Source organism: Collimonas sp. (assembly GCF_035566375.1).
Taxonomy (GTDB): Bacteria; Pseudomonadota; Gammaproteobacteria; order Burkholderiales; family Burkholderiaceae_D; genus Collimonas.
Window position 1 is genome coordinate 113,051 of sequence record NZ_DATMRK010000035.1, and the last position, 57,671, is coordinate 170,721.

The window sequence follows — 57,671 nt, forward strand, 5'->3', positions numbered from 1 at the left end:
TGTCGCGCGCCATGGTCAGCATACAAGCCAAGACCCAGGACGGGCAAGCCAGCACGATCCAGAAAATGCAGGCGGCGGCGAACGAAATCGAAACCGCCGCCGGCCAGGCAGCCGGCGGCCGGCCGGATCCTAAACGCCAGGCCAGTCCAGCGCCGCCGTCGTTTCGATTGAGCGAATGGCTATGGACCGGTTCGATGGGAGCGATGCTGTTCATCGGCCAGGCGGTGATGGTGATCTTCCTGGTATTTTTTCTCTTGCTGTCGGGCGATACGTTCAAACGCAAGCTGGTGAAACTGACTGGGCCGTCGCTCTCCAGCAAAAAGATAGCCGTCAATATCCTGTTCGACATCAATACCTCGATCCAGAATTACATGTTCATGCTGTTGGTGACGAATGCCTTGCTGGCGATACTGATGTGGGCGGCGTTTCGCTGGATCGGGCTGGAAAATGCCGGCGCCTGGGCTGTTGCGGGCGGCTTCTTGCATGTCATTCCATACTTCGGCCCCTTGCTGTTCGCCATCGCCACCGGCTTGACCGCATTCATGCAGTTTCAATCGTTCTCGATGATGTTGCTGGTAGCGGCCTCGACGCTGGCGATAGCGACCCTGGTCGGCACATTGGTGACTACCTGGATGATCGGCAGAATCGCCAAGATGAATGCGGCAGCGGTATTTATCGGGCTGCTTTTCTGGGGCTGGTTGTGGGGGATATGGGGCATGCTGCTGGGGATTCCGATTATCGTCATCGCCAAAGTCATCGCCAAACGTGTCGATGGCATGCATGCAGTTGCCGAGCTGCTGGGCGATTAAGCCATACGTTCAGCGGCGCTGGCAATAATACCGGCAATAAAAAAATACGGCGCCCTCGCGGACGCCGTATTGAAGAAACAAATTGAAAGCCGGAATTAAAGCGAGATCTTTGCGATCTTGGCGCCCTGCAGGGAAACACCTGCGATCAAGCCGGCATTGGTGGTAATGAAACCGATGATAGGCTGTTGCGCAGTGTTGGTGTCGATGCTGCCGTTAGCGCCAATGTTGGCCAGCGCTACGGTGGCGTCGGCGCCGACGGTCCAGCCGTTGCTGTTGCGGAATTTATCCAGAGCATCCTGGGTCATGAACAACAAGATGATGGCTTTCGATTGCGCTCCAGCCTGGAAGCCGATAGAACCGGCGGTGGTGCTGTAATAACCGTCGGTGCGGTTACCGACGCGTAATGCACCCTTGCCGTATTCAGCGCCGAGCACAAAACTGGCTTGCAGCACCGCCGGGAATACCAGCACACCCTTGGCGCGCGCTACCAGCTCACGCGAGGCGGGCGCCGTCTGATACAGTTTAGACAGAGTCGCGTCTACGCCGGAGTCGACTTCGCTGCGGCCGGTTTTAGAACTTGCGTCGTGGGCCGGCATGGTGGTGGTGCAACCGGCGAAAGTGAGGCTGGCCATAGCAACCGCGATAGCGGCCAGGCCCTTGGCAGGAAACGATGATTTTTTTTGCATTTTTTTCTCCATCAGATGTATGGATGACAATTGGACAACGTTGTAAATTATATATGGTGATACAAAAACGTGTACAAACCGCTAATTTTGACTAAGCTCTCATAAACTCCCAGTCCTCAACGAAATCCCGGATCGACAACCCAATCGGCGAAAATGACGACGGCATCGCAGCACCCGAATTGCGGCGCATCTTTCTCCGCAATCATGATTTGACTGTAGACGCGATGTAAGATTGCATCTGTACGCTAGCACACATTCAAACAGCCATCACTTGCCTGGCCGTCCCCTTACTTTTGACGGCGGCAAGCTTCGATCACAGCGAGGAACGCATCATGAGCGACACCACCGGCAACGCCACTCCACGGCCCACCCTGTATCTGGACGACCTGAGTATCGGCGACCGTTTCAGCAGTGCTGAACATGCCTTGGACGAACAGCAGATCATGGCGTTTGCCCAGCAATTCGATCCCCAGCCTTTCCATTTAAGCGAGAGCGCCGCCAAGAGCACGATGTTTGCCGGGCTGGCAGCCAGCGGCTGGCATACCGCCGCCATCACCATGCGCCTGCTGGTCACCAGCGGCATGCCTCTGCAAGGCGGCATCATCGGTTCCGGCGGCGAGATCAGCTGGCCGCAGCCGACCCGCGCCAGCGACATCCTGCATGTGGAGAGCGAGATCCTGGAGATTACGCCGTCCCGTTCGCGTCCGGATCGCGGCATGGTCAAATTGCGCAGCGAGACCCGCAACCAGCACGGCGAGCTGCTGCAGTTGTTTGTGTCGAAACTGGTGGTGTCGCGCAAACCTGGATGAACGAGGCCAAGATGATACGTATTCGTGAAATCGACCATCTCGTATTACGCGTGATCGACCTTGACCAGATGCTGCGCTTCTACTGCGAGGCACTCGGCTGCACCGTCGAGCGGCGGGTCGACAGCATCGGCCTGGTTCAGCTGCGGGCCGGCAGCGCCTTGCTCGATCTGGTGCCGGTCGACGGCAAACTCGGCAGCGCCGGCGGCGCACCGCCTGGAAAAGAAGGCCGCAATCTGGATCATTTCTGCTTCCGCGTCGAACCCTTCGACGAAGCCGAGATCCGCGCCCATCTCGCAGCCCACGGGGTGACGGCGGGTGAGCTTGCTTCAAGAAACGGCGCGGAAGGCGAAGGCCCTTCTATTTACGTCACCGACCCGGAGGGTAATGTGGTCGAGCTCAAGGGGCCGCCCGACGCCTGAGGGTATTTCAAACCAGCGGGTTGTCACTCCACCGATATCACTGCCCTGATATCACTCCCCTGACGGCTTGGAGTTTTGCTTGAACAAGACCCAGGCCATCGCTCCCAGCGCCAGGGCGGCTAGCAGTAGCACCGCCCAAAGAATAATGCTGCGCGTCGGCATGCCGTCGCGGCTGGCAGTTGCCGGCACCAGCGCTGCGGCGCCGTCTACGGTCGCCAGCGGCAAGCCGTTTTCTTGCGCCGCCCGATAATCCGGCATCAGGCTTTGCACCGGCAGATAAGGATTCGCAGCATTAGCCAGACCTGCTGCCAATGTATACGGCGCAGCGCCGTTGACCAGCGCCACGACCTGCACCGGCTCGAATTCCAAGATGATTTCCGGCGGCGCGGAGAAGCCCGGTGTTTTTTTGTCGGCCTCGATCTTGATTTCGCGAAATGCAGTCGGCGGCAACTCGATCGCCGCGCTGGTTTGCAGCTTGCCGGCGCTCTGCAACTTGTAAACAACGCTCGCCGCCATCATGCTCCACGGCTGGCTAGGGTCGTTGCGGCCCAGCACCCGCACCGGCAGCAGCACGTTGTCGCCCGCCGGTTTGATTTTCAGTGCGGCCACCGGCGTTGCAAAGGGCAATGAAAAACGCAGCTCGTACGGATTGTTCAGCAGCGGCCGGGCCAGCGCGGCGCTGACCCGCGCAATGCTGTTGACGCCGCGGGCGGTGGTCAATGTCGCGCTGCGCATGACTACCGGCGCGGTCTTGCGCGCCGCATCGGTCCAGATTACGCGCAGATATTGATCCTCAAGATTGACGGCTGGCAGTTCGATATGATCGGCCCCCAGAGCGCTGGCTCCGGCAGCCGCGCGGTAAAGGACTGCCTGGGTCAGGGAGCGCCAATCTTTCAAATCCTTGCTCGCTTGCAGATCGAATGTGACTGGCTGGGCGTCGGGCAGATCCACGTCCAGCGCCAAAGCCACCACCGGATCAGCAATGGCACGCGTATCAAGCAATGCACCCAGTACTTTTTTACGGGGCGCGCCGGCATCCGCCGCGCTGCTGTCGATTTGCACGATGCGCCTGCCTTGCTGTTCTTCGATCCGCAGCGATGAAGCCGAGATATCCGTGACATCGGCGCTGCCCATGATCGGCGATGATTTCAGCTCGATCTTGCGATTTTCGGTTTGCCGCAAGCTCGCACTGTCGGACAAAGCCAGCGCCAACGGCTGGCCCTGGGCGTTGAAAATCCGCAGGTCGCGCATGCCGCCGCTTTGCATGTTCACCATCACCTGGGCAGGCAGGATCAGGCGCTGCAGCGGCGCGTCGGCATTGAAGGTGAGCGGCAGGTGCAGCGCATACGACTGCGTGTTATTCGGATCGGCCGCCGGCCACGCCGCGCCGGACACCGCCAATACACAGGCGCAGATAGCAGCGCGCATCGGAAAATAGTTCATCTTTACGCTTCCTTCACAGTACTGGCGTCCGCCGCTACGGCCTTCGGCGGCAACGGCGCGAAATAGCCGACCACCAGCATCAGCACACCCACTGCGATAAAGGTGACGATGCGCTCCGCGCCACCCACATTCGACAAATCGACCAGCAGCAGTTTGATGACAACCAAACCCAGCAATGCCGCGCCGCTCAGCCACAATGCGCGCTGCACGCGCCGGTGCGCCAGCAGCATCAGGCTCAGCGCCAGCAGCGTCCACAAGATGGCGTAACCGGTTTGCACCACAAAGCTGTCGAACAGGGCCGAAGCATCCCAGCGCACGCCGAAAAAATGATGGACCGTGCGCAACCAGACCGTATTGAGCACGATAAAAGCCAGCCCGGCCAACGCCAGCAGCGTCTGTTTGCGCGCCACCCAGGCGGCGCCGGCAGGCATTGGCTGGGCCGCCACGATTGCACGGCGCCAGAACAGCAACGCCCCCAACGCCAGGGCCAGCGTCAAGTCGGTAGGATTCAACAAGGGAAGATAGGGCAGCGGCGCCGTATGGCCGGAGGAGAACAGCGCAATCAGCAACGCCCCGAAAAACACCAGCGCCGTCAACGGTAAAGCCGCATACCAGTAGTAGGCCACGGCATGCGTGTTGAGCGGCCACTTGAATCCCGACAGCAGCGCGCTCCGGTTGGCCTTGCCGGCCCATACCGACAAGCCCAGCAATACCGCGATCGCGCTGACCAGCAGCACCACGCTGGCCCAGGAGGTTTGCCACAAATCGGCGCGCCCGATCCAGAACCATAAACAGTCGGCCAGCAACAGCGTCAGCAGCCACACGCTGCCGGCATGGGCGGCGCGGTTGAGTTTGAGAACAGCAATATTGCCTTGCACCTGGCTGTCATTCTTGTAGAGCATCCAGTAATGCAAACCCAGAGCCATCAACCATATAGCCCAGGCCGGGTTGTACAAGATGCGGTAGCCGGACAGCTCCTGCACGATAAAACCTAGCGCCAGCGGCAGCAGGGTGAAGCGGCTGGGCCATGCGGCCACCGCCCAATTGCTCTTGCGTCCGAGCAGAAGCGACAGCCATGCGCTCGCTACCAGCGCCAGCATGGCCAGCAGTTGCCGGGTGCCGGTGTCGAATACCGGCACAGCTGCCAAGCCAGTCTCGCTGGCAGGCAGGCTGCGGCATATCTCCAGGATCAGGGCCAGGCACCAGAACAGGAAACCATATAGATAGAGCGGTTGGCACAACAGCGCTTCTACCTTGACGTATTCTCTGGCCCAGCGCGAGTCGCTATGCGGCAAGGCGGCGCGCAACCACCAGGCGATGGCAAACGCAGGCAATGCAATAAACATGGCGCCCATGAACATCGGATTAGCCAGCGGCCAGGCCGATATATTGTCGTCGATCGCCGCCAGGAACGCGCCGGCAGCCACCACTTGCAACGCCAGTCCGAATCCGCGCGGCATCCAGCGCGCCTGCCGCATGCCGACCCAGAACGCGCCTGCGCCTTCGAGCGCCCACACCGCCGAGGTCCAGCGCATATCGAGGGCCAGCGGCACCGCCAGGGTCACAAAACCGAGGCCGATAGCGATCATGGATTCAATCATCAGGCGATAATTTTTCTGCCCGCGCCGCATGAGCAGCGCTGCCAGTATCAGATACAACGCCGCAAATCCCAGCGCCGAGAAAGCGGCGCCGAATTTGAACTGCCTGACCAGGCCGGCTTGCAGGCCGAAACCGATCAGCGCGGTGCCGAACATCAGCGTGCTGTCGACCGTGTTGCCGAGCCGGGTCGGGGTGTTGCGGGCGTACAGGATCGCCGCCGTTACATAAATCAGCACGAATGCGGCCAGGAATAATTGCGAGCTGAGGTATTGCGCCGGCTGGTACTTGAGCACGCCCCACAGCGTGGCGACGCCAAAAGTGGCGACAAAGCCCACAATGTTCAGCACGCGCCAGGAACGTTTATAGGCGATGAACAGAATCGCCAGGTTCAATACAGTGTAATAACTGAACAGGCCAACACTGTTGTTGGAGCCGGTAGAGATCAGTAACGGTACGGCAAAACCGCCGGCGAAAGCCGCTACTGCCAGTCCGCGCGAGTTCTGCAACAGCGCCAGTGCGCAACTCAGGGCGCACACCACGATCATCAAACCGAAAGCAGGCAAGGGCGCGATCAGGTCAAACCGGCGGAAAGCGGCGAACACCGTCAGGTAAATCACCGCCACGCCGCCGCCTTGCAACGCAAGTGCGAAGGCTGGCTTGGCCTGGCGTTTGCCGAAGCCTACAGCCAACAGAACAATGCCTGCTACGGCCACCGCAGCCAGCCGCAACTCCACCGGAAACAGCCCGGCGGCCGCGGCGTAACTGGCCAGGAACGACAAGCCAATGAAAAGGATCACTAAACCGATGCGAACAATGGTATTGCCGCCAACGAGCCAGTTTTTTGCGGCGGCAAAAGCCAGGTCCGCGGCGTTGGGTTCGGAGGGTGGCGACACGCGCCTGGCTGCAGGTGGGGCGCTTGCTGCCGGCTCGGTCTGAGGCCGCGCAGCCACGTCCGGTTGCGCCGCGACCGCGGCCGCAGGTGGCGCCGCAAAGCTGCTGGCAAGCTCAATAGCCGCCGCCTGCCTGCTGCTGGCTGACTTGGAATCAGCAACCTTCTCGCCCTGACCCACCCGAGAGTTCAGCAATTCCAGCATCTGCAACCGCAGTTTTTCATTGGCGGCGCTGATTTCTGCACGAATCGCATGCTGCAGTCCCAGCCCGGCCAGCAAGCCCAGCCCGCCTCCCAAAATGATGCCGAAATCGCCGTATCCCGAGCCCGGCAATAGCCAACCCAGCACGGCTCCGCAAATAATTCCCCACATAATCATAGTGTTAGCTCGCTTGTTGTGATTGGCTCTGGTATTGTCTGTTATGTGCTTGCCTGATGCAACGATTCGAATTGCGCGCTGCTTACGAGCTGACTGATAGCTGACTGATAGCTGATTTGCGGCGCTACAAACAAATCACCGAGGCATGCACGGCGATAGGATTTTCCGGTGCGCGCAAACAACATGAGTACTTTCCGCAACCTGAAGATGCTGGTTATAATCAGCAGCAAAGGTGAAGAAAATGATTTCCCATATTCTGACTCTCGATATCGCAGGCAACCCATTCGACTGGATTTCGCCGCAAGACGCTGTGCTCTATTACGCGAGCGGGAAAGTGGCTTGGGAACTCGGGGATGGCGACATCGTTTTTCGCGGCGGTTATTCCCGCGCCGGCGTGCAATCGCGCATCGCTGTCAAACCTATCATCGCCATCGCCGGCAGCGCCATCATGGCGCGCATGCTGCACCTGGAACTGCCGCTAGGCCATCACAACGATCTGCTGTTCAAGCGCGACCGCTACACCTGTGCCTACTGCGGCGGCCGCTTTCCACACAATGAACTGTCGCGCGATCATATACATGCGCGCTCCCACGGCGGCCGGGATACATGGATGAATTGCGTGACCGCGTGTAAAGACTGTAACCAGGAAAAGGGCAACAAACCGCTGGAAAGCTTTCGCCCGCTGCTATATGTGCCCTATGTGCCATGCCGCGCCGAGCACTATCTGCTGAGCGGCAGGAATGTTTTGGCGGACCAGCATGATTACCTGGCTGCCAGGCTGCCCAAGCACAGCAGGATGCGCGAGTTGAACTGACGCAGCCGGCTGTTCCCCGAACCTGCAATGCATCGCACTGAAAAACCACAAAATCGATTGTGCGATTCTCGATTGGTTTGACAACGCCAATTCATCAGGCGCAGAATCGCAGCTCGGTAATTTCTATTCACCCATTTTTTACAGGAAAGGAACGGCTATGCCACGGACGGCTATCGGTAATTTGAAAAATACATAGCCCCGCGCATGACAGCTCGGGGCACGGCAATAGCGCCGACCCGAGCCGGTCGTTCCAATCAAGAACCCCGGTGAGGAAACTCGCCGGGGTTTTTGCTTTTCTGGGTACGAGACATGCGTCGCGTCGGCCCACAGCAAACGCCGCGGCCGGCCTGAAGCACATGCGGCTTCAGGCCATTCTGCGAAAGTATCGATATGAAAATCACCATTAAACTGCCAAAGCCGCGCAATCCCCTGGTTGCACCGGCCAGAGCCAGGAAAGGCGGCGCCCACGCAGCACATAATCCGGCGCGCCGGGTGCGGCGTGCCGAGAAGCAAAAGCTCGATCAGCTGCTGTCTGGACGAAAAGCCGATGGCGACTACTAAGCGTAAAGGCGCATCGGCTCAGCGCTTTGCCCGAAGCACTTTGACAATCCGGATTTCAGCCGATTTTTTGTAATACTTGATTTCAGGAATCGACTTAAAAGTGCCAAAAAGCACGATTAATCGATGAAATATAGTGTTTTCCAGCTGATTTATCGCGTTTTACATTCATTCTGGCAGCCACGGAAAAATGCAGACTCGCGCAGACTCGATCAAGAAGAAATTATGTCTTGTCTGCGTAATTCTCTGGGAAGAAATGACGCTCGATCAGCTCAATCAGGATATGCAACACCTTGATGTGCAACTCCTGCACACGATCGGCGAATGTGCCGCCCGGCGTGCAAATGTAGACATCGCTTAGGGAAGACAGCAGCTCGCTCTGCTTGCCGGACAGCACAATCACATGCATGCCGAGCGCACGCGCGGTTTGCGCCGCCCGAATGATGTTCTTGCTGGTACCGCTGGTGCTGAGCGCGACCAGGCAATCTCCGGCACGTCCGTGCCCTTCGATATACCGCGAAAACACCTGTTCATAGCCGTGATCGTTGCCAACGCAGGTGAGATGCCCGGCGTCGCTGATCGCCGTCGCACCCAGCGCCGCCCGGTCCAGCCGGTAGCGGCCGGTCAGTTCCTCGGCGAAGTGCATGGCGTCGCACATGGAGCCGCCATTGCCGCACGAGTACACTCGTCCCTTGCGTTCGAACACAGCGATCAGCAGCTCAGCCGCTTGTTGGATCGCCTGCAGCGCCGTGTCGTTGGCGAGCAGGGCGTTCAAAGATTGCTGTGCTTCAACCAGGCTGGCGTTAATGTGTTGCTTCAATTTCGCGCTCCATTCGATTAATTTGGCCGAGTATTTTAACGATTTGTGCTGCGTGTGACGCCGCTATCGATCACACCGTAGGGGGTAATGCTGCTGCCGCTGTCGCCGCCGGCGGAGCTTACATGGCCGCAGGCCGTCAGCAGGATACTTGTAATCAAAGCAAAGAATAGGCGCATCGTCGTCTCATAGTCATAGCGTGAATGCTAGCTCTGACAGACATGCTGCAGAGCGAAATGTTCCGATGGTCAGGTAATCAGGCAATCGAGCGCACCACACCGCCATCCACGCGCAAGGCCGCGCCGGTGGTGGCGGAGGCCTGAACCGAAGCCAGATAAACCACCATATTGGCTACTTCTTCCACCGTGGCAAGACGCTGGATCAGCGAACTCGGACGGTGTTCTTTCAGGAAATCACGCTCCAGCGCATCGGCCTCAACACCTTGATCGCGCGCCATCGATGCGAAGAAATCGCCGACGCCTTCGGAGCGGGTCGGCCCCGGCAACACGGCGTTGACGGTGACGCCGCTGCCGGCCAGGGTTTCCGCCAAGCCGCGCGAGACTGCAAGCAGGGCGGTCTTGGTCACGCCGTAATGCACCATTTCCTTGGGAATCTGCAAACCCGATTCGCTCGACAGGAACAGCACGCGGCCCCAGCCGCGCTTTGCCATGTTTTGCGCATAGAAACGCGACAGCCGGATCGCGCTCATCACGTTGACGTCGAAGAAACGCTGCCACTCTGCATCGGCAATGTCGAAGAAAGGTTTCGCTTCAAAGATGCCGAGATTGTTGACCAGGATGTCGGTCTCCGGCACTTGCGCAAACAACTGGGCAGCGCCTTCCTGGGTGCCGAGGTCGGCGGCAATGCCAAGCAAACGGGCGGCAGGGCATTTCTCGCTGATCTGCGCCAGAGCCTGGTCGACGCGGGCCTGGGTGCGGCCGTTCACCACTACCGTCGCTCCCGTTTGCGCCAGGCCAAGGGCAATCGCCAGGCCGATGCCGGCGGTCGAGCCGCTCACTACTGCATGCTTGTCAATTAGATCGATTTTCATGGAATTCTCTCTGTTGGTTGACCGCGACGAAATACGGAAAACGAGAAACGCTCACGCGCAATGCTGCCGCTTACCTTGGCATCATAGAGGAAATCGGAAATCGATATTTTTCTTGCCCGGACGGCGCAGCCGCGATCTCTATATGGCCGGCTTGGCCTGGCCACCCCGCACGCAATCGACAATCAAGCCCATCAGTTCATCAAACTCGGCTGGACGTTCTTTACTCAACAGGGGAAACAGATAATTATGGTCGGTCCCAGCCACCACACGCAATTGCCGCGAAGCTGCCTGGCGCGCCGATGACAGCAACCGCTCCGGTATTTCCGCGGGAATCACGGCGTCGTGCTCGGCGGCGATCACCAGCAGCTCACCCTTGAATTGCGCCAGGATCTCCCAGGCGTCGCTATCGGCCCAGCTACGCTCGCGCCGGATGATCTCAGAAAACTGCGGCCCGAACGGCACATCGTATGCGGCCGGCGTATACACCCCAGGCACAATCAGGATCAGCGCGCCGACCTGATGGGTCTGCGTCAGTTTGATGGCGTTGTAAGCACCCATGCTGCTGCCGATTAGCGCCAGCGGTTGGGCTAAATTGCGTGCAGCGATCACCGCTGCGGCCTGGCGCGTGCGGCTGCTCAGCGATGAGTATCGCAACTGGCCGCCGGTGTCGCCGTGGCCGATGCAATCGAAAGAAGTGCTGGCCACGCCGCGCGCCTGCAACGCCGGCCGCAATCCTGAGCGGCTGGCGGTAGCGCGCGAGCTGGCGCCTGCGCCGTGCAGTATCAGGGCATGGCTGGATGAGGTGCCGGGATGGAAATCGCCTTTCAGCGCGAAGTTTTCGTAGGTAACTTCAAAGGATTCTATTGCTTGCATGATCAGTTGCGAGGGTTGATGTCCGGTACCGGTAACCTGGCCGTCAGGCACAAGGCAAATACGTAAGTTACACGCCGGGAACAACTATAACCCAGCAGATATCAAAGCCCTAGGCCGGCGCTGCGCTTTGAGCATGCGATTGCCATCCGGCAAAGAAAGCAGTCGATCGAAAATCTCCTTTTCGGTGCGATTTTCGACCAGAATGAAAGCCATCCAATTCGCTACAGGAATCGTCGATGTCAGTCAGCCGCGCCGCAGGTTTTGCCGCCCTTGTTTTGTTGCTTTCCGGTCATCCCGGCTTAGCCGCGACCATGCCGCAGGCCAGACCGGACAAACCGGCATCGGTGCTGGACGCCCCGGTGAAGAAAATCGCCGGCCAGCGCATAGCTGTCAACACGCCGCAGGGCGCCGGCCTGCTACCGCTCTATGCCGATCATAAAATCGATGCGCCGGCGCCTGATGTAAAACGGGTATTGATTGTGGTGCATGGCGCTTTGCGCAATGCCGATGCCTATTTTGCGGTGGGACGGCAGACCGTCGATGCAGCCGGCGCTACGGGTACAGGCACTTTGCTTGTCGCCCCGCAATTCCTGACGCCTGCCGATCTGAAGGCGTTTAAGCTTGCGGACGGAACGCTGGCCTGGAGCCAGGAAGGCTGGAAGGACGGCGAGCCGGCGCGCAGTCCTGCGCCGATCAGTTCTTTTAGTGCGATGGATGCCTTGCTTGAACATTTCACTGACCGTACGCTCTATCCGGCGTTGAGTGAAGTGGTGCTGGCGGGACATTCCGCCGGCGCTCAGATTGTCCAGCGCTACGCGGTGGCGGGGCAAGCTGAAGCAGTGCTGCGCAAGGCCGGAATCGAAGTCCGTTACGTAGTGGCAAACCCATCGACGTATCTGTATTTCGACAACAGCAGGCCAGGCTCAAACGGCAGCTTTCAGCCGGCCGATAACGCCTCCTGCCGCAAGGTCAATCAATGGAAATATGGCATGGACGCGATTCCAGCCTACCTTGCCGAACAGGACGTGGCCGGACTCGAAGCACGCTATGCGGCGCGCAAGGTGGTTTATTTACTAGGCACGGCCGACACTGATCCGCACACCCATTTCATCGACCGCTCTTGCGCCGCCATGGCGCAAGGCCCTTACCGCCTGGCGCGCGGCCTCGCGTATTTCAGGTATCTGCAAGGCCGTCACGCCTCCGGGCTGCAGCAGAGCGTAGTAGAAGTCCCCGGCGTAGGCCACGACGACAGAGCCATGTTTACCTCGGCATGCGGGCTGGCGGTTTTATTCGGCAGCCCGCTGCCGGCGTCTTGCCGGCATATTCCGTAACGTCGGCAAGCGTCGGCAAATGCAATGAATACCGTCTGGTATCAACGCATATTGCCGGTATGTCCCAACGAATAACGGCCGGGCTGCGGCCAGACGGTGAGGCCGTGCGGCTCCGCCCCGACCGCGATCGATTTCACCGCGCCGGTAGTGGTGTCGATGGCGTACACGGCGTCATCGAAGCGGCCGGACAACCACAGCATCTTGCCATCCGCGCTGACATTGCCCATGTCAGGGCTGCCGCCGCCCGGGATCGGCCAGTTCGCCACCACTTGGCGCGTGGCAAAGTCGATCACCGAGATACTGCCTGCGCCACGACGTTGACCGTGGATACGGTTCGAACCGCGATTGGCGACGTATAACTTGCTGCCGTCGCGGCTCGGGTACAAGCCATGGGCGCCGGTGCCGCTCTTGATGAAACCGACCTTGGTGAAACTGTCGCCATCCACCACGTAGACGCCGTCGGCCATCATGTCGGCCACAAAAAACACCTTGCCGTCAGGTGCAATGCGGATGTCCTGCGGCATGCCCTTTTTATCGAGCAGCAAGTAACCCACCACCTTGCGGTTGACCAGGTCGATCTTCGCCAGCTTGCCGCCGAATTCGCAAGTGAACAGGGCGTATTTACCGTCAATAGAAAAATCGGCGTGGTTGATGCCCTTGCATTCCGGCACCGGCAAGCTCGATTTCAGCGCCATCGTATGCGGATCGCGGAAGTCCAGCTGGGCGTGGGCTTCGACCACCACGATGGCTTCCTTGCCGTCCGGCGTGAAATACATATTGTAGGGATCGTCCACCTTGATTTCCTTACCCGGCTTGCCGGTCTTCGGATCGATAGGCGTCAGGCTGCCGTCGGGCCGGCCTTCGGCATTATTAGCCACCCACAAAGTTTGCAGATCCCATGCCGGAACCACGTGCTGCGGGCTGTGACCGACAGGGAATTTCTCGACAACCTTGAAGGTCGCCGGATCGATCACGTAGACGTCGTTTGAGCGCAGATTGGGCACGTAAATCCGTGGCAATGCGCCCGCCGTCGCTGGACTGAAGTGTCCGGCGCCAGCTTCGCTGTACAGATTGGCGGGATTGATCACGGGCGGCATGCCGGCCACCGTGGTGATTGCAGGCGCGGCAGGTGCGGCGGAAGCACTGCCTGCGATACATAAAACAGCCAACGCAGCGCTGACCGAGGAAGCGAGGTGCGACAAGCGGCGGGAGCAAAATTGCATAGTGAATTCCTTGATTTAGTAAGTGGTAACTGTAGTCAAATATCAGAAATATTATTAGCGGGCGGCAGTGCTCGCCTTAAGAGCATTGACAGTCTGCGTCACGATCGCGTCGATGCCGAGCTGGCCGATTTCAGCCGTCGAGCGGCGCGGGTCGCCGCCATAGACGCCGTCGGCCAGCCCAAGCTTCGGCCCGTTGCGCAAGCCATCCTGGCGCACCATCTGCGGCGCCACGGCGAGCTGCAAGGAGGTATCCGCCAAGCCGGCGTGAGTGCCGATTTCATCATCGCGATAACCGCGCTTGCGCAGTATTTGCGCGTAGCCATCCGAACTGCTGGCGTAATATTCCGGCGGCACGATGGCGCGCGACTGAGAGCCAGCCCAGCTCTTGTTCAACTGCGCCACCACCTTCTTGATATCGTTCTGATAACCGCCGTGATCGCCTAGAAAGACAATGTTCTTGAAACCATGCACCTTAAAACTGTTGGCGGCGGATTCCAGTGTCTTTTCAAAAACGTCGTCCGGAATCGTGATGGTGCCGGGAAAGCGCATATGGGATGTCGGCGGCGCATAAGCACCCTCCGGCACGTAGGCGATAACCGGCGCCACCAGCGCATTGCCCAATCCTTCCGCAATCCGCTGCGACAAAATCTTTACCCGGATGTTGTGCTTGCCGAGCGCAACATCGGGGCCGCTCTGCTCGGTAGCGCCAATAGGAATAATGATGGTGGTCTTGCCGGCCTGGATCTGGCTGCGCAGCTCGGTCCATGTCAGGTCTTCAAGAAAGACCGTCTTCGGTGTTTGCGCAAATGTGATCTGGGTGGCGGTGGCTGTGAGGAAGAGGGCGGCGACGAAAGTTCGTCGGAATGACAAAAGCATGAAAAATCCTCATGGAAAATACGGGTCTACGGGTCTGTTACGTGCAGCGCCGGTCGGCAACCGGCATATGACGCCGGATCGGCGCACAGGTTCCGCGCTAATTCTACTCCGTTGAGTATGAGGATAGATCCGCGACACCATCCCCGCGATGGCAGGGACGACGATAGTTTCAAAACGGCTTATGCAAGCTTATTTATTTAGACTTATTTGTCACTGGTAATTATTCCAGCGCATGCTGCGCTCATCGGTAGCTTCCTTGAGCAGATGGCGAGCCCGCACGGGATCGCGCTCGGCATGCGGGTCGCCGCTCTCCAGGCTCATCGCCAGCGCCTGTATCGCTACCGGAAAATCGCCCGCGGCTGAACGTTCCAGCCATTCCCGGGCCAGCCGCGGATCCTGCTCGACGCCTTCACCTGCGGCATAGGCGTTTGAGAGCAGGAACATCGCTTGCGCATTGCCTTGCACGCTCGCCTCCAGCAGCCATGACGCGGAACGCTTGAGATCGGGCGCAACACCCTCGCCGTATTTGGCCATGCGGGCCAGCATGAAACTGGCTTTGGCGTTGCCCGCTCCGGCTGCGCGCTGATACCAGTTCCAGGCTTGGGCGTAGTCAAGCTTGAGGCCCAGGCTGGCTTGATAAAAAGCCTGCGCCAGTTGAAATTGCGCCTCGCTGTCGCCCGCGCTCGCCGCTTTTTCTAACCACGCTGCAGCTTGCGCCGCTTGCTCGGGAATCGAAGCCAACGCCAACCCCAATTCACGTTGCGCCACCGGCCGGCCAGCTGCGGCCCACACCTGCAGCTGAGCCATCGCGCTGGCCTGCCGGCCGTGCAGGGCAAGCAAGCCGACCGCCTCGATGCGGGCGCTGTCGTTAGCATTATTCGGCGCCACATCCTTGATCTGCGTGCAGGCACTCAGGGCGGCGGCCAGCAAGAGCGCTATGAGGCCTGATTTTTTGAAGTCCCAGTCCATTACTTGGTTACTTGCTCAGATCGATTGCGTATTTGGCAAACCCGCTGGCGTCCAGCGCACCTTCCGCTGTCACCCGGCTCACGCCACGCGCCTGCGCCAGCGCCAGTTTTCCAGGCGCCGAACGCAGGATAACCGGGCCTAGCGTACTTACCTTGACGAAGCTCCAACTTTGCCCGCTGCCGTTTGCCGCGTTGGTGACCTTGCCTTGTTTCTTCAGGTAGGCGCTGACCACCGCCTGGTTGGCGTCCGGCGATTTGATGATGGTCTTGCTGCCGTCGATGCCTGGCACATTGCCGCCGCCGCCGGCGCGGTAATCATTGGTGGCAACGATGAAATCGTCAGTATCAACCACCGCCTTGCCGGCATAAGTCAGATTGCTGATGCGGCTGCCGACGGGCTTGGTGACGTCGATCTGGTATTGCATCGCGTTGTTTTCCGCATAGAACACGTCGTAGTTGAAAATCGTCGAGTAGGACGGCACCAGATCCTGTTCGGCGGCGCTGTTCGGATCAATCTTGGCAAACTGCTTGGCCGCAGCTTCCAGCCAGTTTTTCAGATCGGAACCCTTGATCTTGACCGCTTGCAGGTTGTTGTTTCCATATAAGTACAAATCGCCAGGATTACGCACCTGCAAGCCAAACGGCACAGCAGGGGAAGCGCCCGGAGCGACATCGGTAAAATCGGTCGGGCCATTGCGGCCGGCTTTGAACGGCGCGCTGCACGAAATCACTGGAATCGATTTGTAGCTGGCCAGTACCGGATCGGTGGAATTGGCGAGGAAGTTTTTCACATAGTCGATCTGCGCCTGGTTGACGATCTGAATCGCGCTGACGTCTCCCACCAGCGAAAAATAAGCGGACATTTCAAAATCGGTAGTGGTGCCCAGCGGCTGCGTAGCGTAGGACAGCGTAGCCTGATGTTCGGTGGCGACCAGCGGCGCAATCGAAGCATCCGCAGCGACGATGGTCTTGCCGTCGGCATATTTGAAACCACGCGCCTCGACATTGGTCTGGTCTTTCTGCACCACCCATTTGCCGCCCTGGTATTTCAGCACCATTTTGATGATGCCCAGCCGCCGTCCCCAGCTTTGCGCCATCACCGCCGGAATGCCGTTGACCAGGCCTTTGCTGGTGTCCACCAAAGTGCTCGGCAGCGCCGCCAGCGAAGCATCAATGGCGGGCGCGCCGGCTTCACGCGCTTGCGGGAAAATCAAATGGGCGTGGCCCAGCATCAACGCATCGATGCCGGTGCTGGCCAGATACAGGCTGCCGTTTTCCATCTTCGGGCTGTACGGCGAGGCATCCAGTCCGCCGTGCGACAGGGCCACCACCAGGTCAGCGCCCTTGCTGCGCATCTCCGGCACATACTTGAGCGCCGATTCCTGCACGCCGTTGACCATCACCTTGCCGGCCAGGTTTTTCTGATCCCAATCCATGATCTGCGGCGGCACAAAGCTGATGATGCCGACATTCAGCGCGACGCTGATGCTGCCGCCGTCAGGCGTTGTGGCGCTGAATTGTTTGGCGATCAGGGCGTAGGGATTGAAAATCGGCTTGCCGGAGGCAACTCCGACCACGTTCGACAACACCAGCGGGAAATTCGGCGCACCGCAGTTGCTGCCTTTTTGCACACCCGGGACACCGAAATCGGTATTCGTGATCTGGCTCAGGAAATCCAGGCCGTAGTTGAATTCGTGGTTACCCATACCGGCGCCGTCGTACTTCAAGGCGTTCATCACTTTGTGCACCGCCAGCGTGCCGCTGCAGGTAACCGGCGCTGCCACCGCCTGATAATCGCCGAGCAGCGTGCCCTGGATCACATCGCCGTCGTCCAGCAACAGGTTGTTGGGATTCTCCTGGCGCGCGCCCTTGATCAGGGTTGCGGTGCGCTCAAGGCCGAGGCTGGTGTCTGCCTTCAAGCCGTAATAATCGTAGCTCAGCACGTTCTGATGGATGTCGGTGGTCTCCAGCAATCCCAGCTTGAGTACGGTTCCCTCTGGAATCGCGCTGTCAGGACTATTCACACCCAGGTTGCTGCTGCCACTGCTGCCGCAAGCGGAAACCAGCAGCGCGGCGGCTGTGGCCAGAGTGCTCAGACACATCTTTTTATGCATGATGACTTTCGGAAATAGTTACGGGCTGGTCTTGGTAAGAGGCTCACGCCACTGCTAAGCGCTTTTTGGGCGGCTTTTTTTGCTGCTCTTGCGATTTCATTTTTGGAGCTGCTGTTTCAGCAACACCGGGCGGAAATTATATTTTGGAAATATTTCCTGATCATTACATTGCGTTACATGCGTCTCGGCATGACGAATCCAAACAAGATGCTTAAACTAATAGCCCGATTAGGCGTCCATTAACTTCTGGCCAGTTTCTTGTTCATTGCCTGATAAGCATTATTTGTACCAAGGCAAAAACGCATTCAAAGGAGGAAGCAATCCGTCATCGATAGTTATTGCAAATCGAAACACAAAATTAAATCAATTATGCAAATGAACCAACCTGGTTTATCGTTCGTACCTATAAATCTTTCAACCCAGCCCTAGTAAGGAAAACACTATGTCTTTGATCAATACCCAAGTTAAGCCATTCTCAGCAACCGCCCTGCACAACGGCAAGTTCGTGCCAGTCACCCAGGACACCCTGAAGGGTAAATGGTCAGTTTTCGTTTTCTACCCAGCCGACTTCACTTTCGTCTGCCCAACCGAACTGGAAGACCTGGCCGACAACTACGCTGAATTCCAAAAACTGGGCGTGGAAATCTACGGCGTGTCGACTGACACCCATTTCGCTCACAAGGCATGGCACGACACATCGGACGCGATCAAGAAAGTGAACTACCCACTGGTCGGTGATCCAACTGCAACCCTGTCGCGCAACTTTGAAGTGCTGATCGAAGAAGAAGGCCTGGCACTGCGCGGCACTTTCGTGATCAACCCAGAAGGCTTGATCAAGCTGTATGAAATCCACGACAACGGCATCGGCCGCGACGCTTCGGAATTGCTGCGCAAGGTTAAAGCAGCGCAATACGTGGCATCGCACCCAGGTGAAGTTTGCCCAGCCAAGTGGAAAGAAGGCGAAGCAACTCTGACACCATCGCTGGACCTGGTTGGCAAGATCTAATAGCCAATACCCGCAAGTGTTTTACGGTTCGAGCCTGAAGCGCGGCTCGAACCGGTATCCCCCCTATTCAAATCATCACGAACGTTACACAAACGCAAGGAACCGCCATGCTTGATGCAAATCTCAAAACCCAATTGAAAAGCTATTTGGAAAAAATCGTGCAGCCGATTGAGATCGTTGCGTCACTGGACAGCGGTGACAAGTCTCGTGAGTTGCAAGCGCTGTTGCAAGAAATCGCCGCACTGTCGGATCGCATCACGCTGATCGAGCGCAGCGACGACAACGAGCGCAAACCCTCGTTCTCGATCAATCGCCCCGGCGTCGATACCGGCATACGTTTTGCCGCGATTCCGATGGGCCACGAATTTACTTCGCTGGTGCTGGCCTTGCTGCAAGTCGGCGGCCACCCGGTGAAACTGGATGAAGCCATCATCGAACAGATCCGCAATCTGGATGGCGATTATGTGTTCGAAACCTATATCTCCCTGTCTTGCCAGAACTGCCCTGAAGTAGTGCAGGCATTGAACGTGATGGCGCTGATCAATCCGCGCATCCGCCAAGCCACCATCGACGGCGCACTGTTCCAGGATGAAGTCGAAAAACGCGAAATCATGGCGGTGCCGACCACCTATCTGAACGGTCAAGTGTTCGGCCAGGGCCGCACCAGTGTCGAAGAAATCCTGGCCAAGCTGGATACCGGCGCCGGCGCCCGCAAAGCGGTTGAGCTGAGCGAAAAAGCACCCTACGATGTATTGATTGTCGGCGGCGGTCCTGCCGGCGCGGCAGCTGCGATTTATGCGGCGCGCAAGGGGATTCGCACCGGCGTGGTGTCGGAACGTTTCGGCGGCCAGGTGCTGGATACACTGGCAATTGAAAACTTCGTTTCGGTAAAAGAAACCGAAGGACCAAAGTTCGCCACCGCGCTGGAACAGCACGTCAAGAGCTACGAAGTCGACATCATGAACGTGCAACTGGCCTCCGCCCTGATTCCCGGCAAGCTGATTGAAGTCAAGCTGGCCGGCGGCGGTTCGCTCAAGAGCAAGACCGTGGTGCTGGCCACCGGCGCCCGCTGGCGCGAAATCAACGTGCCGGGCGAACGCGAATACCGTAACCACGGCGTCGCCTACTGCCCGCACTGCGACGGCCCTCTGTTCAAAGGCAAGCGCGTGGCGGTGATCGGCGGCGGCAATTCCGGGGTCGAAGCTGCGATCGATCTGGCCGGTTTGGTGTCGCACGTGACGCTGATCGAGTTCGGCGATGAACTGCGCGCCGATGCGGTATTGCAACGCAAGCTGCACAGCCTGGCCAACGTCACCGTGATCACCTCGGCCCAAACTACCGAAATCACCGGCGATAGCAAAAAGGTCAACGGCCTGGTCTACAAGGATCGCAAGACCGACGCCGTGCATAAGGTCGAACTGGAAGGCGTGTTCGTGCAAATCGGCCTGGTGCCGAATACCGAATGGCTGAAAGGCACGCTGGCCTTGTCGCGTCATGGCGAAATCGAAGTCGACGCCAAAGGCCAGACCTCGATCCCAGGCGTGTTCGCCGCCGGCGACGTCACCACCGTGCCGTTCAAGCAGATCGTGATTGCGGTCGGCGAGGGCGCCAAGGCTTCCTTGAGCGCGTTCGATCACCTGATCCGCAGTTCGGTGTCGGATGAAGAAGATGTCGCCGCCGAGGCTGAGACTGTCGCTGCCTGAGTAATAACCTTAGAAGCTCTCTGTAAAGTATTGCGCCAGCCCGTTGCGGCTGGCGCAATGCAATCTGCCTCGCATCCCCTGTTTAGAGCACAACACGACCATATGATCATGGTCGCGTGCTTTCTCCTGCACGGCGTCTTTGTAAACTGCTCGACAGCTTCACGGTGCTAATATTATTAGTTACCGCCTGTCCCATGAATGCGTTCTCAAGAGGATTCCATGAATAGCCCAACCCCCGCCAAAATTCCCGCAACCCTGATCCCCGGCGACGGCATCGGCCCGGAAGTGGTCGAAGCTACGGTCCAGGTATTGGATGCTTTGGGATCGCCGTTCTCCTGGGACATACAACAAGCTGGCATGGCCGGCGTCAACAGCAGCGGCGATCCATTGCCGGCAGCAACCCTGGCCAGCATCCGCAAGAACAAACTGGCCCTCAAAGGCCCGCTGACCACGCCGGTAGGCGGAGGTTTCCGCTCCTCCAACGTGCGCCTGCGCGAGGAATTCCAGCTCTACGCCAATCTCAGGCCGGCGCTGACGATGGTTCCCGGCCGCTTTGAGAACGTCGACATCGTGCTGATCCGGGAAAACATCGGTGGCTTTTATGTGGCGCACGAATACTACATTCCAGTCGGCGACGACCCACGCGCCGTCGCCGTCTCTACCGGCATCAACACACGCGAAGCCTGCAAGAAGATTGCGCGCTTTGCCTTTGAATACGCAGTCAAGAACGGCCGCAAGAAAATCACCGTAGTCCACAAAGCCAACATCCTGAAAGCGCTGACCGGCATCTTCCTGGAAGCAGCGCGAGAAGTCGCGCGTGAATACGAAGGCAAAGTGCAGATGAACGACATGATCGTCGACGCCTGCGCCATGCAACTGGTGCTCAATCCCTGGCAGTTCGACATGCTCCTATGCACCAACCTGTTCGGCGACATTCTTTCCGATCAGATGGCCGGCCTGGTCGGCGGCCTGGGCATGGCGCCCGGCGCCAACATCGGCGACGACTGCGCGATCTTCGAAGCGGTGCATGGCTCGGCGCCGGACATCGCCGGCAAGGGCATCGCCAATCCGATTTCCCTGCTGCTGGCAGCGGGGCAGATGCTGGATCATGTCGGCCGGGCCGATCTGGCGCTGCGGCTGCGCACTGCGATTACCGACACGCTGAACAAGGACAAAATTGCGACGGGTGATCTCAAGGGCACCGCATCCACCCAAGAGTTCACCGATGCGATTGTGCGCAGGTTGCAGAGCGTCTAGCAAAGGGATCATTAGCTGTCTTGATGCACCGCGCGCCATCAGCAGGATACCGGCGCCGGCTATTACATCCCGTTTTATTCGAAAATCCATGCCATGAAGCAGCATCAAACAACCATCCTCCAAGCCGTCAATCTCACTTTTCATTACCCCGAGCGGGAATTGTTCGATAACTGGTCAGCCGACATTCCAGCAGGCGTTACGCTGGTGCGTGGCGGCGATGGGCGTGGCAAGAGCAGTTTGCTGCGGCTGCTAGCTGGCGCTCTGCCGGCCCAGGCGGGGGAATTACAGATCAACGATGTGCGCTGGCATGAACAGCCTGACGTCTATCGGCGGCAAGTATTCTGGATGGAGCCGCGTTCAGAAGCGTTTGACCAGATGACAGCGCGTGAGTATTTTGCATCACTGCCCGCTGCCTATCCCGGGTTTGACGACGCGCTGTTGCCGGAGCTTACCGAAGGGTTGTCGCTGACGCCGCATCTGGACAAGAAGCTATACATGTTGTCCACCGGTAGTAAGAGGAAAGTCTGGCTGGCGGCAGCATTCGCTGCCGGTGCAACGCTCAATTTGCTGGACGATCCATTTGCCGGGCTGGACAAAGCGTCTATCAATTTTGTGGTGCAGATGTTGAATCAGGTTGCCAGCGATCCGGCGCAGGCTTGGGTGATTGCGCTTTATGAAGCGCCGGAGGGAGTGCCGTTGGCGGCTGTGGTGGAACTAGGGGATTGAGGATGCTTCCGGCGGGTAAGTCGCTAGCTGGGCAATCACGAAATCAGCCATCGGCCTTTATACCCAGCGCACGTAGCCATTCGTCGACTTGGCCAAAAGCATCGACCTGCCATTGATCTGGCGTCCGGCCATCTAACAGCCGCGTTTCCTCGACGAATTTCCTGACACAGGTTGGGCCGAATCCATCTTGCGTATCGAATTTCTCTGCGATGTATTGATATCCAGTCAGACCACTCTCGTGTTCCATGATCGGCCTGCATAGCTCTGCAAGAGCGGCTATGCCGCTTGGGAAATTGCGAATGCAATAGTAAATGTCATACGCGTCTTTATTTTTGTAGCGATTCTTGATAGCGTGGCCTTTCATTGCCAGCAATGCCGATATGGAGGCAACTGCAATTTCTATGCGGTTGTTTCCCCCTCCTGGCATCGGCGCCTGGATAGCGACCATCTCTGTGAAGTGCAACGCTAAATCCGCGCCATCTGCTTTTTGTACAGCGAACTTGGCCACCATTGGGGGATCGTTCTTTTCAAAAACCGCGTCGCGCGGCATCAAGAAATCAATCACCACATCGATTGCTGCTCCGCCGTCTGTGACCGGCACCTGGCGCACCAGTTGAAAGTACCGTTTATCTTTACGCTGCTCGTATCCGTGTGCTTTGAGAGACTCAACAAGTGTTGCGTATTCTCCATCTCCCAGTGCTGCGGCATCCAGACTGAGATCGATGTCCAGCGTGCCGACGTGGCGCATTTCCTCATTTTCCAGAAGTAGCCAAGGAACGGCGCCGCCGATTACAGCAAATTTTCCTTTGTAGCTTCCCAGGATTTGCCCTATCTCGACCAGAACTGACTTTACTGCCGCAGTAGTGCGATCGTCATAATCATTTGCCGATTGCGGTTCGGGGCGCCCTATCTTTTCCATGCAAGTTTCTCGTTTCTAAGATGTTCCGCTGCTTCGCGTCCTCTTTCGCCACTCGCCCATAAATCAAGGTAGGTTTGTACGACATCGGTACAGAAAATGTCTGGCGCCGGGTTCTCGATATGGGGGTAAAAATTCTCGCCTTCCAATAGAGTGACCACAACATTTTCGCCTTTAGTGGCGGGCACCAGTTTCAAATGTTCTTTGAGAAAAGCGAGCCCTTCGCCGTTTGCATAGAAATATTCGTTTCCCGTTCTGACGTATGGCGCAATCCACTTGGCAGCCGAAAAGGATGCAAGTACAGCTGCACCTTTTGTAAAAACAATCTGGCCAAACATTGTGCGTATCTTTTCATCTAGTGCGCTGCCGTGCAAGGTGGTATAGAACCTAAAATCCTGGCCTGAAAGGCCGGTATACATCTCTCGCCACGCATCGAGAATGGCATCTGGCTGCGCAAGAAAGAAGCCATCGTCATCGATTTTGGCCCATTCCTTATCGAGTAACGCCGTACGCACATTGCTCACATGGCCAACACTTACGCTGGATTCCGCCGACAAGTCATGGACTTTCCATGAGCGCGATGGATTTCTCATCATCATGCCAAGTACCTGCGCAGACTTCGGGGAAAACAGAGACTTGAATTCCCGGCGCTGCAATACGGGTTTGGTAGGAACACGGCGATCAATGAAAATGGTATCGAAACTTAGCCGGCAGTTGCCTTCCAGATCCAGATAAGCTACCTCATGGTCTTGGCATATTGCGCGCGCCTCAGGAGAAAGGTAGGGGGCGAGTAGTAGAGGGACTGCTTCTTTACCATAATCTCGAACCACTTTTTGCAGGCCCAGTATTGAGGAACGTACTTCCTTGGGGGGCGCAGTGGTTTTGACTTCCGCCACAATCACATGTGGCTTGCCGTTGTATTGCACCTTCAGCAAGAAATCCACGGCCCCATCAGGTGTCTGCCTGGGTTCCGCTTGAATATCTTCTCGATTAAGAGCAGGGACTTGAGCAAGCAGGTCAATCAGGCTCTGCATTCCCTCTATTTCGAGCTTGTTCATTAAATGGCTGGAATTCATCATTCGTTGAAAATAGGCTTTTTAATGAACAAAGTCAATAAATTCATTGTTTTAGCCGTGTTCAACACTTGATGAACATGCCATTTTTAGTGAACACCAGGGAAGATTGATCGTTAATGGATCGGGGGTAAACGCATCTGGCGAGTATTGGAACAAGACGTCGCGGCCGTCAGCCGCTAGTGTGCCAAGCCAATGCGATTCGCCGCACACCTGGTACATCGCCCTGCTTGCGTTTGGCCGCCGCGAGTGCGGGCGGCCGCACCATGCCGGGATAAATCGAATTGACGCGGATGTTATGCGCGGCATAGCGGATCGCATTCATGTTCGCCATCCGCAGCGCTGCCTTCGCGACATGTTCGGCGGCCTCTTGCCGCTCACCGTCCATGCCGCACAGCGACAGCACATTGACGATGGAGCCGCCGCCGGCCCGCGCCATTGCGGGAATCACATGCTTGCTGCACAAGATGCTGCCGTGGACATTGGCTTGCATCGCTTTTTCCCATTGTTTTATCGATAGTCCCTGCGCAGACGGATTATCGGCATTGATACCGGCGCTGTTGATCAGGATATCGATGCGGCCGAAATACGCCTCAGCCGCCGCCATCGTCCGCTGCACCGCGTTGTTGTCGCTGACATCGAGTTGCCAGAAGCGGGCGCGGTCTATCGAATTTTTCGCGACTTTAGTTGGCCGTCAACTGGACTATTAGATTTCGCGCGCTTCAACGTAATCTACGGATGGAACGGGGCGGGTAAGACCTCGCTCTCCAACATATTTCGCCAAATCCAGCGAAAGGTACCTCTGACCGAAGGACAAATCGAAATACTTGTTGAGCAAACTCGTGTGTCAGGGGCGGACTTTGCGAGCGCACCATTACCTGCCGTCCGAACGTTCAATCGCGACGCAGTGGACCGAAATATTTTCGAGATACCAAGCGACATCTTTATGCAGGGTCGGATATTTCAACAAGCCCAACAGCGTTCTGCGTGAAAGATCAATGCCATGAACCGGAGAGTATTCGCCCAGCCTTGTAACGATCCTGAGTGTCTGTCCGTTACCTTCAAATCCACCATGATCCTTCATGATTGAATTCAACGCGATTTCACCACCGTGCCCGAACGGCGGATGCCCCAGGTCGTGAGCAAGACAAATTGCCTCAATAAGACTAAAGGAGGGAATTAGCCCCATGTACTCGGAATTGGCTTTATAGAGCTCCTTAAGTTGTTCGCAAATGCTTGAACCAATTTGCGCCACCTCCAAAGAATGAGTCAGGCGCGTCCGGTAGAAATCGCTCTCACCAAGACTTAAAACTTGGGTTTTTGATTGCAGTCTACGAAATGAAGATGAATGAATAATGCGCGCACGATCACGCTGATATTCCGCATCAACTAAAGATGAGTTGAAGGGCTTTCCAACATATGCTTCGTCGGCACTTCTTTTTCTCGCAATCCATACGTCTTGCATAGTCCCATTCCTCCGGTCTCTAACATACAGCTCATTTGATGTTGAATTGCCCCAACTTTTCTAGATACCACCAAGCCAAGACCTTATCTCTAGGCCGCCGCGCGGCTCCGAATTTCGCCGAGAATCTGAAACAGCAAATCCACTTGAGCCGTCGGAAATACCCCATCCGGGCCGGTAGGGCTGATATCGGTGAATGGCGATTCGTACAGCCGATCGGCTTCCATTACGCCGTTCTGCGTCAGCTCTTGCACGATCAGGTCGATGAACTCGATCTGATCTGGTGTCACCGTGCTGCCACTGATGAATTGGCTGAGCGCCTCGGCGACCGCTTCGCGATCTAGGCCAACCAGGGAGCGGATGAACAAGCCCAACCCGTTCGCCTGTTCTTTTGCGCGCGCAATGTGGCCTGGCGTGGCACCAGCTGCTTCTAGCATGATCTCCAGTTCTGTGAGATCGCTTGGCGTCAGTTGTTGGTTGCGGCGCAGCCGTTGCAGCGAGAGGTGGTTTTCGTGGGCGCGCAAGAACTGCCGTGCCTTGTCCTTGAATTTGCTCCAGTTCATGCCGACGCTGACCTCCGGCAAATCGACGTGCGCTTCGTCGCCCAGCTCATCCTCAAAATCGGTGTAGACAATTTTCTTCTTGCTCTTTTCAATCAGTTTCACCAGCGCGCGCAACCTTCTACGTACGGTTTCCAGCATCGCCACGGTAACGTCTTGCCACCACTCTTCACTAGCCAGCGATTGAATCAGCACCATCTCGGCCTTGATCGCCGGGATCGCTTCCTGCGTTTCAAGCGCGGCTGCAATGGCCTGGATTCTGTCACGCAGGCCGGCGAAACCCGGCTGTGCCTGCAAGATAGCAAGCTGGGTGCGCAACAACAGCAGGTCGAAGCGCTTGGCTTCTTCGTCACTGTCGGTAAGCTCGGTCGGCAGATCTGCTAGCTTGCCGCCCAGCGCGATGTAATCGTCCGGCCCAAGCTGCTGCCAGGCGGTTTCCTGCGTAAATTTTTCCACTGCACGGCGCTGGGTGCGGACGATGAAATTGTCGACATTCATCGCCGCCACCTGCTGATGCAAGAAAGCCGCGAGGTCCTTGCGCAACTGCGGTTCATCCACACGATCACCGTAGGCGGTGGCCTCTTGGGCAACGCCAAGTACGTGGTCTTGCACGGCGTGTTGCACAACGCGCGCGTCCAGCGCCGCGATCATTTCCAGGCGCGTGCGAAACAAGCGCGTACCCAGCGCCACGGTGGCAGAACCGTCGGAACGATCCGGGTTCTGGCTGAAAAACTCCAGATTCTGGCAATAGTCAAAAATAAAGAAAAATTGCTTGTCCTCACCTGGCCCAAACAGATCCGGGCACAGGCGCGTGCCGCGCCCCAGCATCTGCCAGAACTTGGTCTTTGATCGCACAATTTTGAAGAACACCAGATTGACCGCCTCCGGCACATCGATGCCGGTATCGAGCATGTCGACTGAAATGGCAATATGCGGTGCGCTATCCTTCTTTGAAAAATTGTCGATCAGACTCTGCGCGTATTCGGTCTTGTAGGTCACCACGCGCGCGAAGTGACCTTTGTCCTTCGGATAATTGACGCCGAAACGCTCAGAGATAAAATCAGCGTGGTCGTTATTCTTGGCAAAGATGATGGTCTTGCCCAAGCGGTCGCCACCGGCCACCTTCTGGCCCTTGCTCATCAAATGCGCCAGCACCTTGTCAACCGTGTCGATATTAAACAGCCAGGTGTTCAGCGCTGCGGCATCCACCGCATCTGGGATGTTGCCGTCTTCATCCCACTCCAGGGCATCCCAATCTTCCTTTTCCTGTTCCGACAGATCGTCGTACTTGATGCCTTCGCGCTGGAACTTGAGCGGCACCGACACTGCGCGCGGCGGCACCAGATGTTTGTCCGCCACGGCTTCGTCCAGGCCGTAGGCATCGGTCGGCACGCCGCTTTCCAGGTCGAACAAACCGTAGGTGTTGTGGTCGATCTCATCCTTCGGCGTAGCGGTCAAGCCGACCAGCAGCGTATCGAAGTAATCGAAAATGGCGCGATATTTCTGGTACACCGAGCGGTGCGCTTCGTCGATGATGATCAAGTCGAAATGGCCAACGCCAAAGCGGCGCTGGTTATCCGAGGTGTCATCGATCAAGCCCATCATGGTGGGGTAGGTCGATACATACACCCGGCCTTCAGTATTCTTCTCCGTCACCAGATTCACCGGCGAGGCGTCCGGCAAGTGTTTCTTGAACGCGCCTACCGCCTGGTTCACCAAAGCCACCCGATCCGCCAGGAACAGCACGCGCTTGGCCCAGTTGCAGCGCATCAGCAAATCGGCCAAGGCAATCACGGTACGGGTCTTGCCGGCGCCGGTGGCCATCACCACCAACGCCTTGCGCTGGCGATCGGTCTCAAAACTCTGGCCGATGCGGCGGATAGCGCGGGTTTGATAGTAGCGGTTGACGATGCCAGCATCGATCACGCCTTGCGCCAGTGGTTTGCGGCTGGCGCGGCGCTGGATGGTCAGTTCCAGTTCATCCTTTTTATAAAATCCCTGGACCCGGCGCGGCGCATAACTGGCGTCGTCCCAGATCCAGTGTTCGTAACCGTTGGAGTAGAAAATCACCGGGCGCTGGCCGTATTGCTGCTCCAGGCAATCGGCGTACAACTTGGCCTGCTGCTGGCCGACGGTGGGCGAGCGCAGTGTTTTTTTTGCCTCGATCAACGCCAGCGGTTTGCCGTCATCACCCCACAGCACATAGTCGACGTAACCTTTGCCCGCTGTGTTAGGCATGCCGCTCACCTCAACCTCGAAATTCTTGGCTGGGATCAAATCCCAGCCGGCTTCTTTCAACAGCAGGTCGATGAAGTAATCGCGGGTTTCGGCTTCGGAATAGTCATGCGTGTCCGGCTGTGCGGCGTTGGCCTTTTTAGCCGCAGCGACTTGCTCACGCAATTGCTGCAACTCCCGATCGAGTGCGGCGCGGTCGTTGAGCAGGGCGGAGAGTTTTTCATCGCGCTCGCGCAACTGGGCTTCAAGCTGCTGCAATTGCGCCAGGCTTTGCAGCGGCGCAGTTGCAGCGCTCGGCATCAGCGCCGGCACGAAGCGCAAGCCTGGCTCTGGCCTGGCGCACTGGCCGTAGCTGCGCGCCACCCAGTAGCAGAAATGGAATAATTCGCGGGTGGCGGTGAGGGCGTCGTTCGGCGTGATCTTGCGGGTGCTGTGCACCGCGAAATTGCCGAGGTCCTTGAGAATTTTCGCCTTGGCGAACAGCGCCTCGCCCACCAGTTGGCGGAAGCTCGGCTCGTGAATCAGCGCCGCCAGATTATCCTGGTAAGGCAGGCGCAACGCCTTGTCGTGCTTGTAAAGCCAGGCCACCGTCAATTCCAGGGTGCGCCTGGCGTAGAAGCAAGAGGCTCTGGCATCCGTATTCGCCATTCCTTCCGCCTTCACGGCTGCTTCGTGGAGCAAAGACCATTCAGATTGGAGGAAGGCGAAGTTGCTCATTTAGAGTTTTCCACTGAAGGCGCGTTGTTGGAGGACGACGAAGAGAGTGTCGTGTTGGGACAGCGATTTCTTGTAAGCAGCCTTAATCTGTTCAATACATCTAAGTCGATTTGCAAATGTCTGCTGGAGGTCTAACGATGGGAGTCCGACATTGATCGACAACACTTTGTCTTGCGAGATATTTTTCATTGAACCGCTAGTCCCAGAGGCACGCCGTGCAATTTCTGCTCGGAATTTTCTCTGCCGAAACAATTGGGCAACAAAAAGAGGTTCAGCTCGCGGTATTTCGTGCCACACGAACCGCCACAGCTTATCGGAAAGCAACATATTTGGCGGCGTGTGCTTTACATACGCCGTTGCCCCAATCAGGTCCGTCGTATTCGCTCGACTAAAAAGCAAGTCACCATCCCTAACGAAATAGGATTTTGCGGGCACGTAGTTTGCGGGAGCAGCTTTGGATTCATGTGGTTTGTATTCCAAAGAAGTTACGGCACTAACCTTCAGCACGCGAAAAGATGATGTGACGTCGTCTTTGTCATCAGCAGCGACACTTTTACCGCTTTCAAATCCAGCAACAAAGTGCGATACCGGCTTCGATTGCCACCGATGATTTTGACCCATCAACTCCCCAAACATCTCGATGAAAATGGCCTGCGTGAGTCTATCCAATTGCGCCAAGGCTTCTCGGTGTTTAGCTCTGAGCGCATCGGCTACGTCCAGAATTGCGGCGATGCGGCTTTGTTCAGCGCGAGGAAATAGGGGAATGTCGAGATTTAGGCAGCGCTCTATATTCAGATTCGATATATTCGTGGTCTGTTGTCCGAAGCTTCTCAAGAGAGCCTGTGTTCTGTCGGCCGAAAACCACCAATACAAAAATCGAGGTTCTATTTGCGTCGGGTTTGCCCTAAGCACTGAAACAAAACCGCCAAAGGTCGTACGCCATGACAAATTAGGAATCCAGCAACACTTTCCGACAAGATTCCAGCTATTCGCACTGGATACCAAAAGGTCACCTTCTTTGAGTATCTGCTCTGGTCTACGCACAAAATCTTCGGAAACTGCCCATATGTCGTCACAATCCAGCGATTTTTGAATATTTTTTGTTCGCAGGCAGACGACAGTTCCCTCTGTGCCAACGGGAACGATATCGTCAGGTTTGAAATTTATTCCTCTTAAGAACTGGGCCACGTCACCCAGCCTAACGTGTTTAACAGAAGTCACTTGAGCATCCCTTCAAGCTCTTTCATCCCTGCATGAATCTCGGCGCCCAGCTTGGCAATCCCTGCAAGAATGTCCTTCGGGGATTGCTGCTCAATCGCGTCATGTATCACTTCCTTGTGTCGATTAATGGAAAGATCGTAACCGCTCGCGGCAATGTCAGCCTTTGGAACACAAAAACTCTGTTCGGTGCGAGCGCGTTCCAGTTCTGATGTAGCGCGCTTAGTCCAGCGTGACAGCACGTCCGGCAGATTATTTTTAACGTGTTCGGCTTCGGTCAATGCTTGCACTGGCGTAGCCCCAAGCTTTTCCTGCGACAGCAGCGGCTGGCGCTTGTCGTCGAGGCTCCAACCGTCTGCCTGCATGTCGTAGAACCAGACGTGGTCGGTGCCGCCCGAATTGGTTTTGGTGAACAGCAGGATGGCGGTAGAGACGCCGGCATAGGGCTTGAACACTCCAGCAGGCAGGGAAATCACCGCATCCAGTTTCTGTTCTTCGACTATCATCCGGCGCAATTCCTTGTGCGCTTTGGATGAGCCAAATAACACACCGTCCGGCACAATCACCGCCGCCCGGCCGCCGGGTTTGAGCAAGCGCAGAAACAGCGCGAGGAATAGCAGTTCGGTTTTCTTGGTCTTGACGATTGCCAGCAAATCCTTGGCGGTGTTCTCGTAATCAAGCGAACCGGCAAACGGAGGATTGGCGAGGATGAGCGAATATTTTTCCTCGTCGCCAGCATGGTCTTGCGCCAGCGAATCCTTGTAACGGATATCCGGATTATCCACGCCGTGCAACGCCATATTCATGCTGCCGATGCGCAGCATAGTGTTGTCAAAATCATAACCGTGGAACATGCCGTGGTGGAAGTGCTCGCGGGATTCGGCGTCACGCAAGATTTCCGGATGTTTTTCGCGCAGATATTCGCCGGCCGCCACCAGAAATCCGCATGTGCCGCTGGCCGGATCGCAGATCAGATCCTTGGCGGTGGGTGCGGTCAGCGCCACCATCAGTTGAATGATGTGGCGCGGGGTACGGAACTGGCCGTTCTGGCCGGCTGAGGCAATCTTGCCGAGCATGTATTCGTAGACGTCGCCCTTGGTGTCGCGGTCTTCCATCGGTACATGGTCGAGCAGATCGACTACCTTGGCCAGCAGGCCCGGCGTGGGAATGGTGAACCGCGCATCCTTCATGTGCTGCGCGTAGGTGGAGCCGTCGCCACCTCTGCTGCGCAAGAACGGGAAAACGTGCTCATCGACCAGCGCAAACATTTCCGCCGGCGCGAAATTCTTGAAGCGAGACCAGCGCAGATCGTCATAGTCGCGCCCCTTGGCATCCTGACCCTCCGGGAAAACCCGGCGCGCGATCGGCTTGCCGAGGCGCACGGCCCTGCTTTCTTCGAGAGTGTGGAGATCGTCCAGACGGCGCAGGAACAGCAGATAGGTGATTTGTTCGATGACTTCCAGCGGGTTCGAGATACCGCCGGACCAGAAAGCATTCCAGATTGAATCGATTTGGCTACGTATTTCGCCAGTAAGCATGTGGTGAGTCCTGTGTTTTAACTATTAGCAGCTGCCGCGGGTGTTTGACAGCAAATTTCTTTTGCATTTCGACAATGTTATATCAGAACCGTGGGTAATGGCCGTGCAAAATCCCCACGAACCTACGATTTACATTTCGATGTAAGGTTTTGATTTTGTTTTATCTCAAGTCGTTTAGAGTGCTTTCCAGTCGTTGTTCCAGATCCGCGAGTTTCGCTTTCAAAACCGCTCGCTCGGCACGAACCGAAAGAATGTCAATTTCATCTTCAAGTTCCGCCACCTGTACATAAGGAGGAATGTTCAAGTTATAGCCGTGGTCCCTAACGCTTTCTAGAGTCGAGAGGTGCGCATACCCTTCGACAGACTGTCGTGCATTGTAGGTATTCAAAAGACGTTTGACGTGCGTTGATGTAAGCCTGTTTTGGATTTTATTGGATTCAAAATCTCTGCTAGCATCGATGAATATTATGTTTTTGTCGGATTTATTATTACGAAAAATGAGAATAGCGATTGGAATGGCTGTGCCTGCAAATAGTTTTGCGGGTAGGCCAATAACTGCGTCAAGTAGATTCTCGTCAATTAGCGCCTGTCTGATTTTTTCTTCTGCACCGCCCCGAAATAAGACGCCATGAGGGACGACAACTGCCATACGACCTGTCTTCGGCTCTAGCGATTCGATCATATGCAATATGAAGGCATAATCTGCACGCGACCGAGGTGGAACTCCGCGCTGAAATCGCTTGAATGTATCGAATTCGGCATCTTCCGATGCCCATGGCATTGAAAAGGGAGGGTTGCCAAGAACTATATCGAAATGCATTAGTCCGCCGTGCTCATTAATAAGCATGGGACTACGTAACGTGTCCCCACATACAATATGGTCCGTATTCATGCGATGGAAAAACATATTGAGCTTGGCTATTCGCCAAATAGAAATGTTCTTTTCCTGTCCGTACAACGAGCAGCAACCATCTGTTTTTTGATTTCTAATTATTTCTTCACAGCGAAGCAACATAGTGCCCGTTCCACATGCGGGGTCGTAGATTTTCTCGTCAGCCTTCGGTTGCAATAGTTGAGCGAGCAATTCTGATAAGCGTAAAGCAAGAAGTTGCCTATCACCTTGTGCACACGGGTCTGCTACCGTCGGCTATAAATATCTTGGGGAAAAAGAAATGTCGTTTGATTCGACAAGCTGATATTGATGACTTCCAAGCTACTTATGTCTCGATAACCCACTTGGCTAGATTTAAAAAAACATCGCCAAAAGCGCTAATAAATTTCTTAACTTCCGTGGGAATCCAGCCAATAGCCGGTCCCGGAGTAAATGGATGTAGGCAATATTTTTTCCGACGAGCAGATATACCAATCGAATATAGAAATTGCCTTAGCAGCTAGAGAACATTCCTAAAAATGAATTGCGGTTCCAGAGATTGCAAAGCGCCTATACCAAACTCATCAGCCGCCTACGTAATCGCAATGCAGCTTCATGCGTCAATCCTAGTGAGCGGTCACATAGAAAGAGTTCTTCGCAGTCCGACGGGAAAGATGAGGCACGGTCATCTAAGGCAATCCATCTTGCAGCGGGCCGATGTTGTTCTAACCAGGCAAGACATTCAATATGTCGCTCGTGCTGTAGATTAAGTTGGCCGTCGCTCAAATCCATCAGTCCTATAAATGGAGTGACCCCAACAATCGATGCCTGTAACGACTCAGGAAAATGCTTCGCCATTTCTTCAGGCGACCTAACTTCTCGACAGACATTTTGTGCAGCGTAACCGCCTGAATAAAAGACTTTACGCCAGTCGCTGGAAATGACGATCTCGATCCCATCTATTCCGCTCATTGCGGTTTCAAGATTTACCATGTTAGAAAACAGTTGGTCTCTACTACAGGGATCTGGATGCAGAACACCATCGAAGTCTAGAAAGAGGCACGCCATATATGTCAAATAGTCTCGTTAATTTCACATCGAAAATTTAATCGCCTCTACAAAAGGCCAAAATAGCTTACCGCAACTGTCTTGCCGCTTTAAACAAAAAAGCCTCGGTTTAAATCGAGGCTTTTTTGTTTGTGAGGGTCACGCTAGAAAATTGTAGGATTTTTTCACTTTCTGTGCGATTAAATTTTCACTTAGGTGCGACAGTTTTCACGTTCTCTGCGACCCTACACATGTAGGGACTCACAGAAGATGAAAATTCGAGACCTTGATTTTTAAGGAAATTTTCAGTCCTGTGAGACAACGTTCATCCCACTCTGTCTCAGAGTTAGTGAAAAAATCCTACTTTTTCTCAAATAAGATGAAAACGCTGTCGACGTCCGAATTATACGGGTAAATCTCGGGCATGACCTCCAAGCAACTGTTCGCATCAAGCCCGAACAACATTGCTAGTTGAGAAAATACAGACGATCAATGATGTGAGCTATGGAGGGAAGTGTTTCGAGATGTCGAGGTCGGTTCTTGGCTAAATGCCAGGAAGCAATGACCATCGAATAGATAGAGACTACGTCCACAGATATCTACAATCCTCATTGTCTAGTTTGTATTGACGTGGAGGTTGTTGATGGAAAGCAAACTCTGCCCTGGTTGTGGCGAATCGTTTCAACCGCGTTCTCAAACTCCGAATCAATACTATTGCTCAAAGGAAGCGTGTCAGCGAGAGCGACGCCGCCTTTGGCAACAACAGAAGCGTCAGTCTGATCCGGACTATTACGACAATCAGATGCGAGCCCAACATGCCTGGATCGAGCGTAATCCGGGTTATTGGCGGCAATATCGCATCCTGCATCCCAATTATGTCAAACGCAATCGCGTCAAACAATCCCGCCGCCATGCCAAACGCAAAAAAGAGATGATTGCAAAGATGGACGCGTCAATTCTGGGATTTCCTCTCTCATCAGGCATCTACCGGTTGATTACATTAGGCGAACCAAAAATTGCAAAGATGGACGCGTGGACGGTGGAACTCACTCTCATAATCGCCACGTGAGGCCAGCGAACAAGTATTGCAAAGAGAGGACTCGTGGCACTTTGTAATCTTCCTGCTAATTTACTATTTACACGTCCTTGCAACTTGCCACGCAAATGGTCGAGGTCAGTGCTGCCACGGTATGGAGCAAAAAATGTATTTGGAACGAGATCAAGATAGCAGCGGCTCCTTCGAGCGAACCGATACTCTCCAAGCAGCGGAATACGTGCGCATGTCGACAGAACACCAGCAATATTCCACAGACAACCAGCGTCAAAGGATTCGCGAATACGCGGCAAAGCGCAATTTCACAATCGTCAAAACGTATGCCGACGAGGGAAAAAGTGGCCTTCGCATTGATGGGAGGCTCGCTTTGCAGCAATTGATTAGTGATGTGGAGACAGGTGCCGCCAACTTTAAAATCATCCTGGTCTACGATGTAAGCCGCTGGGGGAGGTTTCAAGACGCCGATGAAAGTGCCTACTACGAATACATCTGCAAGCGCGCCGGAATTCAAGTCGCCTACTGCGCCGAACAATTTGAAAACGATGGATCGCCGGTGTCCACGATCGTTAAGGGGGTCAAGCGGGCGATGGCCGGTGAGTATAGCCGGGAGCTATCCGCTAAAGTATTCGCCGGGCAATGCCGTCTTATCGAATTGGGTTTTCGCCAAGGCGGACCTGCAGGTTACGGCCTGCGTCGGCTTCTAGTTGATCAACAAGGATTGATGAAAGGAGAACTGAAACGCGGCGAGCATAAGAGTCTGCAAACCGATCGCGTAATCCTTGTGCCCGGTCCAGACGAGGAAGTACGCGTGGTAAATCAAATCTATAGCTGGTTCATAGACAATGCTTTATGTGAGACTGAAATCGCTTGCAGGCTCAATGCAATGAAGACTTATACAGACCTGAACCGTCCATGGACACGCGCAACTGTGCGCGAAGTACTAACAAACGAAAAGTATGTCGGCAATAACATCTACAACCGCATCTCGAACAAACTCAAGAAAATGCGCGTCGTCAATGCACCAGAAATGTGGATCAGAAAGGAGGGGGCGTTCCAGCCAATCGTTTCATCCGAGGTATTTTTTACCGCTCAAGGAATTCTTCGCGCCCGCGCCCGACGCTTCAGTGACGAGGAGCTTATTGAGCGACTACGTTCGCTCTACAAAAATCGTGGGGTTCTTTCAGGATTGATTATTGATGAAATGGACGGTATGCCCGCGTCATCTGTATATGCGCACCGCTTCGGCAGTTTGATTCGCGCGTATCAAATGGTTGGCTTTACTCCCGACAGAGATTATCAATATTTAGAGGTCAATCGGTTCATCCGTCGCCTGCATCCCGAAATTGTTGTGCAGACCGAATCGAAGATTGCGGATGCAGGTGGTCAAATAGTGAGAGACCCTGCCACCGATCTGTTGCAGGTGAATAGGGAGTTCTCAGTATCACTGGTGCTAGCGCGCTGCCAGACTTCGGCATCAGGTCGCAATCGTTGGAAGGTTCGCTTTGATTCGAGTTTAGTTCCAGACATTACGGTCGCTGTACGACTGGATCCTAGCAATCAATTTTCCCTCGATTACTTTCTCTTGCCCTGGATCGACTTTGGTTCACATCATCTCAGTCTGGCGGATCAAAACGCAATCGAGTTTGATAGCTATCGCTTTGACACTCTGGACTATCTGTATGGCATGGCCGAACGAACAAGGCTCAGGAGAGTGGCGTGACTACAGCACACACTCCCGGCGATCTACGCATGATCCCAGTCGACAGCATTGATGTTCTCAATCCGCGCGAACGCAACAGAAAGATATTTGATGAAATTGTTGGAAGCATTCGGTCTGTAGGGCTAAAGAAACCTATTAAAGTGACTCCTCGACTTGGCCGTGCTGGCGATGAACGGTATCTCCTGATCTGTGGCGAGGGCCGCATGAAAGCTTTCAAGACATTGGGAGAAAAAAATATTCCTGCATTCGTGGTATCTGTTAGCGACGAAGACGCGTTCATCATGAGTCTCGCTGAAAATATCGCACGTCGACAATATCGCCCCCTTGAGCTACTCGCAGGGATCGAGTCGCTGCGTGATCGAGGATATGACAAAAAAACCATCTCGGCAAAAACTGGCCTCAGTATTGAACGAGTACATGGCATTCTTGTGTTACTGGAACACGGTGAGGAGCGCTTGCTAGTTGCCGTTGAAAAAGGAAAAATTCCGCTGACCGCTGCATTAACGATAGTCGGAGGAGGCGACGACGACAAGGCGGTGCAAAGAGCACTTCAAGATGCCTATGAATCTGGAAAGCTGCGCGGCAAACAATTGTTTGAAGCAAGACGCGTCATTGAATGCCGACACACATTGGGCAGATCCCTTGGTCGAGGGATGTCACGCAAGAGATCCGATGTCACAACCGCCAGTTTAGTGAGGACATATCAAAAGGAAGTAGATCGCCAGAAGTTGATGGTAAAGAAGGCCGAAATCACTCAGCAGAGATTGTTGTTTGTCGTTGGCGCCTTGCGCCAGCTTCTTGCCAACGAAAATTTCTCCAACTTGCTTAGAGCGGAAGGCCTTGATACCTTACCTACCTATCTTGCAGAACGCGTATGGCCTACGATGAGCATGGCGTGACGGACGGGATCGCCTTGGGATTCTCTATGGAGCCGTTATCGGTTTCATTGACAAATATTCTTCCCTCAAAAAATATCCCGAAAGAATTCGGCGCATCGAGAAAATTTATGCAAATCCGCTCGTCAATCAAAGAAATAGGGTTGATTGAGCCACTCTCGATTACTCCAATCATTCGAAAATCGGAACACCATTTGCTTCTGGATGGACATATGCGTTTTATTGCGCTTCGCGATCTCGGATATGGGGATGCTCCCTGCCTGGTGGCCGTGGACGACGAAAGTTACACCTATAACAGCAGAATCAATCGACTTTCAACGATCCAGGAACACTACATGATTCGTAGGGCAATAGAGCGCGGCGTCCCTGCAAAGCGATTGGCTACAGTCTTAAATATCGACACAAGTCAGATCTTTAAGAAAATGAAATTACTCAACGGTATCTGCCCGGAGGCTGCCGAACTACTTAAGGACCGGCAATTCTCCGCTGACATATCACGAGTGCTGCGTAAGATGAAACCAACCCGCCAGATTGAGTGCGTGGAATTAATGGTTTCAGCCAATACTGTTACGGTCTCCTATGCAGAAGCAATGTTGGTGGCCACTCCCGTTGCAATGCTTGTTGATGGAAAGAAGCCACAAAAATTGGCAGGCGTATCACAGGAACAGATGGTGAAAATGGAACGAGAAATGGAAGGCCTGCAGGGGCAATATAAACTTGTAGAGCAGACCTACGGACACGATGTCCTCAATCTTGTACTTGCGCGTGGATATCTGGTGAAACTGTTGGAAAATCCTGCGGTGACGCGATGTCTATCGCAGAAATTTCCTGAGCTACGATCGGAATTCGAAGCATTGGTAAAGACGGTTGCGTTAGAGCAGTGAAGAGGATAATTTCCCGCTTGCCAATTAGGGTGCCTATATAATGTTATTCCATTGGCACTCGCCAACATACGACAATACCCCCAGAAATCCAGGAGCCAATTGAATGTTGAGGCCCCGTAAACACTTACGCCGCAATCGACTTACTTCCACACCTCCGAAGTCAAGGGCCGCTACTCTCGCAGACAAATTTGAGAAAAATCCGTTGCTACGTATTTGGGTACGGATCAACCAGTCTTTAGCGCTTTTCGCGCTGGCGGTTGCGGCGGTAGGCTTTGCCGTTGCGGTAAAGAAGTTCAACGTCGACGAAAGGAAGACCGACGAGGACCGCGTGGCCAAGGCATGGGACGTCGTGTCTCGAATGAGCGGGAAGCAAAGTAACGGAGGTCAAGTGTCTGCTCTTGAGCGATTGAACTCCTTTGGCATTTCACTTGACTTCGTCGATATTCACAACACATTTGCTGCAGGCGTGAATCTAAGCCATGCCAAACTACACAAGGCAAATTTTTCCGGAGCGAACCTTGAAGGTGTTGATTTGTCAGGGTCCAACTTGGACGAAGCTGACCTATCGGATGCCAACTTGGTCGGCGCAAATCTGTCTGGCGCCCACATGTACCAAGCGAAATTCAGAAACGCAAAGCTGGCATTCGCAAGAATCGATCTCGCCATTGTTATGGCCTCCGACTTGCGAGATGCAGATTTAACTGGTGCCGTGATCGTTTTTGATGACTCCGAAGATGGTGAGGTTTGGGCCGCATTCAGTGATTCTCTGGCCGATGTTCGCGACTTGAAGGACATACAAGCCCTTTTCAACACGGCATGCGCTAATCCAAGATTTGCTCCGGTCATGTATTCACGCTTGGAATTGAAGCCACCACGTCGGCGATGCGCATCCGAACTGGACTATATTCAATATTTGAGAAAATATTCGCGAAAGGACTGGGGCGTCTCGACTGATGAATTGTTCAATTTCCGCTTGCCAAAGCCAGTTGCGAATTCAAGTGTGTCACGATAGTCCTAACACTGTGGAACGTTTGGGTAAAATTCGCAACCACTGCCATGAGTACTTGCCGCACTCACGCGTCCTCGCTCAGGGAGTCAAGCCCAATGCAACTGTCTTGCCAATTCCTACGTAGCACCACGTCGAAATAATAATTTCAGACGACGAATTTAAGAATGTGATTGAACGAGCTAGCAGTCATTTATTTTTTGTAATAAATCGGAGCGACGTCGCACTCCAGCTCACACTTGTTGATTTCAGTTTCCGGCTATCCAAAGTGAAAGCCAGGTCGAGGTTGGACTGACAAAAAAATCGCAAAGCATTAGCCAACCCGTCTTCGACCTGATCGATAGTACGATCAATGTTGTTGGCCCAATCCACCCATTTTTTTCGTTTTTGCGGAGAAAGTGCCACAACATCAATCCGGTCTAGTTCGTGGATTTTTTCCTTGAGTTCGGTCATAGAGCACTCAAGATTCTCATTAAAAAATGCTAGGCCAATAAAATCCCCGATTTTTTCTTCGATGTATTGCAATGGTCGTGCGGATGGGTCTTTGAATTTATGATTTTCGCGCTCGATCTGAGTAGCCTCACGTACTTTTGTTACCGAAGTATCGTCCCGCCGTGCCCGGTCGTGCATCGTTTTGACTGCTACAGGCCCAATAATATCTTTGAATGATTTCAGCGTCTTTTCAGCCCATTTGATTCCACACTGGCGATTGAGCAGATCGGCTATGCGTTTAAGGAGGACGTCCTTCCGACTACGACTGTTATTTAGTATTTCCCGTTGATAATTCAGACGGGCTTGGAAGGCCCTTGCATTCGCCTTGACAGCGAAATCTTTCCCAAAAAGTATTTCACCGCATCGCCACCCGATATTGGTTTCCAAACCAGTACTGACTCTTATCAAATAGCCTTCTTTGTGGCCTTTTCCACAGCCAGCCCTTCCACACGGGTATTCATGGTCAAAATGATATGGCTCAAGCACTTCCGCGAGCTTCGGATCATTAACTTCTAACTTAGCCACATAATTTTTACGCAGCAATAGATCGGCTGGCGATCTAATTTTTCCCTTCGTCGAAAAGCCATCAAATGCTTCTGCCATTAAAGCTCCTTCTCAGAGACTATTTAAACGACAACACTGTATGTATAAACAGTGTAACACTGTCGGCATTAAATGGATCGATTGATATGGGAACCAAACGGTGCCACATAATTTGTTGCACATCTTTAATTATTCTATTGTCATGGAAGTATGAGATGTGAAGAGGAAAACAACTCGAAATGAAAACTAAACACGCTCTGGCTGCGGTAGCTGCTTGCCTAGACAGATGCATTCGCGACTATTTAGAACCATCAAGTGCATTTGCATTGATGGACAAAATCCATATTTATGTCGAAAAAAATATAGTTGCATTAGGCGCAAAGGTACGGATAGAATCAAATCTGTTGTGTTGCCAACAAACCAGCTGCACAGGCTTTTTCGCCTGCATGGTAAATTCAAGCAATGTTTTATCCCGCCTACATGTATGACAAAACCTTTTACACGTCATAGGACTTAGTTGATGGTGCGAGCAGCAGTGCCATTTGCAAAAGCCTAATCATTGATGTGTTTTTAAAAAGGAATTTGTTATGCTGCCTAATCTCAAGTCAGAAGCTTCCGTTCTCCAAAAAATTCTCTCCGCCGAATTCGGAGTGGAACTACCACGTCACAACGCTCTCGCAATCGTAGCTCGGATGAAAGGTTTCACTGGGTACCAAGAGTTGCAGAGGGGATTCGCAAAGATTGCCAATCAGCTTTTCGAAGGAAACGTAGTACACATCACAAATGGCGCTGGCGATATCTCAGGCGAAGACGAGGTTTGCTGCTTCCTTCAGCAAATTCTTGGCCTTCACTATCAAAACCAAAAAATATTCGCTATTGAGACTCGTGGCAACTACATGCCTATGGGCGGTGCGGCAGGCCCTCAGAGCGAAATTTCTTTGTCCGCGCCGCACGATATTTCGGATATAGGCTCTGATTTCAGAGCTTATTTGTTGAAGCCTTATGGCGATACCTTGAATAGATTCAATGTATTTAACGAAATTTTTATCCGGGATCTTAAAAAAGCGTCGGAATTGGTAGACGAAGAATTAACTCACTATTTTGATTTCGGAAAATTTCACAGTGGGATAATCGCCGCCGATTTGAGGTATACGTTCGCTTCTGAAATTCATGCACGTACAAAATTTTCGGTAGTACATCATTTGGCCGTGGAACAGAGCTATAGAAGCTCCTCCTCTTCAGTTAGAAATGCTATTGAAAAGATACAAGCCAATGATCCTGGCTCACTGACCATATGTTGGTTGTCCGGGACAGATATCAGTGGAAGGCGATCAAAAGCGCTGTCTCCCGTCAAAACGGTGGCGCATTCGATAGAAGTCGAAGGGGCAGGTTTTGTTTCTAACGAGCGTGATCGACAATTCTTTTCTGAGGTCATCGATTGCCTAGTCGAGATGAATATTCCGACAATCAAAGTGCCGTACTTAAAAAAATTGGATATGTTCACCAATTTCGGAGCCAGTCTTACGACAAAGATGATCAAGGATCGCGATTTGATATTACGGTCGGTACTGACCCAAATGGCTGCGCATGGGTTTATTCAAGAAAAGGTGTTCTCGCACCGTTCCTCCTAAGCGCAATTGGCTTTCAATCTTTCAGCTGATCCGCGCGACTCCAGTCAATGCCCAAGTCATAAACTGGAGCCGCGTGGTGATTCAAGACGACTACACGATTTGCATTCCTAGCAGCATAAAGCAGGCACGATATGATTACGTCATCTCTCGCTTTTTCTTGATAGTGAATGAGGTGAGTTATTTTTGAATGTGTCCGGGTAATATTGTCCAGCGATTCTGGTAACAAAGATGTTTTACCCGGCTGCACATCCGTTTCATACGCCTCTGAACATGCTGTTTAGCTTGTGGCCATATGCACTCACCGAAATTCCAATTGCAATTATTGCAACGGGAAAAAATATACCGAGCCACGACTCTGGCACCCACCAAAGCGGTAACGTTGGATATATGTCAGCAAGTGTCTTTGTAGGCGCAGGCTGTTTTGCCAAAAGAAAGAGTGCATTAGTCGCGCGAACCGGCACTTGTCCGATGGCGCCTGCAAGGATGAGGAAGACCCCAGTCTTAATCGTCCATTTACCCGATTGAATGATTCTTCCAGGCTCGTCATAAAAATAGTCTTCAATTTTCTCAAACATTGGATACCTTTCTGCTTTTGAACGTCAATAAAGTGCCCGCGTATCAAATGTTTTCGTATGGAGAATGAACATAGCAATTTAGAATGCAATTGAACATTATGTTTGACGGCAGGCGGTTGGGTACCAGGTCAATGTAGCGGGGTGCAGTGAGCGATGTCAGACAGAAAGCCCTCATAAGAGGGTCATAAGGGGTGAAAATGCAGGCAATCAGCGCGTTAGTGAATACAGCCGACGAGGTTCTTGCCCCGCAAGCCACAGCACTGTCACAGATTTTGCTGGACTCAATCCCGAATGATAAGCGGCATCAAGAGGCTTATCGGGTGTTAGGCTACCTCGCTAAGGAAACGATCAGGGTTGGTTCTAACAACTCCTTCGCAAAAGTTACGACGAAGGCTATTCACACGGACCTAGGTGGCAACCTGAATAGCGAACCTTCCAAATGGATCAATCAGATCTGGAAAACTCTCAAAGGACGCGTGTATCCCGAGCTTCAACCAACCTTGATTCGACGGTGCCGAGACCAAGGACTGACCCATTATCCGACCGTTCACAAAACATCTGGCAATCCAGCCTACTACTACCTTGATTTCGAGCCACTGCCTGACCAGCCATCGGAAGCTCCTACGTTTTCTGACATAAATGACGTGCAGTCGCTGGCCCTAGCTTATGAGCCTGACCTAACGCTCCGATTGTCTCGACGTGGGAAATTTCTCTTTAAACAGGGATTGATCTTAGACGGTCGAAAGCGGTGGGCAATGGCCGCATGGCTCATGTTTCAAATTGTCGGCACGGCAGCGGTGACAATATTGCTTTGGGTTCTTCTGGCCTCGGATAAAAGCCCAATCAGCATGAGTCACCTGATCGCCGGATTGTTGATGGTGTTCGTCCCATGGCTTCTATACCACCGCACTGAAAATTTGATGCACCTGCTCGATGATCGCGTTGGGCTCGCCCCTGACTGGATGCTACATTGGAAGGAATTCGGCGCGACGGTAGAGGTTGTTAAGGGGAAAAGCTCTGATGAGCCGCGTCGGATACAGGTATTACGCTATACCGCCACCTGTCCGGTTTGCGGCGCAATGGTAAAACTTGACCGTGGGGAGCCCGACTTTCCACGCCGGTTGGTAGGACGATGCGGGGAAAGTCCACGCGAACATGTTTTTAGCTTCGACCGCATAACCAAATCTGGTACGCCGCTTGTAGCACCGCCAGTGATGCGATGGACCCACAATGCGATGGAGCAAGATTCGAACATGAGATTTGATCTAACAAGATAAGCCCGAAAACTGACCTTGGCGTGGCTGTTCGAGTTTAGCTAACTGCATATCCGCATTCAAAGTAACCGCCGATCGGCATTCAACTGAACATGGATGCAGCCTTGGGTTTTAACCCCGCTAACTGGGCGCTGGCATATTGCATTTGAATACAAAGAAGGCCCCGATCATGTGTTCGACGAGTTCAGGCGCATGTCTAAGGGCCCCGCAGGGCGTCATCATTTGGTTTCGCCGCGACCGCGACAAGTTGCCCTCGTCATCTCGTGCGGCAAGTATGACCGCCAATAAGTTTACTCGCTCGTGAATTCCTTACCCTTGCTAGTTAATATTTTTTCATCTTCCCTCCCTAAACAAATGCAGGTTGATGTACATTTCTCAATGGAATTTTTCTAAATACTACTTAGGATCTATGTGACTTCTTCGTTATCCAAAGCGATTTGTTAAATTCCATTCCAAAATCTTTAAGTATCGAACCAGCATTTAATAAAGATGGGCAAGTAAGGGGGATAAGCGTTTGATCGAAGAACAACTTCAAGAGCAGTTTGCGCGACGGATTCATGCGGAAACACAGGAAAAATTGGCCGAAATGGATAGCATTCCGTTGGCTGCAGAGGTCGCATTGCTCGAAGTGATGCTCGGCTATCTTGAAGAGGCTGGAACATTTGCAGAACATGAGATCTGTCCCTATGAGGATTTGACCGGACGCAATAGGTGTAGGGTAATAGCCTACGCCCTACCGGAAGATGCGCGCAGACTTGAACTTTTCACGTCTCTTTATGTACCGGAACACATGTCCCAAGCGTTACCCACTGAAGAAATCGAACGTCTTACTGGAAGAGCGGCCAAATTTTTTGAATATGCATCGAAAGGTGTTTATGAAAGATTTGCGGGCAACGAAGCAGCGGCCGCGGCCGCCCGTCATATCAACGAGGAATTCGAACAAATTGAAGAAGTAAGGATACATGTACTGACCAACGGAATGGTAAAGGGTCGTATCGTCGACCCAATTGAAATTGCAGGTAGGCAGATAGATTTTTCGGTATTCGATCTTGAGCGCCTGTTCCGTTCATCCCAGGAAGACGTCAGCCGTGATCGAATCGAGATCGATTGCACCAAGTTGCTCGGGCGTCCTCTAGCGTGTCTAGAAATGAGACCTAGGCCAACAGAGTATGAAACATACCTGTTGATGGTGCCAGGCAACCTGATCGCCGATCTTTACGATGAGTATGGTGCAAGGCTTTTTGAATTCAACGTCCGTTCGTTCCTGCAAGCCAAGGGTAATGTGAATAAGGGGTTGCGGGAAACACTACGCATTAGTCCAGAGCGATTCCTGGCATACAACAATGGAATTACTGCAACTGCGGATGAAATCGAGGTTGCCACCCTTGCGGGAGAAACCGTGATCAAACGCATTAAGGGCCTGCAGATCGTAAACGGCGCGCAAACGACGGCTTCAATACACAGGGCCAGAAAAATTGATCGCATAGCGGTCGATCAAGTCGCAGTTTGCATGAAGCTCACCTTGGTTCAACCGGAAAAGCTCGGGGAATTTGTACCTCTAATAGCCCGTTACGCCAATACTCAGAATGTCGTACAGATTTCCGATCTTTCCGCCAACAATCCGTTCCATATTGCGATGGAACGCCTCTCCGGTAAGGTTTGGTGTCCAGGGGAAGAGAGCCGCTGGTTTTACGAGAGAACCCGTGGCGCCTACCAGGTCGCCTGTCTTCGATATGGAAGTACTCCGGCGAAGCGACGAGAGTTTGAGCAGGAATGTCCGAAGCAGCACAATTTCAGCAAGACGGATCTGGCAAGATGTCTGATGGCTTGGTGGCAGTTTCCGCAGACCGTGTGCAAGGGTATGCAGAAGAATTTTGCTATCTTCATGACAGATCTTTCGGAACGTTTTCCTTCTGGAGAGCCAGGTGAGGCCTTTTATCGCGAGGCCGTGAGCTTGATTATTTTGTTCAAACGCACTCAATCCATAGTGCGGAAACTTAAACTACCGTCATATGGGACGCAAGTCGCCGCATATGTTGTTTCAAAGTTGTCGGTACATTGCAACAACAAAATAAATCTCGGCACAATATGGGAGTCTCAAGAGATTTCCGAAGAACTTGAAGCCATTATTGTGGAATGGGCTCCCAGAATTCACGAAGCGATCATCGCTGGTGCTGGCCGCAGCAATGTTGGCGAATGGTGTAAAAAGAACGATTGCTGGACGCGTATCAAGGATCTAGTCCTGACGATACCAAGTGAGCTACCGGAATTTGACGATCAAATCGATGCAGATGAAGCTCCAAATGTTGTTGGAGTAAATTCTGGTATCGAACCAACAGACGCGGTGGATATCTGCTGCAAATTAAATGGGGTGGAGTGGACCAAGGTAATGGCTTGGGCTGCAGGATCTGGAAAGGTATTGGAATTCGATCTTCGTGTGGCAAATACCATCGCAGGATATGCAATGACAGGTTGGCGGTCTCGACCTACTGTCAAACAGGCGAAGAGAGGGGTGCGCGTGCTGCAAGCGGCTGTTGGTGATGGCATTATTGGGCTGGAGTGATGGGACAAATAGCTTATTGTGTGTAGTCCCTATTCGGCAGATTGAACAAATCTCCAATAGCATCTAGTCTGCCTCACTTTTGTAGGATGACTCACCCACTCGGTATGATATATTCGACATGATATTTTGAAGAGGGTCATGTGACTGCCACCGAGAACATTCGACGCCGCATCGAAACCAGGATATCCCAGGGGGCATTTCTTGCCAGTCTACTGGGAATGGCAAAGGGCGATTCCACGGATGTGCAGGAAAAATTCGTCATCCAGTTATCCCGCATTGCCGCACAGGTGCGAGGTATATTCGAGAACAATGATCTTATCCGCAGATTGCCGTACGATCCCAAAATATTTTGGCCAAAGCAACGCGGGCGAGCAATTGCATTCATCGATGCTGGAGTGGCGAGCATTGACCTTCCGTCCACTGCACCTGTCGGTATCAGGGTAGGCAGTTATGTGGTGAGGCCGGGAGATGAGTCAAAGGAGCGCGAAAGCTTCAATATCGAGCTATCTCTCGTAGATGATCTTTACAGTACTCGCGGGCATCTCTTCGACGACGATTTCCACGATCTCGCGAAGCTACGTGACACGGCCCGCATGACCAGTGAAACCGCCGCTGCCTATCGATTGGCCAAGGTGCAGGGAAGCGCGGATATCATTATGCTGCATGGTCCTCTAGTAAACCCGGTTGCTCCGTACGGACTTGACGAATTTCCTGCATTCGGGTTGGATGCCTGTCGTACATTTCATGATGAACCTCAATGGGATGGTGATGATACCGATCGGCAGTTCGTGCCTATCTATCTTGGACTGCTCGAGCGGCTCCGTAATAGTGGTAAACCTGTCTTTGGTGTAGTTGAGCGATCGGTGGGACGGGATCCGGTGGTGACGAGGCGCCTTCTCGCCCATCTGTGCGAGAAGAAATGGCTGAAAGAAAGTGATCGCGACAATATCCTTAATGGTATCCAGGCCTACGGATTGAACGATACCGCTTTATTGGATGTAGTCTTAGGTGAAGGTGAATATACTTCCCCTATACCAGTCAACCGTCAAGGCCCAGTGAATAAGTGGCCAGAACAATGGAAAGAGTTGATTAGGAAGTATCCAGCTTCACTAACCACCTATCTGAAGCCATCCGAGGCCGTTCTTCCTTTTCGTATTGAGACGTTTGAGGATACCCCGAATCTGGATGATGCCATCGATCTCATCCTGCACACCAGCCGCCTGCTGCCCTCGTACGGCTTTCCGGTAGGACTTGATATCGTCGATAAATTCGCCAAAGTTCCATCATGGATGAGCCGCGGAGTTAAGGGACAGCACCAAGCGGTTTTGATCCGGAAAGCCCTTGAAAGTGGTGATCCGCGTGCAATTACCTTTGCAAAACGTGTGCTGGCCGCTAAGGGTCGGGATTGGTTGTTCCGGCCTGAAGCTTAGCGATCAAGATTTTCAGGGAGAAATAATACGTGCCGCCTAAACAAAAACAACAACCGCAATCCACAACCAATTGGAAGCCTATTGGAACCGTCGTAGGTAACACATCCACCAGTAGCTACACTTTCATTTTGCGTAGCTTCCAGGCCAAACTTGGGGACATTGTTGCAACGAAGCTCGAAGCACCAGGCTCCGCAGGAAAAACTTCAACGGTTACGGTATGGGGCCGAATCGTTTGCATCGATCGCTTCAATCCATTTTTCCCGGCGGAGGCTGCCCAGGAATTGGCCGATGAAAGTATCCGCTTCATAGACACAGTCCTTTCTGGGAGTCGAGACCACCTGGAAGCCGAGGTTTTAATCCTCGGAGCCACTGCAGAAAATGATACCAAAGGTTTGCAACTCTCGCCCCTGACCTATCCCGTGAAACCGTCAGCCGATGTCTTCTATCCAACGGCGGACGATGTACGTCGCCTCCTTACTGGTGAAGAACCTGAGCACCACAAATTACGTATTGGAAGTCTTATCGCACGTCAGGATGTTGAAGTGTCGTTGTCGGCGAAACATGTGGTCTCACGCCATTTGGCAATTCTTGCCATGACCGGCGGTGGAAAAACAGTGGCGGCGAGACGCATCATCCGGGAGCTCATCGATATCGGCTACCCACTGATAATCTTTGATCCTCATGGCGATTATCTAGGTTTTTACGAAAAGCGGAATTTATTCAAAGGGAAGACTGTTCAGATACTCTATCCAAAGATCAGGGTTCGTGAAGGGAATCTTGGAACCATTGCCGATTTGATCGATAAAATGGGTAGGCGCCTTACAGACGCACAACAACAGTTCTATCAATATCTCGTCAGTGCAACACAGGTTATCGATGGCGAGGCTGCTGCAGATTACATTTTGAGATTGATCGATTTCGCGGGTAACATTGCGTTAAAAAAGAAGAAAGAAGATATTCCAGACGAGCTCCAGAATACCAGGAGTAGCACAATGAATGCGGCTAAGCGTTCATTGGAATTTGTATATGCCAATCTGGTCCAGATGGAGCAGAATAATGAACGACTTCGCACGCAGGAGCGTTTCCGTGCCTACGAATTCAAGGAGATGCCCGATCCCTCCGACGCCCCAGATGAAATTGTCAGCCCGAACACCGTATCCATATTCTACTTGGCCGGTTATGATCATTTGAACCAGTCTGCAATTGTATCCGTAGTTCTTGAGGCGTTGTTTATCCATCGTTCAACCTTGAACGGCCTTATCCCACCATTCCAAGCGGTTGTCGAAGAAGCTCATAATTTCATTCCCAGTCGGGTGGAGGGGACCGATGAAACGCCATCGCTTCCGACGATTCGTAAAGTCATTACGGAAGGCCGGAAATTTGGAACGGGGTTGATATTGATTTCCCAACGACCTTCCAGACTGGATGAGACTACGCTTGCCCAATGCAACAGCTTCCTTGTTCTTCGATTGGTAAATCCAAGGGACAAGAGCTTTGTAAGATCGGTGATGGAAAATCTAACTGAGAGTGATGCAAACATCCTGCAGACGTTTGGGCCGGGTCAAGGTATTGTATCTGGACAGGCAGTCCGCTTCCCTTTGTTAGTAAAGGTTGATTATGACGACGACCTCCGTAGCGAAGCCATTGGTGATGAGGACTTCATTACCGAAGCAATAAAATGGAAACCAAATACCAAACGGGCATCAAATTCGTCAATTGTAAAACAGGTATTCTCTGCAACTGACGCTGGCTCTCCAAGCGAGACCAAGGATATAGGGAAACCGCGTCCGAATACCAAGCCGAAGCCAAAGCCCAAGAAGCAGCCCGGCCGGCGGAAAGGAATCGTGCCAGAAGGTTATGGCAAATGACGGCATTGGACCAGAATCCCAATCGCACTAGTTCAATGCACCCCAGAAGATATCTTTGTTGAGGCTGGATTCCTTCGCCAATGCATCTTGATCGACGTGATTCTGGATACTCCCATAAAGGCCGGGTCGACCAGTGTCTTGTGTGTCGGATGCTTGTTGGCAAGTGCTCATGAAATCAGGCATTAAGCGTACGATTGCGGCCCCTGCTGATACGAACATTCCGGCCATTTTAATTTCCATACTGGCCGGCCGGGTGTTCGTCATGATTTCATCGCCTGCGCCGGAAAGGTCTGGGCAGCTGCGCGCTATCAACAGGCTGGGTTCTTACGAAGAGAGCACATCACTTTTGTCCGCATCTATCACCAAAAAAGTGCTCAGTAAAAAGCGATCTTCCCAGGCCGCCTCATGTGACTGGAATACTGATGAGATATCTCATCAATCACATCCTTCCTTAGACGTGTGATCGATTTCCCATCAGGAGCCGATCCATGCGGCTTGGTAAAAAATATGCGACATGAAACAAGCAATCGTCCCCGGATTTTTTCGATATGGATCTCCGGAGTCACATAAATTGATTCATTGGCTCCACCTTTGCCATTGGAAAAAAAAGGCTTGGGCGCATCTGAGGAGACGAAAAGGGCGAACAGAAATCTCTGCGCTCGCGGCTTGTTTTGCGCATAATCGCAATCGGCGCTTAACTCAACTGCATAGATATTCTTGCCGTCAAGGGCCTTCTTTATTACGTCCTGATTTTCTTTAGTTGTAGCATTCCATGAGTGCGCAAATTCTCTGCAAACAGTTTCCCTCCAATCGCCAGCAACATCGGTCGGACCAACGTCACGTGAAAGCCCTGCCTCTTTGTCGTTCAGGTACACCTCGCTAAGGCGTATTACGGCACCTCTATCCAAAGGACTAACATCACTATTCGCAGAATGTATAAAAAAATCGTTTAACAATGGTACGAGATCATTGTTAGGAAGCCCAATCTTCTCCGCATTCGGAATCTCTAGAAATGCATCAAGGTAGCCGTTGCTCGCCTCTCTCTCCAAGCAGTCCTGGGCTATCGGCAAAAGAGCTTGTACAATTCCTTTGGTCGGGCTCGCGGGTGCATGTGGATAGCCCAATGCTTCCTGTGCCATTCGAGCCATGACCTTCTTTACATGATCTTGGTTCTCAAACGTGGCTCCACCTTGCGTGATTGTTCGAACCAACTCGTTTGTCGTTTCCGCCGCGGACCTCGAAACGCTGGCCTCCCACTCCATCACAGCTTGGAGTTGAGGATACTTTTTAATGATCGCATCAATGGCGGACTGAATATTTTTGATGGCCTCAACGTCCCCATTCGCCGCTGCACTAGCAATATCCTTAGGCAGAACCTCATACCCGAAGGGTTTCAGCGCCGGATCGATTCTAGTACTCAGATAAGCCCAGGCCTCAGCCGCTTCTTCCGCATAGTTAGACCAGAAAACAACTAGATACGTCGAAGGGGAAACTAGCTGCTTGGTGAAGGAGATCAGTGCGCCAATGTATTGCTCCTTCTTGGTTTGCGTGGGGCCAAGAAGATGAAGGTCAGTGACCAACAATCTAATCCCCGTATAAGGCCGCGATGGCACTCGCTCAAGCGTTCCCTCGTTGACTAAATGCGACATCACTGGCAGGCCACAAACTCCCAATCCATGTGCGACTTCCAGAAGCTCTTTCCGCACATCGTCGAGGACGATAATTGGACACGCGTGGCTTATCATGTTTTATCTTTCGAATTTGAAAAGAACAACGTTACGGCAGCACCATCGAAAGGTTTTGCAATTTCGAAAAATTCCCGAGCCTCATCAACCGATCCCAATTGGAGTTTTCCGCCCACGTTATCCATCACGAGTCGACAGTAATAGAGCCCAAGCCCCATACCCCCTGTCCGCTTTGTAATGAAAGGCTGCAACGCATCCGCGGGACTGATCGCGAACCCTGTTCCGTTATCCGCCACTGTGAGTATTCCGCCGTCCTCTTCCGACCAGCCGGTCATGATCAAAATAGCTGGTTTGTGCAAAGGTTCCTTCTCTAACTTGTATCTGTACTCAGCCCAGTAGATAGCGTTGTCAATGATATTGTTGAGTGCGCTTAACAACAGGTGCTGAGGTGCCGTCACAAAGAAGTCTGGGCTGTCACCAGTCAACACTGGCGCCGACACTGTTATGCCATGAAACCGGAATCGCGCCTCATTCAATTCAAGGATCTGTTTGATCAATTCACGAATTGAGAGGTGACGTGCCTTGCTTTGACGGAGAAGGACCGAGATTGAGTCCAACATTTGTCGCAGCTCGTTCAATCCAGTTCTCAATCGATCCAGGGGAATCCCTTGCTCCGCCTGTGAGGTCAGGGTACGTATCGATCGGTCGATCTCATGAAAGACGAGGGCTAGTCCCATGCCGGCCATTCCGGCATTTAGCATGACGGATTGAACCTGCTCGACTTCCTTCTCAATGGCTTTAACGTAAGGTGAGAGTGTCTTGGAGAGCTCTTTGTCGTTTTCACAGACGGATTTCAGACCAGAAATTGCATCCTTGAGTTTGATGGTTGATCCAACTTGGGTGTCATCTCCTTTCAATGCATGGTCGATTGCGCGACGATCCGTATCATGCACTTTCTCAAAATGCTCTACCGCACTTAACACTAAAAGACGGAAACGTGAATACGTTTCATCCTGATTGAAACCTTCACGATTGGTCTTCTCTCGCAGACCTGTACTTGCTGCAAGATCCAAATCTATTGCAGCAACCATTTGATCGGAACCAATCTTGGCGGTAGGACGATTGATACGACGAGCGTTCAGTGCCAGCCAGTCATCGTCAGGCTCGCCATAGTTGTAGACCCGAATACCATCACGGAATACACGGACCCCTGACTGATCACGAAGCCACTGTTTCGTCTGGCGTGGGTCACCTATCAGTCGCAAAATCTCATCGCGGCGATAAAAAACATGAAACCGTCCCTTGATGGATCCAATATCTTTAAGGGCGGCGGTCGTATCAACGAACAATGGCACATCGTCACCGGAGGCCGCGTGAGCCTTTGCTTCCTTGACAGCCTCGTCACACCACTCAAGCTTTGTCCAGCCAAGCGAACATTCTTCTCTGGCTTTCAAGCCTTTCAATCGAGGGGGGGAAAAATTGTAAGTCCAGGTAAAACCTTCTGGCGCAATCTCAAAATCATACGTCCAGATCGATCGCTTTAACAATTCTTTAAGATCGGGTACGTCATCGATATCTTTCTCACGGCTAGGCACTTCCAACGACACTCTGAAAGAGTCGTTTGACTTGAACGGGCTTTCCAATGACACCACCAGACGCTTGAGATCACGCAAATCCTTCCTTTCCCACTCTTTCCTGGAAAGATCAGAAATTTCAATGATGGTGCCATGTTTCCCATCCAAAAAATCTACTGCCTGCTTTCGCTCGGTGATATCGACCTGCAAACTGCCATCAACATACGCGGACGAGTCGATAAGGTCGTTCCAAGCCATCTCGACAACAACTTCAGAACACCCTTTTGCCCGGCTGATCATGCGAAGGCGGCTCCCCAGTTTCTGGACGGCCAGCCGTCCCACGCCCTTTTCGCCAAGAGGCATGCGCATGTATATCGGGCTGCGAAGGCGATACTCTCCACGTTTCGAGTCAGTACCAATATCCAGCCATTTTTCGCGAACGACTTCACTCGTCATTCCACAGCCGTCGTCTCGGACAATGATCTGACGATTTTTGAGATCCACGAGCACATCAACATGTGTGGCATCAGCATCATAGGAGTTCTTTACTAACTCAAATATTGCAAGTCGGTCATGACCGACGAGCTGATCCCCCAGTAGCCGGAGAATATGGCTGCGAACCCTAATGGGAAAACTATTGGTTATATCGGTCATTTTTTGATTGGGTTCGATGACTAACTGAAATTTAATTTTAGTATCCGGGGGATTAAAACAATTGCCTATCCAATCGATTTACCACCATTCGTGGCATTTAGAAATCATGAGGTCAAATCCAATATTTGTTGCCGCTATACTCAGGTTATCCAGAATCGACCTACACTACGGACCCGTCGAGATCTCGTGTTTGATTTATTCTAAATATAATATTTCAAAAATTTGCTTAAAAGGAAATAGTGTACTGTAGTATATATTAGCTATGCTCACACTCATTTTTCACGATGAATGTACTCAATGACATTCCTGCGACAGGGCATTTTGGGGCCAAAATTCCAGTGCCGGTGGGCTATTCTCTTGAATCCGCAATTGCCGACTGGGTGGACAACAGCATATCGACCGGTGCCAGCGTAGTTACACAAAGCACCTCTCTTCTTGAGATCAGGAGCTGCTTCCAATCGAAAGGTTTTCATTAAAGACGGGGAATGGAATCGACGATGGTTGACGTCATGTCGTCTGAGAAGCGTAGTGAACTCATGTCGCGCATCCGAGGGAAAAACACTGGCCCCGAATTGAAACTAAGGCGCGCGGCCTGGGCTATGGGTTTACGTTACCGCCTCCATCTACGTGTAGAACGAGCTCGGCCAGACATGGTGTTTCTGGGCGCCCGCGTAGCCGTCTTCGTAGATGGCTGTTTCTGGCATTGTTGTCCGTTGCACGGTGTCATCCCCAAGAATAATCGCACCTTCTGGCAACCAAAATTGGATCGCAACGCAAAACGTGACGTCGAGACGAACAAGAAATTTATAGCGGCCGGATGGAAAGTATTGCGATTCTGGGAGCACGAGGTTGATGACTCTCCGGAATTATGTGCCAGAAAAATTGCCGATGCTGTCTTAAAAAATGTTAGCTACGCACACAAAAAATGAAAAGATATACAGGCGATGAGCTTGAACAAATCGATTTGATCATTGATGCTATATACCAAGGGTACAAAACTGATAGGGGAGGTATTGCCGATCCGTTAGTCAAGCTCCTTGGCGTTAGCCGACAAGGAGGTTTCCGTTACCGCGGTACATATGATCGTCCGACTCTCCTGGTTTTGACATCCAATCTCGCAGAGCCAGATTGGCCCGATGAATTGGACCCGACCACGGGTCGATTCGTCTATTACGGAGACAATCGCCACCCGGGACGTCTACTACACGATACGCCTCGCTTCGGCAATCTGATTCTGAAACATCTGTTCGATCTCGTGCATACCAATCGAAGGTCCGAGGTACCTCCGATTCTGATTTTTACTTCCGAGAGCCCCGGCAGGTCGTTCCGATTCCGCGGCTTGGCTGTTCCGGGTCATCCAGCCATGCCGCCGACCGAGGATCTCGTGGCTATCTGGAAGACGACCGCCGGTCATAGATTTCAGAACTATCGCGCAGTCTTCACCATTCTCGATGCGGCGGTCATCAGCCGTCAATGGGTCCATAAAATGGGCAACGGCCTTCAAGACATTTTGGAAGCACCAATCACCTGGCAGGTGTGGACAAAAAGCGGGCTGGCGAAACCGCTGGAAGCACCGAGAAGTCAGCTAGTCCGCTCCCAGAAGGAACAATCGCCGGCCAACGACGAAGACTGGTCCTTGGTTGATACAATCAAGGATCGATTCCGGGACAATGCGTTTGCTTTTGAGGTATGCGCAGGTGAGATCACCAAACTATTACTTGGTGATGAAGTGCGACTTGACCTGACCCGGCCATGGCGCGATGGAGGGCGCGATGGCATTGGCATACACCGTCTAGGACGTGGACTTGCATCTATCGGAGTTGTATTCGCGTTGGAAGCCAAGTGCTATGGGCGGAGGACGTCAGTGGGAGTCACAGATGTTTCGCGATTAATCAGCCGGATCAAACATCGGGAATTCGGCGTGCTTGTGACTACCTCTTTCGTACATCACCAAGCATACAAGGAGGTGGTGGATGATGGACATCCGGTAATTTTTGTTACTGCGATAGACATAGTCGGCTTATTGCGTAACGCGGGATATGGTACCCCGTCCTTGGTCAATGCATGGTTGGATGGCCTTTCTCTACTGGCAAACTCGGCATGAGCACCTAAGCTAGTCGTATACGTCCACCTTCATTCCATGAAAAAGATATTCGGTATGGGAGCTTGGCTCCTGGGGCACGGCATTTGTATCTTCTTTGGCCTTCTGCCAAGCTGCTTCCAATGGGGCATCATGTCTCTGGCTCTCTGACATCAACCTGCATAGTCGAGGCCATGACAACCATGCCGCGCGTTCATCATATCGATGTTCGCCACTGAATCTCGCTGAAAAACGCGTCAAGACCACTGTGCGGATTTCAAGCGAATCCGCGTGGATTCCTTTTCCCTGAAGATCCAATTTAGACAGGATTTCCGATTGTGATGTATTCGATACCCAATCACATATCTGCTCGACCCATTTGTTCCCCTTGTCAAGAAGGTTTCGGAGCTTGCTTTGTCTTTCCCTGAGACTGTGTGCAAAAACGTCAAACCACTTCAGTTGGAAAAGGTAGATGCAGTTGGTTGAGCGCTCAAATAAAACGGCATCTATATCCGTCTCCGTATTTCCCGCAGCCCTACGTATTGAAGCATTTTCGCGGCCGATGACATATTGCTCAATAGGAAGGAGTTTGTAGAGATCCTGCTGAAATTTTGCTTCGCGTAGGTTGACTACCCTGTCCCAATCTTCTCGGTATTTCCTTTTCAGCTCGGTGACCAAAAATGTACACGTGTTATTAAGATAGCCGAATTGGGGAAGTAGTGCGAAATACTTCCCGAAGCGTATGTTGTAGGGAAGTGGGCAATCATGGTTCGAGAAGTATTCTTCGGCATGCTTGGCAGTTAACATGAAGATGTCTTCGATATCATCGAGCTCTGTTTCGGTGATGTCATCTAACTGTTGGCGCCATATCTCCCGCAAATCTTCCACCCGGACAAAATTCGTGAGTAGATTTCTTAAATCCAATCGCTCTCCATTTAACGTACTGAGTCGTGTGGCGAACGAAAGGTGAAGACAGGTACGAGCAGCGGCGGTGGTTGCGATCCACTTCCATTCAGCGAAAGTACGTGAACCAATGCGTACGTCATCCGGAAAAGCATCAGCCTCAGCAGATTGGATCATCAACCTCTGGACATAATCTTGATAAAGGCCAAGCAGTTCTCGATCGGAGTCATAACAGATGAAGTGCTCCCTGTGGATTCCGACATATTGGTCGATGCGATCCCTGGCCCATCCTTTGATTTGTTGATCCAAATGATCGTGATACTCTTTTTTTTCCTCCAGCATTTTGTTTACAAGCCAGACATGGTCGTCTCGATCAATGGACTCCGCATCACGACCCAATACATGAATGGCGACATGCTCGTCGGAATGAAATTCACAGCGAACAAGTCCATAGCGTTCGCTATGGGAAAGTCTGCGAAGAATAGACAGTCGACCGGCTTCGTAGAGAATTTGATCGGCCCATTTTGCAGTTGACGTGCTTGATGGAATCCACGGAATACCGTCGGCGAATTTTTCAAGAACGGGCAGGAATACACGGAGGATCGGCCCTATCCCATGGACAATAAACCTGCATTTCGACATCAGCTCGGTGGAAAGCTCCGAGTTCCCAAAGCAATTCAGGAAATATGCATGAAGGTCAGCCGACCTCACTAGCTCAATCAGCCCCTCCTGTTCGTGGCCGGCGCTATCATCAAGCGCCTTCCGCAGCCAGTTTTCGAAGTATTCGTCCAACTTGGCAGCAACGGAATTAAATCCTGGCGGAATGTCGTCGGCCATAGAGGAATAATAGGT

49 protein-coding genes (1 of these 49 cut by a window edge) are annotated in these 57,671 nt (G+C 53.1%); 23 read left to right on the forward strand and 26 right to left on the reverse strand.

What is annotated here, in order from left to right; genetic code table 11:
* A protein-coding gene (locus VNZ60_RS11150) for an AI-2E family transporter (RefSeq protein ID WP_325659088.1) crosses the window boundary here: on the forward strand, window positions 1-809 show its 3' portion. The gene continues 421 nt to the left of window position 1, outside the view; 809 of the gene's 1,230 nt are visible here — the last part of the coding sequence; its start codon lies beyond the left edge, outside the window; its stop codon occupies window positions 807-809.
* Window positions 810-904: 95 nt separating this feature from the next.
* Here the strand turns inward: VNZ60_RS11150 and VNZ60_RS11155 are convergent, their stop codons facing one another.
* The gene (locus tag VNZ60_RS11155) at window positions 905-1,495 is read right to left on the reverse strand and encodes a BPSL1445 family SYLF domain-containing lipoprotein (protein ID WP_325659090.1); all 591 of its coding nucleotides are present in this window, start codon (window positions 1,493-1,495) and stop codon (window positions 905-907) included.
* A gap of 332 nt (window positions 1,496-1,827) precedes the next feature.
* Between VNZ60_RS11155 and VNZ60_RS11160 the strand changes: the two genes are divergently transcribed.
* Entirely contained in the window at window positions 1,828-2,304 is a 477-nt protein-coding gene (locus VNZ60_RS11160; RefSeq protein WP_325659092.1) for a MaoC family dehydratase, read from the forward strand.
* Between the two features lie 11 nt (window positions 2,305-2,315).
* Complete coding sequence (locus VNZ60_RS11165) at window positions 2,316-2,723, forward strand: VOC family protein (protein WP_325659200.1); 408 nt, start codon at window positions 2,316-2,318, stop codon at window positions 2,721-2,723.
* Between the two features lie 51 nt (window positions 2,724-2,774).
* Here VNZ60_RS11165 and VNZ60_RS11170 read toward each other — a convergent pair whose 3' ends face one another.
* Both VNZ60_RS11170 and VNZ60_RS11175 read right to left on the reverse strand, forming a co-directional pair.
* Window positions 2,775-4,166, reverse strand: a complete 1,392-nt coding sequence (locus VNZ60_RS11170; protein ID WP_325659093.1) for a DUF3999 domain-containing protein — start codon at window positions 4,164-4,166, stop codon at window positions 2,775-2,777.
* A gap of 2 nt (window positions 4,167-4,168) precedes the next feature.
* On the reverse strand, window positions 4,169-7,033 hold the full coding sequence (locus tag VNZ60_RS11175) for a DUF2339 domain-containing protein (protein ID WP_325659095.1): 2,865 nt from the start codon (window positions 7,031-7,033) through the stop codon (window positions 4,169-4,171).
* A gap of 241 nt (window positions 7,034-7,274) precedes the next feature.
* On the opposite strand from VNZ60_RS11175, the gene VNZ60_RS11180 reads away from it, so the two are divergent.
* Complete coding sequence (locus VNZ60_RS11180; protein ID WP_325659097.1) at window positions 7,275-7,847, forward strand: HNH endonuclease; 573 nt, start codon at window positions 7,275-7,277, stop codon at window positions 7,845-7,847.
* A 390-nt stretch (window positions 7,848-8,237) separates the two neighbouring features.
* On the forward strand, window positions 8,238-8,408 hold the full coding sequence (locus VNZ60_RS11185; RefSeq protein WP_325659099.1) for a hypothetical protein: 171 nt from the start codon (window positions 8,238-8,240) through the stop codon (window positions 8,406-8,408).
* A 220-nt stretch (window positions 8,409-8,628) separates the two neighbouring features.
* Here VNZ60_RS11185 and VNZ60_RS11190 read toward each other — a convergent pair whose 3' ends face one another.
* The 4 genes from VNZ60_RS11190 to VNZ60_RS11205 form a co-directional block, all read right to left on the reverse strand.
* Window positions 8,629-9,225 (reverse strand): SIS domain-containing protein, encoded by a 597-nt coding sequence (locus VNZ60_RS11190; protein ID WP_325659101.1) that lies wholly within the window; start codon window positions 9,223-9,225, stop codon window positions 8,629-8,631.
* Between the two features lie 35 nt (window positions 9,226-9,260).
* Window positions 9,261-9,401: a hypothetical protein gene (locus tag VNZ60_RS11195; RefSeq protein ID WP_325659103.1), complete on the reverse strand. Its 141-nt coding sequence runs from the start codon at window positions 9,399-9,401 to the stop codon at window positions 9,261-9,263.
* Between the two features lie 77 nt (window positions 9,402-9,478).
* Entirely contained in the window at window positions 9,479-10,273 is a 795-nt protein-coding gene (locus VNZ60_RS11200) for an SDR family NAD(P)-dependent oxidoreductase (RefSeq protein WP_325659105.1), read from the reverse strand.
* Window positions 10,274-10,411: 138 nt separating this feature from the next.
* On the reverse strand, window positions 10,412-11,146 hold the full coding sequence (locus VNZ60_RS11205; RefSeq protein ID WP_325659107.1) for an alpha/beta fold hydrolase: 735 nt from the start codon (window positions 11,144-11,146) through the stop codon (window positions 10,412-10,414).
* Window positions 11,147-11,382: 236 nt separating this feature from the next.
* On the opposite strand from VNZ60_RS11205, the gene VNZ60_RS11210 reads away from it, so the two are divergent.
* A complete protein-coding gene (locus tag VNZ60_RS11210) occupies window positions 11,383-12,477 on the forward strand; it encodes an alpha/beta fold hydrolase (protein WP_414648817.1) in 1,095 nt (364 codons plus the stop codon).
* A 41-nt stretch (window positions 12,478-12,518) separates the two neighbouring features.
* Here the strand turns inward: VNZ60_RS11210 and VNZ60_RS11215 are convergent, their stop codons facing one another.
* The 4 genes from VNZ60_RS11215 to VNZ60_RS11230 form a co-directional block, all read right to left on the reverse strand.
* Complete coding sequence (locus VNZ60_RS11215; protein WP_325659109.1) at window positions 12,519-13,700, reverse strand: YncE family protein; 1,182 nt, start codon at window positions 13,698-13,700, stop codon at window positions 12,519-12,521.
* Between the two features lie 54 nt (window positions 13,701-13,754).
* Complete coding sequence (locus tag VNZ60_RS11220; RefSeq protein ID WP_325659111.1) at window positions 13,755-14,576, reverse strand: creatininase family protein; 822 nt, start codon at window positions 14,574-14,576, stop codon at window positions 13,755-13,757.
* Window positions 14,577-14,786: 210 nt separating this feature from the next.
* Complete coding sequence (locus VNZ60_RS11225; protein WP_325659113.1) at window positions 14,787-15,545, reverse strand: tetratricopeptide repeat protein; 759 nt, start codon at window positions 15,543-15,545, stop codon at window positions 14,787-14,789.
* A 7-nt stretch (window positions 15,546-15,552) separates the two neighbouring features.
* Window positions 15,553-17,658 (reverse strand): bifunctional 2',3'-cyclic-nucleotide 2'-phosphodiesterase/3'-nucleotidase, encoded by a 2,106-nt coding sequence (locus VNZ60_RS11230; protein ID WP_325659115.1) that lies wholly within the window; start codon window positions 17,656-17,658, stop codon window positions 15,553-15,555.
* Window positions 17,659-18,100: 442 nt separating this feature from the next.
* Here VNZ60_RS11230 and ahpC point away from each other — a divergent pair, with 442 nt between their 5' ends.
* From ahpC to VNZ60_RS11250, 4 genes are all read left to right on the forward strand, one after another.
* A complete protein-coding gene (ahpC, locus tag VNZ60_RS11235) occupies window positions 18,101-18,664 on the forward strand; it encodes an alkyl hydroperoxide reductase subunit C (protein WP_325659117.1) in 564 nt (187 codons plus the stop codon).
* Window positions 18,665-18,771: 107 nt separating this feature from the next.
* On the forward strand, window positions 18,772-20,367 hold the full coding sequence (gene ahpF / locus VNZ60_RS11240) for an alkyl hydroperoxide reductase subunit F (RefSeq protein WP_325659119.1): 1,596 nt from the start codon (window positions 18,772-18,774) through the stop codon (window positions 20,365-20,367).
* A 219-nt stretch (window positions 20,368-20,586) separates the two neighbouring features.
* Entirely contained in the window at window positions 20,587-21,624 is a 1,038-nt protein-coding gene (locus tag VNZ60_RS11245) for an isocitrate/isopropylmalate dehydrogenase family protein (protein ID WP_325659120.1), read from the forward strand.
* A 93-nt stretch (window positions 21,625-21,717) separates the two neighbouring features.
* Complete coding sequence (locus tag VNZ60_RS11250) at window positions 21,718-22,350, forward strand: ABC transporter ATP-binding protein (protein ID WP_325659122.1); 633 nt, start codon at window positions 21,718-21,720, stop codon at window positions 22,348-22,350.
* A 43-nt stretch (window positions 22,351-22,393) separates the two neighbouring features.
* Here the strand turns inward: VNZ60_RS11250 and VNZ60_RS11255 are convergent, their stop codons facing one another.
* The 3 genes from VNZ60_RS11255 to VNZ60_RS11265 all read right to left on the reverse strand — a co-directional run bounded on the left by VNZ60_RS11255 (window position 22,394) and on the right by VNZ60_RS11265 (window position 25,006).
* Window positions 22,394-23,269, reverse strand: a complete 876-nt coding sequence (locus tag VNZ60_RS11255; RefSeq protein WP_325659124.1) for a nucleotidyl transferase AbiEii/AbiGii toxin family protein — start codon at window positions 23,267-23,269, stop codon at window positions 22,394-22,396.
* The gene (locus tag VNZ60_RS11260; RefSeq protein WP_325659126.1) at window positions 23,257-24,345 is read right to left on the reverse strand and encodes a type IV toxin-antitoxin system AbiEi family antitoxin; all 1,089 of its coding nucleotides are present in this window, start codon (window positions 24,343-24,345) and stop codon (window positions 23,257-23,259) included. The genes VNZ60_RS11255 and VNZ60_RS11260 overlap by 13 nt, the downstream gene beginning before the upstream one ends.
* 166 nt (window positions 24,346-24,511) lie before the next feature.
* Complete coding sequence (locus tag VNZ60_RS11265; protein ID WP_325659203.1) at window positions 24,512-25,006, reverse strand: SDR family NAD(P)-dependent oxidoreductase; 495 nt, start codon at window positions 25,004-25,006, stop codon at window positions 24,512-24,514.
* On the opposite strand from VNZ60_RS11265, the gene VNZ60_RS11270 reads away from it, so the two are divergent.
* Window positions 24,983-25,330, forward strand: coding sequence for an AAA family ATPase (locus VNZ60_RS11270; protein ID WP_325659128.1), 348 nt, complete (start codon window positions 24,983-24,985; stop codon window positions 25,328-25,330). The genes VNZ60_RS11265 and VNZ60_RS11270 overlap by 24 nt on opposite strands.
* On the opposite strand, the gene dgt is transcribed toward VNZ60_RS11270, so the two are convergent.
* The 6 genes from dgt to VNZ60_RS11300 form a co-directional block, all read right to left on the reverse strand.
* Window positions 25,214-25,804, reverse strand: coding sequence for a dGTP triphosphohydrolase (dgt, locus tag VNZ60_RS11275; RefSeq protein ID WP_325659130.1), 591 nt, complete (start codon window positions 25,802-25,804; stop codon window positions 25,214-25,216). The genes VNZ60_RS11270 and dgt overlap by 117 nt on opposite strands.
* Window positions 25,805-25,893: 89 nt before the next feature.
* Window positions 25,894-29,313 carry a DEAD/DEAH box helicase family protein gene (locus tag VNZ60_RS11280; protein ID WP_325659131.1) on the reverse strand — a complete coding sequence of 1,140 codons (3,420 nt, stop codon included), beginning with the start codon at window positions 29,311-29,313 and terminating at the stop codon, window positions 25,894-25,896.
* Window positions 29,314-30,534: a restriction endonuclease subunit S gene (locus VNZ60_RS11285; protein WP_325659133.1), complete on the reverse strand. Its 1,221-nt coding sequence runs from the start codon at window positions 30,532-30,534 to the stop codon at window positions 29,314-29,316.
* Complete coding sequence (locus VNZ60_RS11290; protein ID WP_325659135.1) at window positions 30,531-32,069, reverse strand: class I SAM-dependent DNA methyltransferase; 1,539 nt, start codon at window positions 32,067-32,069, stop codon at window positions 30,531-30,533. Before VNZ60_RS11290 ends, VNZ60_RS11285 begins: the two co-directional genes overlap by 4 nt.
* A gap of 160 nt (window positions 32,070-32,229) precedes the next feature.
* Window positions 32,230-33,153: an N-6 DNA methylase gene (locus tag VNZ60_RS11295; protein ID WP_325659137.1), complete on the reverse strand. Its 924-nt coding sequence runs from the start codon at window positions 33,151-33,153 to the stop codon at window positions 32,230-32,232.
* Window positions 33,154-33,510: 357 nt separating this feature from the next.
* Window positions 33,511-34,008, reverse strand: a complete 498-nt coding sequence (locus tag VNZ60_RS11300; protein ID WP_325659205.1) for an HAD domain-containing protein — start codon at window positions 34,006-34,008, stop codon at window positions 33,511-33,513.
* Between the two features lie 622 nt (window positions 34,009-34,630).
* Here VNZ60_RS11300 and VNZ60_RS11305 point away from each other — a divergent pair.
* The 5 genes from VNZ60_RS11305 to VNZ60_RS11325 all read left to right on the forward strand — a co-directional run bounded on the left by VNZ60_RS11305 (window position 34,631) and on the right by VNZ60_RS11325 (window position 39,553).
* Complete coding sequence (locus VNZ60_RS11305; RefSeq protein ID WP_325659139.1) at window positions 34,631-35,056, forward strand: hypothetical protein; 426 nt, start codon at window positions 34,631-34,633, stop codon at window positions 35,054-35,056.
* A gap of 133 nt (window positions 35,057-35,189) precedes the next feature.
* The gene (locus tag VNZ60_RS11310) at window positions 35,190-36,761 is read left to right on the forward strand and encodes a recombinase family protein (protein WP_325659140.1); all 1,572 of its coding nucleotides are present in this window, start codon (window positions 35,190-35,192) and stop codon (window positions 36,759-36,761) included.
* Window positions 36,762-36,790: 29 nt separating this feature from the next.
* Window positions 36,791-37,660 carry a plasmid partitioning protein RepB C-terminal domain-containing protein gene (locus VNZ60_RS11315; RefSeq protein ID WP_325659207.1) on the forward strand — a complete coding sequence of 290 codons (870 nt, stop codon included), beginning with the start codon at window positions 36,791-36,793 and terminating at the stop codon, window positions 37,658-37,660.
* Entirely contained in the window at window positions 37,636-38,541 is a 906-nt protein-coding gene (locus VNZ60_RS11320; protein ID WP_325659141.1) for a plasmid partitioning protein RepB C-terminal domain-containing protein, read from the forward strand. Before VNZ60_RS11315 ends, VNZ60_RS11320 begins: the two co-directional genes overlap by 25 nt.
* 103 nt (window positions 38,542-38,644) lie before the next feature.
* The gene (locus VNZ60_RS11325) at window positions 38,645-39,553 is read left to right on the forward strand and encodes a pentapeptide repeat-containing protein (RefSeq protein WP_325659142.1); all 909 of its coding nucleotides are present in this window, start codon (window positions 38,645-38,647) and stop codon (window positions 39,551-39,553) included.
* 183 nt (window positions 39,554-39,736) lie between these two features.
* Here VNZ60_RS11325 and VNZ60_RS11330 read toward each other — a convergent pair whose 3' ends face one another.
* The gene (locus tag VNZ60_RS11330; RefSeq protein ID WP_325659144.1) at window positions 39,737-40,642 is read right to left on the reverse strand and encodes a hypothetical protein; all 906 of its coding nucleotides are present in this window, start codon (window positions 40,640-40,642) and stop codon (window positions 39,737-39,739) included.
* A gap of 527 nt (window positions 40,643-41,169) precedes the next feature.
* Between VNZ60_RS11330 and VNZ60_RS11335 the strand changes: the two genes are divergently transcribed.
* A complete protein-coding gene (locus VNZ60_RS11335) occupies window positions 41,170-42,213 on the forward strand; it encodes a hypothetical protein (protein ID WP_325659146.1) in 1,044 nt (347 codons plus the stop codon).
* A gap of 254 nt (window positions 42,214-42,467) precedes the next feature.
* Here the strand turns inward: VNZ60_RS11335 and VNZ60_RS11340 are convergent, their stop codons facing one another.
* The gene (locus VNZ60_RS11340; protein WP_325659147.1) at window positions 42,468-42,788 is read right to left on the reverse strand and encodes a hypothetical protein; all 321 of its coding nucleotides are present in this window, start codon (window positions 42,786-42,788) and stop codon (window positions 42,468-42,470) included.
* A gap of 197 nt (window positions 42,789-42,985) precedes the next feature.
* On the opposite strand from VNZ60_RS11340, the gene VNZ60_RS11345 reads away from it, so the two are divergent.
* The 4 genes from VNZ60_RS11345 to VNZ60_RS11360 all read left to right on the forward strand — a co-directional run bounded on the left by VNZ60_RS11345 (window position 42,986) and on the right by VNZ60_RS11360 (window position 49,923).
* Window positions 42,986-44,065, forward strand: a complete 1,080-nt coding sequence (locus VNZ60_RS11345; RefSeq protein ID WP_325659149.1) for a hypothetical protein — start codon at window positions 42,986-42,988, stop codon at window positions 44,063-44,065.
* 511 nt (window positions 44,066-44,576) lie between these two features.
* Window positions 44,577-46,625 (forward strand): AIPR family protein, encoded by a 2,049-nt coding sequence (locus VNZ60_RS11350; RefSeq protein WP_325659151.1) that lies wholly within the window; start codon window positions 44,577-44,579, stop codon window positions 46,623-46,625.
* Between the two features lie 140 nt (window positions 46,626-46,765).
* Window positions 46,766-48,055 (forward strand): DNA double-strand break repair nuclease NurA, encoded by a 1,290-nt coding sequence (locus tag VNZ60_RS11355; RefSeq protein WP_325659153.1) that lies wholly within the window; start codon window positions 46,766-46,768, stop codon window positions 48,053-48,055.
* 29 nt (window positions 48,056-48,084) lie between these two features.
* On the forward strand, window positions 48,085-49,923 hold the full coding sequence (locus VNZ60_RS11360) for an ATP-binding protein (RefSeq protein ID WP_325659155.1): 1,839 nt from the start codon (window positions 48,085-48,087) through the stop codon (window positions 49,921-49,923).
* 27 nt (window positions 49,924-49,950) lie between these two features.
* Here VNZ60_RS11360 and VNZ60_RS11365 read toward each other — a convergent pair whose 3' ends face one another.
* The 3 genes from VNZ60_RS11365 to VNZ60_RS11375 form a co-directional block, all read right to left on the reverse strand.
* A complete protein-coding gene (locus tag VNZ60_RS11365; protein ID WP_325659157.1) occupies window positions 49,951-50,187 on the reverse strand; it encodes a hypothetical protein in 237 nt (78 codons plus the stop codon).
* Between the two features lie 110 nt (window positions 50,188-50,297).
* Complete coding sequence (locus VNZ60_RS11370) at window positions 50,298-51,668, reverse strand: hypothetical protein (RefSeq protein ID WP_325659159.1); 1,371 nt, start codon at window positions 51,666-51,668, stop codon at window positions 50,298-50,300.
* Complete coding sequence (locus VNZ60_RS11375; RefSeq protein WP_325659161.1) at window positions 51,665-53,836, reverse strand: ATP-binding protein; 2,172 nt, start codon at window positions 53,834-53,836, stop codon at window positions 51,665-51,667. The genes VNZ60_RS11370 and VNZ60_RS11375 overlap by 4 nt, the downstream gene beginning before the upstream one ends.
* A gap of 497 nt (window positions 53,837-54,333) precedes the next feature.
* Here VNZ60_RS11375 and VNZ60_RS11380 point away from each other — a divergent pair, with 497 nt between their 5' ends.
* Together VNZ60_RS11380 and VNZ60_RS11385 are read left to right on the forward strand one after the other, a co-directional pair.
* Window positions 54,334-54,765, forward strand: coding sequence for a very short patch repair endonuclease (locus VNZ60_RS11380; protein WP_325659163.1), 432 nt, complete (start codon window positions 54,334-54,336; stop codon window positions 54,763-54,765).
* Window positions 54,762-55,940, forward strand: coding sequence for a restriction endonuclease (locus tag VNZ60_RS11385; protein ID WP_325659165.1), 1,179 nt, complete (start codon window positions 54,762-54,764; stop codon window positions 55,938-55,940). The genes VNZ60_RS11380 and VNZ60_RS11385 overlap by 4 nt, the downstream gene beginning before the upstream one ends.
* Window positions 55,941-55,949: 9 nt before the next feature.
* On the opposite strand, the gene VNZ60_RS11390 is transcribed toward VNZ60_RS11385, so the two are convergent.
* On the reverse strand, window positions 55,950-57,656 hold the full coding sequence (locus tag VNZ60_RS11390; protein ID WP_325659167.1) for a hypothetical protein: 1,707 nt from the start codon (window positions 57,654-57,656) through the stop codon (window positions 55,950-55,952).
* Window positions 57,657-57,671: the final 15 nt, after the last annotated feature.

Excerpts from the sequence above, each read along its gene's own strand:
- VNZ60_RS11155 (WP_325659090.1), bottom strand. The coding sequence starts at position 1,495 with ATGCAAAAAAAATCATCGTTTCCTGCCAAGGGCCTGGCCGCTATCGCG.
- VNZ60_RS11160 (WP_325659092.1), top strand. The coding sequence starts at position 1,828 with ATGAGCGACACCACCGGCAACGCCACTCCACGGCCCACCCTGTATCTG.
- VNZ60_RS11165 (WP_325659200.1), top strand. The coding sequence starts at position 2,316 with ATGATACGTATTCGTGAAATCGACCATCTCGTATTACGCGTGATCGAC.
- VNZ60_RS11170 (WP_325659093.1), bottom strand. The coding sequence starts at position 4,166 with ATGAACTATTTTCCGATGCGCGCTGCTATCTGCGCCTGTGTATTGGCG.
- VNZ60_RS11175 (WP_325659095.1), bottom strand. The coding sequence starts at position 7,033 with ATGATTATGTGGGGAATTATTTGCGGAGCCGTGCTGGGTTGGCTATTG.
- VNZ60_RS11180 (WP_325659097.1), top strand. The coding sequence starts at position 7,275 with ATGATTTCCCATATTCTGACTCTCGATATCGCAGGCAACCCATTCGAC.
- VNZ60_RS11185 (WP_325659099.1), top strand. The coding sequence starts at position 8,238 with ATGAAAATCACCATTAAACTGCCAAAGCCGCGCAATCCCCTGGTTGCA.
- VNZ60_RS11195 (WP_325659103.1), bottom strand. The coding sequence starts at position 9,401 with ATGCGCCTATTCTTTGCTTTGATTACAAGTATCCTGCTGACGGCCTGC.
- VNZ60_RS11200 (WP_325659105.1), bottom strand. The coding sequence starts at position 10,273 with ATGAAAATCGATCTAATTGACAAGCATGCAGTAGTGAGCGGCTCGACC.
- VNZ60_RS11205 (WP_325659107.1), bottom strand. The coding sequence starts at position 11,146 with ATGCAAGCAATAGAATCCTTTGAAGTTACCTACGAAAACTTCGCGCTG.
- VNZ60_RS11210 (WP_414648817.1), top strand. The coding sequence starts at position 11,383 with ATGTCAGTCAGCCGCGCCGCAGGTTTTGCCGCCCTTGTTTTGTTGCTT.
- VNZ60_RS11215 (WP_325659109.1), bottom strand. The coding sequence starts at position 13,700 with ATGCAATTTTGCTCCCGCCGCTTGTCGCACCTCGCTTCCTCGGTCAGC.
- VNZ60_RS11220 (WP_325659111.1), bottom strand. The coding sequence starts at position 14,576 with ATGCTTTTGTCATTCCGACGAACTTTCGTCGCCGCCCTCTTCCTCACA.
- VNZ60_RS11225 (WP_325659113.1), bottom strand. The coding sequence starts at position 15,545 with ATGGACTGGGACTTCAAAAAATCAGGCCTCATAGCGCTCTTGCTGGCC.
- VNZ60_RS11230 (WP_325659115.1), bottom strand. The coding sequence starts at position 17,658 with ATGCATAAAAAGATGTGTCTGAGCACTCTGGCCACAGCCGCCGCGCTG.
- ahpC (WP_325659117.1), top strand. The coding sequence starts at position 18,101 with ATGTCTTTGATCAATACCCAAGTTAAGCCATTCTCAGCAACCGCCCTG.
- ahpF (WP_325659119.1), top strand. The coding sequence starts at position 18,772 with ATGCTTGATGCAAATCTCAAAACCCAATTGAAAAGCTATTTGGAAAAA.
- VNZ60_RS11245 (WP_325659120.1), top strand. The coding sequence starts at position 20,587 with ATGAATAGCCCAACCCCCGCCAAAATTCCCGCAACCCTGATCCCCGGC.
- VNZ60_RS11250 (WP_325659122.1), top strand. The coding sequence starts at position 21,718 with ATGAAGCAGCATCAAACAACCATCCTCCAAGCCGTCAATCTCACTTTT.
- VNZ60_RS11255 (WP_325659124.1), bottom strand. The coding sequence starts at position 23,269 with ATGGAAAAGATAGGGCGCCCCGAACCGCAATCGGCAAATGATTATGAC.
- VNZ60_RS11260 (WP_325659126.1), bottom strand. The coding sequence starts at position 24,345 with ATGATGAATTCCAGCCATTTAATGAACAAGCTCGAAATAGAGGGAATG.
- dgt (WP_325659130.1), bottom strand. The coding sequence starts at position 25,804 with ATGCAAGACGTATGGATTGCGAGAAAAAGAAGTGCCGACGAAGCATAT.
- VNZ60_RS11280 (WP_325659131.1), bottom strand. The coding sequence starts at position 29,313 with ATGAGCAACTTCGCCTTCCTCCAATCTGAATGGTCTTTGCTCCACGAA.
- VNZ60_RS11290 (WP_325659135.1), bottom strand. The coding sequence starts at position 32,069 with ATGCTTACTGGCGAAATACGTAGCCAAATCGATTCAATCTGGAATGCT.
- VNZ60_RS11300 (WP_325659205.1), bottom strand. The coding sequence starts at position 34,008 with ATGGCGTGCCTCTTTCTAGACTTCGATGGTGTTCTGCATCCAGATCCC.
- VNZ60_RS11305 (WP_325659139.1), top strand. The coding sequence starts at position 34,631 with ATGGAAAGCAAACTCTGCCCTGGTTGTGGCGAATCGTTTCAACCGCGT.
- VNZ60_RS11310 (WP_325659140.1), top strand. The coding sequence starts at position 35,190 with ATGTATTTGGAACGAGATCAAGATAGCAGCGGCTCCTTCGAGCGAACC.
- VNZ60_RS11315 (WP_325659207.1), top strand. The coding sequence starts at position 36,791 with ATGATCCCAGTCGACAGCATTGATGTTCTCAATCCGCGCGAACGCAAC.
- VNZ60_RS11320 (WP_325659141.1), top strand. The coding sequence starts at position 37,636 with ATGGCCTACGATGAGCATGGCGTGACGGACGGGATCGCCTTGGGATTC.
- VNZ60_RS11325 (WP_325659142.1), top strand. The coding sequence starts at position 38,645 with ATGTTGAGGCCCCGTAAACACTTACGCCGCAATCGACTTACTTCCACA.
- VNZ60_RS11330 (WP_325659144.1), bottom strand. The coding sequence starts at position 40,642 with ATGGCAGAAGCATTTGATGGCTTTTCGACGAAGGGAAAAATTAGATCG.
- VNZ60_RS11335 (WP_325659146.1), top strand. The coding sequence starts at position 41,170 with ATGCTGCCTAATCTCAAGTCAGAAGCTTCCGTTCTCCAAAAAATTCTC.
- VNZ60_RS11340 (WP_325659147.1), bottom strand. The coding sequence starts at position 42,788 with ATGTTTGAGAAAATTGAAGACTATTTTTATGACGAGCCTGGAAGAATC.
- VNZ60_RS11345 (WP_325659149.1), top strand. The coding sequence starts at position 42,986 with ATGCAGGCAATCAGCGCGTTAGTGAATACAGCCGACGAGGTTCTTGCC.
- VNZ60_RS11365 (WP_325659157.1), bottom strand. The coding sequence starts at position 50,187 with ATGACGAACACCCGGCCGGCCAGTATGGAAATTAAAATGGCCGGAATG.
- VNZ60_RS11370 (WP_325659159.1), bottom strand. The coding sequence starts at position 51,668 with ATGATAAGCCACGCGTGTCCAATTATCGTCCTCGACGATGTGCGGAAA.
- VNZ60_RS11375 (WP_325659161.1), bottom strand. The coding sequence starts at position 53,836 with ATGACCGATATAACCAATAGTTTTCCCATTAGGGTTCGCAGCCATATT.
- VNZ60_RS11380 (WP_325659163.1), top strand. The coding sequence starts at position 54,334 with ATGGTTGACGTCATGTCGTCTGAGAAGCGTAGTGAACTCATGTCGCGC.
- VNZ60_RS11385 (WP_325659165.1), top strand. The coding sequence starts at position 54,762 with ATGAAAAGATATACAGGCGATGAGCTTGAACAAATCGATTTGATCATT.
- VNZ60_RS11390 (WP_325659167.1), bottom strand. The coding sequence starts at position 57,656 with ATGGCCGACGACATTCCGCCAGGATTTAATTCCGTTGCTGCCAAGTTG.